Consider the following 55,182-nt stretch of genomic DNA (forward strand, 5'->3'; position numbering starts at 1 on the left):
CTGCTGGCCGACGCCGACCGCAAGGTCAGCGATCTCTATGACATGATCCACCCCAACGCCAACGACACCCTGACGGTGCGTAGCGTCTTCATCATCGATCCCAACAAGAAGGTCCGCCTGACGCTGACCTACCCGGCCAGCACCGGGCGCCACTTCGACGAGATCCTGCGGGTGCTCGACAGCCTGCAGCTCACCGACTCGCACAAGCTGGCCACCCCGGTGAACTGGCAAACGGGCGATGACTGCATCATCGTGCCCGCGGTCAGCAACGAGGAGGCCGCCAAGCTGTTCCCCGAGGGCTGGGATGAGCAGAAGCCTTACCTTCGCCTGGTCAAGCAGCCCGGCAAATAAGTCCACCGCGACATGCTGCCCCACGACGCCGGCCTCGAGCCGGCGTCGTCGTTTCTACCCCTCGATATACCGCCCGCAAGAAAAGAACATATGAGTATGAATAAACATTCCTAAACGGTGCTTATGGAATAAGGACCCGATGGTTAGCATGGGAATTCTTTCTTTTCGGTCGAGGCCTTCCGCATGTTCCGACACCTCCATCGCCTGACCCTGCTCGCCGTTCTCGCGCTCGGCGTGGCCGCCCCCACACAGGCCGACGAGACCAGGCTCGAGGTCGGCTACATGCCGATCCTGCCCGTCGCCCAGCTGTTCGTGATGGAAAGCGAAGGCTGGACCGACGAGGCCGGGCTGGACCTCGCGCTGACGCGCTTCTCCAGCGGCCCGGCCATGGTGCAGGCCCTGGCATCGGGCGAGCTGGACGTCATGTACTTCGGCATCGGGCCGGCCATGGTCGCCCGCGCCAACGACGTGCCGATCAAGGTGCTGGCCTCGAGCATCCGCGAGCAGATCGGCGTGGTGGCCCGCGGCCCGCTGGCCGAGAACTTCACCGCCAGCGACGACGCCGCCCAGGCCATCGCCCGCTTCACCGAGGCCCAGGGCCGCCCGCCCAAGATCGCCACCTTCCCGCAGGGCTCGGTGCCCGACACCGTGCTGCGCTACTGGCTGATGGAACGGCTGGGCATCGACATCGACGCTGTGGACATCGTCGCCATGGGCGCCGACCGCGTCCAGCAGGCCCTGCTGGCCGGCGCGGTGGATGCCGCCTCGATCCTCGAGCCGATCCTGACCACGGTGCAGCAGCGCGACGACGGCGCCCGGGTGGTGGCCCGCGCCGAGGAGATGCTGCCCGGCCAGCCTGGCGCCGTGCTGGCCGCCCGCGAGGCGACGCTTGCCGAGCATCCCGAGGCGATGCGCCGGCTGATGGCCCTGCACCTACGCGCCACCGACAAGCTCACCGAGGACCCCGCGGGCGCCGCGCCCTCGGTGCGTGAATTCGTCGGTAAACGACTGATTCCGCTGGAGGCCGTCGAGACGGCCCTGGCCTCGCCATCGTCGAACTACGTCGCCGACCCGCATGCCATCCGCGAGGGCACCCGGCGCATGCACGACTTCCAGCTCGAGCAAGGCTCGCTGCGCCAGGCCGTGGACCTGGACGCGCTGTTCGACACCTCGCTGTATGACGCGGTGGTCGACGAGCACGACGCCCCATGAATCGTGCCCCACGCACCCTGCTGAGCCTGTGCGGCCTGGCCGGCTTCCTGGGGTTGTGGGAGCTGGCGCTGCGCAGCGGCCTGTTGCCCGGCAGCCTGGTGCCGATGCCGTCGGTGATCCCCGGCGTGTTGTGGGCCGAGATCGCCGATGGCATCTGGCTCGAGGTCGTCACCGCCAGCCTCTCCCACTACGCCGTCGGGGTGCTGCTCGGCTCGGCGCTCGGCATCGCCGTCGGCGTGGCGGCGGCGCTGCTGCCTCGCTTCAACGCCGTGCATGCCTGGCTGGCACGCCTGCTGCGCCCCATCCCGCCGCTAGCCTGGATCCCCTTCGCCATCATCTGGTTCGGCATCAACCCGTCGGCGGCGGCCTTCATCATCAGCATCGGGGTGTTCTGGATCAATTACTTCGCCAGCCACAGCGCGGTGCGCTCGGTGGACCCGGGCTACGATGAGGTGGCGCGCGCCTTCGGCCACGGCGGCTTCTTGGCACGGCTCACCCGGGTCAGCCTGCCGGCCGCGGCGCCGGGCATCCTCGGCGGCCTGCGCGCCGGCCTCGGCCAGGGCTGGATGACGGTGGTGGCCGCCGAGCTGTTCGGCATCCCCGGCATCGGCCAACGCATGATGGAGGCCTCGAGCCTGCTGGCCACCGACATCGTGGTGGTCTACATGCTCACCATCGCCGGCCTCTACGCGCTGTTCGACTTCCTCTTCGTGATCCTGCAGCGTCGCCTGCTGAGGTGGCAGCCATGAGCCAACACGAGACCGCGACCGACATCGACGCCTCCCTCGACACCCGCCCCGTGCTGACCGCCCGCGGCATTCGCCTCGGCTTCGGCGACACCACGGTGCTCGACGGCGTCGACCTGACCGTGCAGCCCCGCGAGTTCATCGCCATCGTCGGCGCCTCGGGGGTCGGCAAGTCGACCCTGCTGCGCGCCTTGTCGGGCCTGCTGCCGCCCCGGGCCGGCGACGTCAGCATCCCCCATGGCCAGGGCCCGGATAGCCGGGCGGGGTCGATGGTCTTCCAGGCCCCGCGGCTGTTCCCCTGGCGACGGGTACGCGCCAACGTCGAGCTGGGCCTCGAAGGGCTCGCGCTGTCCCGCGGCGAGCGACGTCGCCGCGCCCTGGAGCCGCTGACCCTGGTCGGCCTGGAAGACTATGCCGAGCGTTGGCCCCACACCCTGTCCGGCGGCCAGCAGCAGCGGGTCGGCATCGCCCGCGCCCTGGCGGTGCGCCCGCGGGTGCTGTTCATGGACGAACCCTTCTCGGCGCTCGACGCCATCACCCGGCGGCGCCTGCAGCAGGAGCTGATCGACCTGCGCCAGCGTACCGAGGCGGCGATCGTCTTCGTCACCCACGACATCGAGGAGGCCGTGCTGCTGGCCGACCAGGTGGTCGTGCTGGGCGGCCAGACCACGGATCGCCCGGCCGGCGTGGTGGCCCATCACCGGGTGACGCTGCCCGCCCTGGGGCGCCGCGACCATCCCGACTTCGCCGATCGGGTGCAGGCCATCGAGGCCGCCATCGGCCAACACTGAACGAGGCGACGAGCCAATGAGCGATCTTCGCGTGCTGCTCCACGCCCCCACCGCCGAGGCCCTGACCCGGGCCCGGCGCAACGCCCGCAACCTCCAGCATGCCCGCCCCGCGGCCGAGGTGCTGATCATCGCCAACGGCGGCGCCGTGGCCGCCGCCCTGGCCGAACCCGACGCGAGCGACGACCGCCTGCGGCTGTGCCGCAACTCGCTGGCCGCCCAGGGCCTCGACAACCCCCATGGCATCGCCGAGGTCGAGGCCGCGGTGGTGACGCTGGCCGAATATCAGCGCGACGGCTGGGCCTATATCCGCGCCTGAGCCGCACAGGCGCGGCCTTGAAGCGGACAAGGCTCGACAGTCGCCACCCGCAGGGCGATGATCGGCAGCCATGAGGGGCCTGCCCGCCGCTCGATCATCGACAAGGAACGCCCATGCGCATACTGCTGGTGGAAGACGATCCCAGCCTGGCGTCGGGTATTCGCCTGGCGCTGAAGCCCGAGCACTACACCGTCGACATCCTCGACGACGGCGTCGAGGCCCTCAATGCCCTGCGCGACGAGGAGCCCTTCGATGCCATCATCCTCGACCTGGGCCTGCCACGGCTCGACGGCATCGACCTGCTCGTGCGCCTGCGGCATGCCGGCAACCGGGTGCCGGTGCTGGTACTGACCGCCCGCGACGGCATCGAGGAGCGCATCCAGGGCCTGGATGCCGGCGCCGACGACTACCTGACCAAACCCTTCGAGGTCGCCGAGCTCAAGGCACGGCTGCGCGCCCTGCTGCGCCGCAGCCAGGGGCTGGCCAGCAGTGAGCTGCGCCATCGCGGCGTGGTGCTCGACCCGGAGAACCACCGCGTCAGCTACCGTGGCGAGCCGGTCTCGCTGTCACGCCGCGAGTTCACCCTGCTGCAGGAATTCCTCAGCCATCCGGGCCACGCCTTCACCCGCGATACCTTGACCCGCCTGCTCTACGGCTGGGACGAGGACGTGGCGAGCAACGCCATCGAGGTCCACGTCCATCACCTGCGCAAGAAGCTGGCGCCCGAGCTGATCCGCACCCTACGCGGCATCGGCTATATCATGGACGACACGCCCGCGGACGAGGCCCCATGAGCTCGATTCGTCGCCGCACCCTGGGCATCGTGCTGACGGTGGTCGCGCTGTGCATGCTGGCGATCGGCGTGACCAGCTATCGCGAGGCCGCCCAGGAAGTGGAAGCGCTGTTCGACGCCCGCCTGGCCCAGCAGGCTCGACTGGTGGACGGGCTGCTCAGCACACCACTACCCGAGGATCGCCGCGATGCCCTGCTGAAGAGCCTCGATGGCGCCCTGCGCCGCGACGCCTCCGGCCCCTCGGCCGACGACAGCCACCGCTACGAGGGCCGGGTGGCCTTCCAGGCCTGGCGTGGCGAGCGGCGGCTGCTGCGCTCCGTCCACGCCCCGGCCACGCCCTTCACCGGCTCCCAGGCGGGCTACGGCGACGAGACGCTGAACGGCCACGCGTGGCGGGTCTTCGCCCTCGGCGGCGACGACGGCCTGCGGGTGCTGGTCGGCGAACGCATCGATGCGCGCGACGAACTGGTCACCGGCATCGCCCTGCGCACCCTGCTGCCCGATCTGCTCGGCCTGCCGGTGCTCGCGGCGCTGCTGTGGTGGGCGATCGGCTGGGGGCTGCGGCCGCTGTCGCGGCTGGCCGCTCAGATCGAGGCCCGCGATCCACAGCGGCTTCACCCCTTGCCCGACGATCCGTTGCCACGCGAGCTTGCCACCATCGTCGGTGCCCTCAACGGACTGCTGGCACGCATCCGCGACCTACGCTCACGCGAGAAACGCTTCATCGCCGATGCCGCCCATGAGCTGCGCACCCCGCTGACGGTGCTCGATCTGCACGCCCAGAACGCCCTGGCCACCGAGGAACCCGCGGACCGACGCGAGGCGCTGACGCTGCTGCGCGACGGCCTGACCCGCGCGACCCGGCTGGTCGGCCAGCTGCTGACCTTGGCGCGCCTCGACCCCGAACAGGAAGACGCGCCGGACCAGCGGGTCGACCTGCTGCACGAGGTACGTGAGTCGCTGGCCGAGCTGATGCCGTTGGCCACCGATCACGACCAGGGCCTGTACCTGGAGGCCGACCATGCCGCCGACTGGATGCTGAGCACCGAGCCCGGCGCCGTCACCACGCTGATCAAGAACCTGGTCGGCAACGCCATCCGGCATTCCCCCACCGGGGGTCGCATCGACGTGACCCTGTGCAGGGAAGCGACTGCCTTGGTGCTGCGGGTGGACGACAGCGGCCCCGGCATCCCCGCGGCGGGCCGCCAGCAGGCGCTGGCGCGCTTCCACCGCAGCGGCGTGGGAGCCGGCGCCGGCCTCGGGCTGTCCATCGTCGATCGTCTGGTGCAGCGTCATGGCGGCCGGCTGACGCTGGACGACGCCCCCAGCGGCGGGCTGCGCGTGTGCGTGCGCCTGCCACGCGCCTGATGCCCCACCTTCGAGCCGCGCCGGTGCTGGACCTTGAGCCGGCTTTACAAGCTCCGGGTGAAGCGGGATAGTGAGGCTCGACGACAGGGGCGCCGGGCGAAGACTCGCCACGGCTGAGAGGCACCCTCACCACCTGACCCGGATAATGCCGGCGGAGGGAGTCGTGCCGCTTGCGTCGCGGCCACGCCTCCCCTCGCCAGGAGGCTCGATGCAATCCCTCGACCCCGTTTCCCACCTGGAACGTGTGCGCGCCACCACCCCGCTGGTCCACAACATCACCAACCATGTGGCGATGCCCTTCATGGCCAACGCGCTATTGGCACTGGGCGCCTCGCCGGCCATGATCCATGCCCGTGAGGAAGCCGCCGAATTCACCGACCTGGCCGCCGCCCTGACCCTCAATATCGGCACCCTATCGCCCCACTGGCTGGCGGCCATGGACGACGCCGCCCGTGCCGCCAACGCGACCGGCACGCCCTGGGTGCTCGACCCGGTGGCGGTGGGCGCCACCGGCTTTCGCCGCGAGGCCGGCGCCCGGCTGCTGGCGCTGGGCCCGACCGCGATCCGCGGCAACGCCTCGGAGATCCTGGCACTGGCGCGGCAGGGCGGCGGCGGACGCGGCGTGGATAGCACCGACACTGCCGACAGCGCCGAACGGGCCGCCGTGGCGCTGGCCCGGGACAGCGGTGCCGTGGTGGCAGTCACCGGCGAGGTCGACCTGGTCACCGACGGGCGGCGCCTGGCGAAGGTCACCGGCGGTCACCCGCTGATGCCCCGGGTCACCACCCTGGGCTGTGCGCTGACCGGCGTGGTTGGCGCCTTCCTGTCCGGCGCCGAAGATGCCTTCGAGGCCACGGTGGCGGCACTCGCCGCCTACGCGGTGGCCGGAGAAACCGCCGGGCGAACCGCCGCCGGCCCCGGCAGCTTCGCCGTGGCCTTCCTCGACGCCCTCTATGCCCTCGACACCGCCACCCTGTCTCGTCCTCTCGCCGACCGCGTCAGCCTGGAGCTCACCGATGCGCCTTGATCTCTCCCTCTACCTGGTCACCGATCCCGAGCTGTGCGCCGCCCATGGCATGGAGCAGACCGTGCTGGCCGCGGTGCGTGGCGGCGTGAGCATCGTCCAGCTACGCGACAAACACGCCAGCGACGCCGAGCTGGTGCCGTTGGCACGGCGCCTCAAGAGCGCCCTGGCCGGCAGCGGCGTGCCGCTGATCATCAACGACCGCCTGGAAGTGGCGCTGGCCAGCCAGGCCGACGGCCTGCACATCGGACAGGACGACGGCGAGGTAGCCGACGCCCGGGCGGCGTTGGGCCCGCACGCCCTCCTCGGTCTCTCGGTGCAGACCCACGAACAGCTGGCACGGCTCGACGCCGAGCGCCTCGACTACCTGGGCCTCGGCCCGGTCTTCGCGACACCGACCAAGCGCGATCACGCCGCGCCGCTGGGCTTCGACGGGCTAGCCGAACTGGCCGCCGCGAGCCCACTGCCCACGGTGGCCATCGGCGGCCTCACGGCCGAACACGTCGAGGCCGTGCGGCTGGCCGGGGCGAACGGCCTGGCGGTGGTCTCGGCGATCTGCGCCGCGCCCGACCCTCAAGCGGCCGCCCGCGCCTTCCCTCGCTTCGGCGCCGTCCGCTGAGGCGCCATGCCTAGAACGACGGGCGGCGATTCAGGGCGACACGACGCTCCTGGTAGGCAATCGCCAGGCCGCTGGCGATGATCAGGCTACCGCCCGCGAACACCCAGGGGTCCGGCATCTCGCCCCACAGCCCCCAACCCAGCAGCACCGCCCATAGCAGTGCCGTGTAGTCGAAGGGCGCGGCGATGGCCGCCGGCGCATAGCGAACGGCCTGGGTGAGCCCCACCATGCCGCCGACCCCGAGCACGCCGCCGACCAGGAAGCCGAGCCAATGCCACGGCGCCGGCGTCTGCCATACCCAGGGCAGGGCCAGGGACGCGCTCAGACACGGCACCAGGGTGGTGTAGAAGACCATCGCCCAGAGATGTTCCCCCTCGCCGTAGCGACGCGCCGTGATCATGGTCAAGGCGTAGAACAGCGCCGCGGCGATCACCATCAGCATGGCGGGCTGGAAGCCGGCGGCCCCGGGCCGGACCACCACCAGCACGCCGACGAAGCCGAACAGCGTGGCCAGCCAGGTCACGCGGTCGACCCGCTCGCCGAGCAACGGCACCGAGAGTAGCGTCACGAACAGCGGGGCGGCGAAAGCGATCGCCGTGGCGGTGGCCAGCGGCAGCAGTACCAGCCCCGACATGAAACTGATCATGGTGGCGGTGAAGATCAGGCCACGCATCAGGTGCACCCCCGGCCGGCGCGTGGCCAGGGTGCGCAGTCCGCCGTTGAAGCGTGCGATCAGCACGATCAGCGGCAACGACACCAGGGTCCGGAAGAAGATGATCTGCAACGGCGAGTGAACCTGACCCAACCACTTGGTGAGGGCATCGCCCAGGGCCAGGCACAGCACGCCGCCGCACATGAACAGGATGCCCTTCAAAGAAGATGTCATGCGTCGCCTCCATGCGTGCGCGAAAGAACGAAAACCCCGCCGGCGAAGCCGGCGGGGTGGTGAGCCTCACGCCGAGTGTCGAGCACGACAACGGCGGGGCCGACGGGGGTCGAGGCGCTGGCGGCTGCCGGAGCGCCCCGTCAGAGTGACGCCTGGACCACCATGCAATCCATGCCCTCGGCCTGCAGGCGCTGGCAGGCATCCCGTGCCTGCCCTTCGTGCAGGTCCACCAGGCGTGCCCGATAGACGCCGGCCTCCTCCACTCGAGGCACGGCGATGCGGGCCTCGAGGCGTTCGGCGGCCAACCGCGCGGCGGCGCGGTCGGCGAGGCGCCGCGCGTGGCCGGCATCGCTGAAGGCGCCGACCTGCACGCCCCAGCCACCCACGGCGGCATCGTCGGGTTCGCTCGACGCCGTCGGCCGAGGATCGTCGCGGTCCGCGACCGAGCCCCCGACGGCCGTGTCCGCGCTCGGCGCCGAGGCCACGATGGCCTCGTCCGGCGAGGGCGAGGTGACGTCCTGGACCACGGGCCCGGCATTGGAGGATGCCTCGTTTGCCGCCGGCCGTGACGATACCGCGGTGGCCGATGAGACGGAGGCCGAGGCGGCGCTGGATGCGTCGCTTGCCGCCGGCCGTGACGACACCGCGGTGGCCGATGAGACGGAGGCCGAGACGACGCTGGATGCGTCGCTGTCTCGGCTCGCCAGCCGCTGGCTCGCGGGCAGCGGCTGCCCGCCCATCGGCATCAGCCGTTCGTCGGAGATCTCGGTGCGCGCCAGCCAGCCGTGGCCGTCGGCCAGGGCGGCGCGCGCGAAGCCGCGATTCAGCAGATCGGCCATGTGATCGTCCCGGGAGGCCGCGGTGAAGCCACCCATCACCACCGAGAGCATGCGCCGGCCGCCGTGCACCGCCGAGGTGGCGACGTTGAAGCCCGAGGCGCGAATGAAGCCCGTCTTGAGGCCATCGGTGCCTGGGTAGTCGGCCAGCAGGTTATTGTGGCCGCGGTAGGTATTACCGCGCCACTCGAAGCGCTGCAGCGAGAAGTAGTCGTAGTACTGGGGGAAGTCGAGCATCAAGCGACGAGCCAGCACCGCCATGTCGCGGGCGGTGGTGACCTGGGCGTCGTCCGGCAGGCCGGAGGCGTTACGGAAGGTGGTGTGACGCATGCCGAGCTCGTGCGCCTGCTCGGTCATCATCCGCGCGAAGTGACGCTCGCTGCTCCCCAGGGCCTCGGCGACCACCACCGCCACATCGTTGGCCGAACGCACGACCAACGATTCGATCGCCGTCTCCACCGGGATGCTGTCGCCCGGCTTCAGATAGAGCTTGGTGGCCGGCATGGCCGCCGCCGCCGTCGAGACCGGCAGCGGCTGGCCCAGGCTCATGCTGCGGTCCTCCAGGGCCTCGAACAGCAGGTAGAGCGTCATCATCTTGGTCAGCGAGGCCGGGAAGCGCGGGGCATCGGCGTTCTCGGCATAGAGGACCTCGTGAGTGTCGGTGTCGATGACGATCCCCGCATAGCGGGGGTTCGCGGCCTGGGCGATAGGCGCCAGCAACATGCTGACCATGACGAGACCGGCGAGCAGACTGGCCCGCCAGTCGATGACCTGAGTCGGTAGCATCGGTGTTCCCCTGAAAAATGACACTCTACATGACTGCATTATGACCTAGCGGCCTGCCCTGTACAGGATGAAACGCGGCCCGACGCACCATTTCCATTTTTCGCTGTCGATCCGCCCGTCACATCCTCGAGTGCCGCGTCATGGCCCCCACAGGCGTGCGACGCCGAGCCCGGCCAGGCGTAGCGACAACAGCGTCAGCGCCAGCCGGAACAATGCGTCGAAGCGGCGCTCGGTGAGCCGCCCCAACACATGCAGCCCCAGCCAGGTACCGAGGAAGCCGGCCGCGACCATGGCCAGGATCAGCCCCAGCCAGTGATGAAACACGAAGCCGGCCGCCCCGAACACCAGGGCCTTGGTGAGGTGCTGGGCCACCATGCAGGCGGAGAAGGTCGCCACCTTGGCCAGGCGCCCCGCCTGGCGTTGCTTGATGAAGGCCGCCACCAGCGGGCCGCTGGCTCCCACCAGGCTCGACAGCAGGGTGGTGATCGCGCCGACGATCAGGGTGCCGAGCCGCCCCAGGGCGCGCCCGGGCAACCCCGGCCCCCACAGGGTGAACAGCACGAAGGCGGCGATGCACAGCTCCAGCACCCCGGCGGGCAGGCGGATCAGCAGCCAGGCCGCGGCCATGGCCCCCAGTGCCACACCGGGCAGGAAGGCCAGCAAGGTGGCGCGATCGAGATGGCGCCAGGTCATGCCCGCACGTCCGATGTTGGAGCCCAGCTGAACCATGCCATGCACCGGAATCAACGCCGCCGGCGGCATCACCTGGGCCAGCGCCATGATCATCAGCACGCCGCCACCGGCGCCGAAGGCCGCGGTGAAGGCCGATGTCAGCACCGACAGCAGGATCAGCAGCAGGCCGAGCCCGCCGGACAGCGGCGAGAGAGCATCGAGCAACGACATGGGGCATCCCGATCCATGGGCGAGCCCCCAGCATAGCCGAGGGCCGGCATCGGGGGCAGCCCTCGACCGCTCAGCGGCCCGCTCGGTGCCGCCCCACCCTCAGCGGAGCCCGGCCGCCATGACGCTGTGACGCCGGGCGGCGCGCTATGCGGTGTCGCCGCCCAGGGCCTCGCGCACCGCCGCCTGGGAGGCACGCTGGCGTTCGGCATAGAGGGCCAGCTCGTCGGTCACCGGAACGCCCAGGGCCGCTTCGAGGGCCTCGCGATTGGCGTTACCGGCATAGGCCGCGCCGCCGCCCTCGCCGAGGTTCGACTGGAAGATGCCCGCCGCACTCACCGGCAGGAAATCCTCGTAGGTGATCGGCCGAGCGCTCACCAGCCCGCGCTCGATCAGCGCCTCGAGGTCCGTCGCGTCGACCCCCGCCGCCGCACGCCCGGCCTCGGTGAGCCGATACTCGAAGAACGCCAGACCATCGCGGCGCAGCGTGGCCTCGTCGTCGGGGAACTCGGCGAAGGCCTCGGCCTGTACCCGCCGGTGCTGCTCGTGGGCGAGCCCCGCGGTCCGCTCGCGGGAAGCGCTCAGCAGGCGGTCGTAGAGCGCCCGCCCCTCGGCGGTCAGCGCCACGCCGCGCTGCTCGATCTCGCCGAAGCGCGCGGTGTGGGTGCCCTGGCGCTCGCCGGCGAAAAGAGTCGTCTCCTCCAGCGCCTTGAAGCTGGTCTGGCGCAGCAGGATCGGGCAGTCGCGACGCGGCGGCCCCTCGATCACCGCCTTGGGATTCATGCCGGCCGCCGGCATGCGCCGCTGCACCTCATCGATGTCCAGGGTCCGCGGCGTCAGGTGGTTGATATGCGGCCCGCGGAAGCACACCACATCGGCGATCAGCCGGTGCTCGGCGTGCAGCGCCTCGTAGGTCTCCAGGTCCACGGTGGCATAGCGGTGCCAGCGGAAGGTCTCCAGCGCCTCGCTCACGAACTGCTCCGCCTGAGCATCGTCGAGCCCGTCCTGGCGTTCGCTGAGCTCGATCAGCTCGCGGGCGCCGGGGGTGAAGATGTCGCGCTCTGCGAGGATCGCCGCGGCTCGCTCGCGCAGCGTCTCATCGTCGATCAGCTCGAGGCGCAGCAACGAGGTGAAGACACGAAAGGGGTTGCGGGCCAGCGCCGCGTCGTCGATGGGGCGGAAGGCCGTGGAGTGCACCGGGACCCCGGCCTCGGTGAGGTCGTAGTAGCCCACCGGATACATGCCCATCACCGCGAACAAACGGCGCAGCATCGCCAGTTCCGAGGCGCTGCCCACGCGAATGGCACCGTGACGCTCGACCCCGAGGCGATCCAGACCGTCGTGGTCGCGCAGCCGCTCGGCCAGGGCGGTGTCGCCCGCGAGGATCTCGCGGTTCACCTCGTCGACCAGCGTGAGCAGGGTCCCGTACTGGGGCACCTCGGCCTGATACATGGCCGACATGGCCCGGGAGAAGCGATCGCGGATCTCGTCGCGGGAGACGATGTCCGTGGCAGTGGCATTCATGGTGAATCCTCGGCGGTAGCGCCAGATGGCAAAAGACGTGACCTCCATGTAAGCAGAGGTGGCGACGATCCCCTACCGGAAAGGCGACGTCCTCTTTCATCCTTTGCCGGATTCTCCCCGGAAACGGCACGACGAGCCGACCGACGACGCGGAAAACCTGGCGCCGGGGCGCATGACGCCCCCTGCGACAATCTTGCTCACCCTCGGGAGTGGTGGTCGACGGCCTTTAGATGTATTTTAAATGCATCTTTAAGAGACGCCGCCACTCGCGAGGAACCCGACCATGCTGACCCACGCCCAGGAAGACCTGATCGCCGCCACCGCCCCGGTGGTCGCCGAGCATCTCGACACCATCACCCAGCGCTTCTACCCGCTGCTGTTCGAGCGCTATCCCCAGGTCGCACCGCTGTTCAACCAGGCCCACCAGGCCGATGGCGGCCAGCCGCGGGCACTGGCCGCCGCCGTGCTCGCCTACGTACAGCTGCGTCAGGACCCCGAACGGGCGCGTCAGACCCTGGGCATGGTGGTAGGCAAGCATGTGTCGCTGAACATTCAGCCCGATCAGTACCCCCTGGTCGGAGAGTGCCTGATGGTGGCCATCGGCGAGGTGCTGGGTGACGCGGTTACACCGGAGATCGCCGACGCCTGGGGCGCCCTCTACGGAGAGCTGGCCGCGCTGCTGATCGAGCTGGAGGAGCAGCGCTATCGTGCCTTCGAGCAGTGCGCCGGCGGCTGGCGTGGCCCCCGCGAGTTCCGCATCGCCGAGACCCATCAGGAGAGCGCGGTGATCCGCTCCTTCGTGCTGGAGCCCAGCGACGGCGGCGCGGTCGCCGAGCACGCTCCCGGCCAGTATATCGGCGTACGCCTGACCCTCGACGGCCGGCCCGTGCACCGCCACTACAGCCTCTCGGCGCTGCCCGATGGCCGCCGCTACCGCATCTCGGTGAAGCGCGAGGAACAGGGCGTGGCCAGCCGCCACCTGCACGACGCCATGCGCGTGGGCGACACCCTGGAACTGCTGCCGCCCGCCGGCGAACTGACCCTGGTGGATGGCGACGAACCCCTGCTGCTGGCCAGCGGCGGCGTCGGCCAGACCCCCATGCTACCGATCGCCCGCCAGGCCCTGGCCGCGGGCCGCCGGGTGGTCTATCTGCACGCCGCCCTGGATGCCGAGCATCGCGCCTTCGCCGGCGAACTCGATGCCCTGGCCGCCGAGCATCCCGAACGGCTGACCACGGTGAGCGTGCATGAGCGCGGCGCGGGGGCCGACCACACCGGCCGGGTGGATCGCGACCTGCTGTCCCGCTACCTGCCCGAGGGGGCGCGCTGCTACTTCGTCGGCCCCCAGGGCTTCATGAGCGCCGTGAATCAGGCGCTGAGCACGCTGGGCGTGCCGGACGAACGCCGCCACTACGAGCACTTCGGCCCGGCGCGCGCCCTCGACGCCGCCTGACTCGCCGCTCGCTTTAGGGCGTATCGCGCAGGCTGGCCGGCTCAGTGCCCCAGGATCTGGCTGAGGAACAAGCGGGTACGTTCGGACTCCGGATGGTTGAAGAAGGTCTCCGGCGGCGCCTGCTCGATGATCTGCCCCTGGTCCATGAAGATGACACGATCCGCCACGGTCTTGGCGAAGCCCATCTCGTGGGTCACGCAGATCATGGTCATGCCATCGCGGGCCAGTTCGACCATGACATCGAGCACCTCCTTGATCATCTCCGGATCCAACGCCGAGGTCGGCTCGTCGAACAGCATCACCTCGGGACGCATGCACAGCGCGCGGGCGATCGCCACCCGCTGCTGCTGCCCGCCGGACAGCTGCCCCGGATACTTGCGGGCCTGATCGGCGATCTGCACCCGCTCGAGGAACTCCATGGCGGTCTTCTCGGCCTCCGCACGGGGCTTCTTCTGTACCCAGGTCTGGGAGATGCAGCAGTTGTCGAGCACCGAGAGATGCGGGAAGAGGTTGAAGTGCTGGAAGACCATGCCGACGTTGCGGCGGATCTGCTCGATGCGTTTGACGTCCTGGGTCATGGTCACACCGTTGACGACGATGCGCCCCTGCTGGTGCTCCTCCAGGTGATTGAAACAGCGGATCAGGGTCGACTTGCCCGACCCCGAGGGACCACAGACGACGATACGCTCGCCCCGCGCCACCGTCAGATCGATGTCGCGCAGGACATGGAAGTCGCCGTACCACTTGTTGAGCCCCGCGACCTCGATCATCGGGCCGTCGGCGTGAGCACTTGCCGTGTTCGTGGAAGACATGCCGGTGATTCCTTGTTGTTAAGTGCTTGTTGTTCAATCTCTTTCGATGCGCGTGGCTCAGTTCCTGTGACCCGTGTGCAGGCGCCTCTCGATATACTGGCTGTAGCGCGACATGCTGAAGCAGAAGATCCAGAACATCAGCGCGGCGAACACGTAGCCCTCGATGGCGAAGCCCAGCCAGTTGCTGTCGGTGAGCCCGGCGCGGATGATCGCCAGCAGGTCGAACAGGCCGATGATCAGTACCAGCGAGGTGTCCTTGAACAGCGCGATGAAGGTATTGACGATGCCGGGAATGACCAGCTTCAAGGCCTGGGGCAGCACGATCAGCGCCATGCGCCGCCAGTAGCCCATCCCCAGGGCCTTGGCCGCTTCCTCCTGGCCCCTGGGAATGGCCTGCAGGCCACCGCGCACCACCTCGGCCATGTAGGCACTCCAGAAGAACATGATGCCGATCAGCGCTCGCAACAACTTGTCGAACTCCACCTCGGTGGGCACGAACAACGGCAGCATCACCGAGGCCATGAACAGCACCGTGATCAACGGCACGCCACGCCAGAACTCGATGAATACCACGCAGATGCCGCGTACCAGCGGCATCTTGGAACGCCGACCCAGCGCCAGTACCACCCCCAGCGGCAGCGAGCCGACGATCCCCACGATGGCGATCGTCAGGGTCAACATCAGCCCACCCCACTCGCGAGTCGGCACCGCCATCAGGCCGAAGTGGCCGCCGATCAACAGCCCATACGCCAGCACCGGGAAGCCCACCAGGGCGAACAGCCCCACCCAGCGCTTGGCGGGCAGCCGGGGGATCGCCAGCCAGGCGATCAGCAGCGCCAGCATCAAGAACACCGCATCGACCCGCCAGCGGGCGGCCTCGGGATAGAAGCCGTAGACGATGGTCTCGAAGCGGGCGCTGATGAACACCCAGCAGGCCCCTTCGCCGCTGCAGGCCTCGCGGGTGGAGCCCAGCCAGTCGGCCTCGATCAGCGCCCACTGCACAAGCGGCCACAACCCCCAACCCAGCAGCGCCAGGACGAGCAGGGTGATGGTCCCGTTGAGCGGCCCGTCGAAGAGATTGGCCCGCAGCCAGCCGAGCGCTCCGCGACGCTGGTCGGGCGGCCGGCGCGCCTCGATCATCTCGTTTCGTGTCGCCATCTCGGCCATGTCAGCGCTCCTTCAACAGGGTTCGGGCGTTATAGAGGTTCATCAGCGCCGACACCACCAGGCTGATCAGCAGATAGACGGCCATGGTCATGGCGATGATCTCGATGGCCTGGCCGGTCTGGTTGAGGGTCGTGCCGGCGAACACCGCCACCAGGTCCGGGTAGCCGATGGCCGTGGCCAGCGAGGAGTTCTTGATCAGGTTCAGGTACTGGCTGGTCAGCTGCGGCACGATGACCCGCATGGCCTGCGGAATGACGACCTTACGCAGGGTGATGTTGCCGGGCAGGCTGATCGCCCGCGCCGCCTCGACCTGCCCCTGGGGCACCGACTGGATGCCCGAGCGCACGATCTCGGCGATGAAGGAAGCGGTGTAGATCGACAGCGCCAGCCACAACGCCATCAGCTCGGGGATGACGGTGATCCCGCCCTTGAAGTTGAAACCGGAAAGCGCCGGCAGGTCCCAGGCGAGCGGCCGTCCGGTGATCAGGAACACCGCCAGCGGCAGCCCGATCAGGATCAACGCCCCGAGCCGGTAGACCGGCAATGCCTTGCCGGTGCGCACCTGCAGCCGCCGGGCGTAAAGCGTCAGGCTCACCACGGCGGCCAACGCCAGGGCCAGCGCCCAGAGGGTGGCCTCGAAGCCCGGCTGGGCCACCGGGGCCGGCACCATCAGGCCACGCACGTTGAGGAATAGCGCCTCGAACAGCGACAGGCTCTGGCGGGGGCTGGGCAGCGCCTGGAGCACCGCGAAGTACCAGAACAGGATCTGCACCAGCAGCGGAATATTGCGGAATATCTCCACGTAGGTGGTCGCCAGGCGGGCCAGCAACCAGTTGCTGGACAGCCGCGCGATGCCCACCGCGAAGCCGATCAGCGTGGCCAGGACGATGCCGAGGCCGGATACCAACAGGGTGTTGAGCAGCCCCACCACGAAGGTGCGGCCGTAGGTGCTGTCGCCGCTGTAGTCGATCAGCGACTGGGGGATCGAGAAGCCGGCCCGTTCCTGGAGGAAACCCAGGCCGGTGGTGATGCCCCGGGCCTCGAGGTTGGCCAGGGTGTTGGTCACCATCAGCAGGATCAGCCCCAGCAGGCCCAGCAGCAGCAGGGCCTGGATCACCAGGGCGCGCACGGCGGGGTCACGCCATAGCGGCCCCCGCTCGGAAGACGAAGAACGCAGCATGTCGAGCCTCGCAGACGATGAAACGACCCCTCACCCTCGAACGAGGGTGAGGGGAGACGGAGGATCGATGCCGATTAGCGGACGGGCGGCGCGTAGAGGATGCCGCCTTCGTTCCACAGGGCGTTCATGCCGCGGCCGATGGCGAGCCGCGAGTCCTCGCCCACGGTCGTGGCGAACACCTCGCCGTAGTTGCCCACCTGGGCGATGATGTCGTGGGCCCAGTCGTCCTCGAGGCCCAACTGTTCGCCATAGTTGCCGTCATTCCCCAGCAGGCGCGCGACCTGGGGGTTGGGCGGGTTCTGCTTCATCTCCTCGACGTTGCCGCTGTTCACGCCCAGCTCCTCGGCATTGACCATCGCGAACACGGTCCACTTGACGATATCCAGCCACTGATCATCGCCCTGGCGCACCACCGGGCCGAGCGGTTCCTTGGAAATCAGCTCGGTGAGGATCTCCACGCTGTCCGGCTCCGGCAATTGCAGGCGCAGGGCGCTGAGCTGCGAGGTATCGGAGGTCAGCACATCACAGCGACCGCTGGCGAAGCCCTGGGCCGTCTGGTCCGGGGTATCGAAGGTCACGGTGTTGATCTCGATGTCCCGGGACGGGAAGTAGTCAGCGAGGTTCAGTTCGTGGGTGGTACCGGACTGGATGCAGATGGAGGCGCCATCGAGGTTCTCGAGGCTCTCGATGCCGAGATCCTTGGCGACCATGAAGCCCTGGCCGTCGTAGAAGGTCGTGGTGGTGAAGTTGAGGCCCAGGGAGTTATCCCGCGTCGCCGTCCAGGTGGTGTTGCGCGAGAGCACGTCGATCTCGCCGGACTGCAGGGCGGTGAAGCGCTCCTTGGCGGTCAGCGGGGTGAAGACCACCTTCTCCGGATCACCGAAGATCGCCGAGGACACCGCGCGACAGGTCTCGACATCCAGGCCCTGCCAAGTGCCGTTCTCGTCCGGCGAGGAGAATCCAGACAGCCCGACGTTGACGCCGCAGCGCAGATTACCGCGTTCCTTGACTTCGTCGAGGGTGGCGGCCGAGGCGGCACTCGCCACTCCCAGGCCGAGGGTCGCGACAGACAGGGCGATCAGCGTCTTGTTGTTGTAGCGCATGATCCTTGACTCCATAGCTGTGAAAGGAATGCGGGGCTCGTGATTCCGCAAGCACGAACATAACAGAGCCGGGGAACGGTGCACGGGGCCGCTTTTAAACGTTCGGTTCGACTTTTCATGTGGTACTGCCCTAAAGCCCGTTTCCCGGCGCCGTACCGATTCCGTGAGCCGTTACCGTCTTCGGCCCTGCCGTACAGACGAAAGGTCAGCTCACAGAAAGCGCCCGACCTCGAGGGTCGGGCGCCATGGGTACGCCAGCAGATCAGCGCGCGTTAGAACCTGCCACCGGCACCGCCTCCCGGTCCTCCGCCGGCTCCCGATCCTGAACCGCCAGGGCCACCACCGCCACCGGAGCTGCCGCCGTTACCACCGGCTCCCGAGCCGCCACCGGAACCGCTCCCACCGCCGGAGCCACCGCCGGCACCGCCTCCCGGTCCTCCGCCGGCGCCCGACCCTGAACCGCCAGGGCCACCACCGCCACCGGAGCTGCCGCCGTTACCACCGGCTCCCGAGCCGCCACCGGGGCCATCACCATCACCGCCACCGGGACCGCCGCCATCACCGCCGCCGTCACCGCCGCCGTCACCGCCGCCATCACCGCCGCCGTCACCGCCGCCGTCACCGCCGCCGTCACCGCCGCCGTCACCGCCGCCATCACCGCCGCCGTCACCGCCGCCGTCACCGCCGCCATCACCGCCGCCATCACCGCCGCCATCACCGCCGCCGTCACCGCCGCCGGTATCGGCGTCATCGTCTTCGGGATCATCCATTGGCGTGGGTGGACTGGTCGGTGCAGGAATGACATCTCCTGTGGTGTTGGGCACGACGGCTACGAGCCTCAGGAAGGAGGAACCATCACAGCCCTCCAGGAAGCCCCCTCCGCAGCCGCCGCCACCACCGCCCGCCGCGGGTGGCGGAAGGTCCTCGAGCAGTGCCGCGACCTCGGCGTCGGTCAGTGCCTCGGCCGGCTGTGTCATCTGGTCGTTGGCGACGTTTGCCATCTCATTCGCCGAGAGCGCACTGCCCCCGGCCCGATCGATTTCCGACTGCGCCTGAACGCCGGAGGCTGACAGGCAGCCCACGGCGACGGCCAGGGCAGCTAACTTGAACCCTTGCATCTCGCCCCTCCTCCGCCGCCGACCGGAGCCGCCGACGACACATGACGCCAGACAACATTCTGTTACATACAACCCAAGCATCGTCATCAAGTGCGGGCTTCACCATCGGAAGAAGTGCTGATTATCGCCTCGGGAAAATCAGCCATACGAATGCCCCGCCAACAGCAGGAAACTCGTACCCGTGGCATCGATCGTCGTCTCGCCGGCCCCGCATCACGCCCGGCACATCCGCCTCGAGCGTTGGCCGCGGCCACGGCTCCCCCAGGCACCGATCCTCGACAGGCCGGGGCGGCATCATGGTGACATGATAGGATGACCCGCATGCTCCGCCTTTCCGCCGCGCCTGGAGACTCGTATGCGCCTGACCCACTTCACCGACTACTCGCTGCGAGTATTGACCTATCTGGCCGTGAAGAAGGGCAAGCAGGAAGAGCGTGCGACCATCGCCGAAATCGCCGAGCGCTTCGCCATCTCGCGCAACCATCTGATGAAGGTCGTGCGGGAGCTGAGCCGGCTCGGCTACCTGCATGCCACTCGCGGCAAACACGGCGGATTGCTGCTGCGCCATGCGCCCGCCGATATCTCGCTGGGTGGGCTGGTCCGCGATACCGAGCCCGACCTCGGCCTGGTGGAATGCTTTCGCGACGGCGACACCTGCACCATCACCTCGGCCTGCCGGCTGCGGCCGATCCTCGGCGAGGCTCTGGCCGCCTTCCTGGCGGTGCTCGACCGCTACACCCTGGCGGACCTGCTGGGGCCACAGCGAGACGATCTGGAACAGCTGCTGCACCTGGACGACTTGCCTCCCGCCGTCGAAGCGCGACCGGCCTCCTAGGCCTCATCTGGTCTTCGTTCGCCGACTCTTCAGACAAAGCCTAAGTCGCGTAGCCCCATCGAATCGCCTCACGGCCGCGATCCAATCGACGGCTTGCCACGGGCGTCGGCTCCCCCCTACTCGAGGCCCCGCACCGGATGTCTCAGCGGCCCCGCCCCTCAAGCGCCTTGCGCGATGAATCCATGATGAAAACTTCTGGATGACCAACTAGCTTGGGGGATGTCGTCGCCTTTTCGCCGGCGGCCTAGCAACGCATGGAGGTATGCGATGTTCACTCGAAACCGTTCCCACGCCACCCTGTTCGCCCTGCTGCTCGGCGGCGCCCTGCTGTTGCCAGGGATCGCCCTGGCCGATCATCACGAAGACGATGGCATGCAGCAAGACGCCATGAGTGATGAGGCGATGGAAGAAGAAGGCGCCATGAAGCACGATGCCATGGGCGAGGAAGGCGCCATGGACGGCGACGCTGCCATGAAGTCCGAGGGTGACGATGCCATGGCCGACGAGGAAGACACCATGAAATCAGCAGGCGAGGATGCCGACGACGAGATGATGGAGGAAGACGACGAGATGTGACGCTCGGCGCGCCCCTGACCCGCCGCCGGGCCTCTAGCCCGGCGGCCGCCCTCCCGATACGGGGCTCACTGAGGTCCTTTCGGTCCTCGTCTTGCCTGCCGGCGACATGCCCACGCCGTACCCGGGAGGCTCCATGGCCAAGATGCACCATGCCGCCCGCGACCGCCCCCAGACGATCATCCGCCGGCACCCTGGTCGCCAGTGGTTCGTCGCTGCTGGGTGGCTGCGACCGCCTGCCGCGTAGCGATGCGCTACAGCCACTGTTCGACGCCAGCGAGTCGTTGACCCAACGCACCCACCGCCTGCTCGCCTCCCGCGAATCGCTGGACCGCGAGTATCCTGCCACGGACATCGCGCCGACCTTTCGCCCCAACGGCACCACCCGGCCCGACGGAGCCGAGTACCGGCGCCTGGCCGACGGCGGCTTCCATGACTGGCGCCTGCGGGTGGACGGCCTGGTCGAGTTCTCTCTCGATGCGCTGCGCGCCATGCCGGCGCGTACCCAGATCACCCGCCACGACTGCGTCGAGGGCTGGAGCTGCATCGGCCAGCGGACCGGCGTACCGCTGGGCGGGCTGCTGTCGCGGGTAGGCGTTCACGACTCGGCGCGCTTCGTGGTCTTCCACTGTGCCGACCGCTATCGAGGCGGGGACCGTTACTACGAGAGCCTGGACCTGCGCGAGGCTCACCACCCCCAGACCCTGCTGGCCTACGCCCTCAATGGTGCCGACCTGCCCGTCGCCAACGGCGCCCCGCTGCGCCTGTGCGCCGAGCGTCAGCGGGGCTACAAGATGGCCAAGTACGTGATGCGCCTGGAAGTGGGGGAAAGCTTCGCCCATCTGGGCGGCGGCCACGGCGGGTTCTGGGAGGATCGCGGCTACCGCTGGTGGGCCGGCATCTGAGCCCGCGGACAGCCGAAGGCGGAACGTGCTAGCCTCGCCGATTTCCCGGTCATGGAAGCCTACATGCTCCGCTCTTCCCTCCGCACGACGCTCGAGCGTCGCCTGCCCGCGCTGGCGGCCCTCGGCCTCGCCGCCCCCGCGCTCGCCGGCAGCCTCAACACCTCCGACATCCAGGCCCACGGCGACTGGCACTCACTGGCCCTGCAGCTGGGCGACGAGCATCATGTGCGGGCGCTGGAACAGCACAGCTATAGCGACAGCGTATTCAGTCTCAACGCCACCCCGGGCGCCTGTGGGGCCCCCTGGTTGGAGCTGCGCGTCGAACTCGGCGAGCTCCAGGCCGAGAGCGCCATCGTCAACCGAGTGCCGGCGGACCTGCTGATCGATCAGGGCTGGGTCCACCAGGGACAGGCCGACTTCATCACCGAGCGCGGCAACAGCGGCTTCTACGCACGCCTTAGCCTGCCCGATATCGACGCCGCACTCGACGAGATGCGCGACGGCGAGACGCTGCGACTGCGCCTGCACCGCGCCGAGGACGACTACTGGTTCCTGGTCTTCAGCCTGGCGGGCTTCGAGGAGGCCCAGCAGCGCATGCAGCGGCTTTGCCGCGCGGGCTAAGGCCTGCCCCCTGCCACAACGCAAGACGCCCCCGCCGCGGGGCGGCGAGGGCGTCCTGCATGAACGCTCGGGGCGATCAGCTGCGGATCAGGTGATCGAAGGCCCCCAAGGCGGCCTTGGAGCCTTCGCCCATGGCGATCACGATCTGCTTGTAGGGCACCGTGGTCACATCGCCGGCGGCGAAGATACCGGGCACCGAGGTCATGCCACGCTCATCGACCACGATCTCGCCATGCGCGGAGAGCTCGATGGGCGAGTCCTTCAGCCACTCGGTATTGGGTACCAGGCCGATCTGCACGAAGACACCCTCGAGGGCCAGCTCGCGAAGCTCGCCGGAGGCGCGCTCCTCAAAGGTCAACCCGGTGACGCGGCTGCCGTCGCCGTTGACCGCGGTGGTACGCGCGCCCTTGATCACCTCGACGTTGGGCAGGCTTGCGAGCTTCTTCTGCAGCACCTCGTCGGCGCGCAGCTCATCCATGAACTCGATCAGCGTGACCTCGCCGACGATGCCGGCCAGGTCGATGGCCGCCTCGACGCCCGAGTTGCCGCCACCGATCACCGCCACCCGCTTGCCCTTGAACAGCGGGCCATCGCAGTGCGGGCAGTAGGCCACGCCCTTGTTGCGGTACTCGGCCTCACCCGGCACGTTCATCATGCGCCAGCGGGCGCCGGTGGCCAGCACCAGGCTCCGGCTCCTCAAGCTGGCGCCGGACTCGAAGCGCACCTCATGCTCGCCGCCCGACTCGCCCGGCACCAGCTCGACGGCACGCTGCAGGTCCATGATGTCGACGTCGTATTCCTTGACGTGTTCCTCCAATGCCGCGGCCAACTTGGGGCCTTCGGTATGCGGCACCGAGATCAGGTTCTCGATGGACAGGGTGTCCAGCACCTGGCCGCCGAAGCGCTCGGCGGCCACGCCGGTGCGGATGCCCTTGCGCGCCGCATAGACCGCCGCCGCGGCGCCAGCCGGGCCGCCGCCGATCATCAGCGTATCGAAGACTCCCTTCTCGCGGATCTTGGCGGCCTCACGCTCGACGGCACCGGTGTCGACCTTGGCGAGTATCTGCTCGAGGCTCATGCGCCCCTGATCGAACGTCTCGCCATTGAGGAACACGCTCGGTACCGACATCACCTCGCGGGCCTCGACCTCGTCCTGGAACAGCGCGCCGTCGATGGCATCGTGGGAGATACGCGGGTTGAGGATCGCCATCAGGTTCAACGCCTGGACCACGTCCGGGCAGTTCTGGCACGACAGCGAGTAGTAGGTCTCGAAGTGTAGGTCGGCGTCGAGCGAGCGGATCTGTTCGATGACCTCGTCGCTGGCCTTGGGAGGATGCCCTCCCACCTGCAGCAGGGCGAGCACCAGGGAGGTGAACTCGTGGCCCATGGGGATGCCGGCGAACACCACGCCGGTGGACTCACCCGCGCGGTGCAGGGCGAAGGCCGGCACGCGGCGATCCTTGCCCTCGGTAGACAGGGTGATCCTGTCGGAAAGCCCGGCGATCTCGACGAGCAAGGCATGGAGTTCCTGGGACTTGTCGCCGTCATCCAGGGTGGCGACCAGCTCAAAGGGTTGCGTGACCTTGTCGAGATAGGCTTTCAGCTGTTGCTTCAGAGAGTCGTCCAACATGACGGCGGCAATCCTCGATAGCGGGGGGTTCAAGGACACGACTTCCCCGTGCGAGCCATCGGCTCGCCGCCTGGCGCGTGTCTCAGGAAAACCCGGGAATAGGGCCCCGCCGCGGCGTCGACGCGATCTCGCTTGCGCGACTGGTTGGGCGACCGCGGCACCGCCACGGCGGGGTAACAGAGAGCGGAAGTCGGCGACTCCCACGTATCGGTATGGGCTTAGATCTTGCCGACCAGATCCAGGGACGGCGCCAGGGTCTCTTCGCCTTCTTCCCACTTGGCCGGGCAGACCTCGTTGGGGTTAGCGCGCACGTATTGGGCGGCCTTGACCTTGCGCAGCAGCTCCTCGGCGTTACGGCCGATGTTGCCGGCATTCAGCTCGATGATCTGGATCTTGCCGTCCGGGTCGACCACGAAGGTACCGCGGTCGGCGACGCCTGCTTCCTCGATCAGCACCTCGAAGTTACGCGATACGACATGCGTCGGGTCGGCCAGCATCGGATACTGGAGCTTGCCGATGGTCTCGGAGCTGTCGTGCCAGGCCTTGTGGGTGAAGTGGGTGTCGGTGGACACGCCGTAGATCTCGACGCCGAGCTGCTTGAACGCGTCGTAGTTGTCGGCCAGGTCCCCCAGCTCGGTGGGGCAGACGAAGGTGAAGTCGGCCGGGTAGAAGAAGAAGATGCTCCACTGGCCTTGCAGGCTCGCTTCGCTGACCTCGACGAAATCGCCGTTGTGGTAGGCGGTGGCATTGAACGGTTTAACTTCGGTGTTGAGCAGTGACATGGCGTTCCTGTCCTCGTTGGGTCGGTGTGTGAAGAAGACAGGGACGAGAATATCGGCAACGCATCAATAGTTTAAATTGAATGATATTATTTTTCTGATAGTTAATGGCTAACACAATGTTTCCTACCTCGTGCGCCCGCACACAAGGCGCCCCCACCGCCGGGCGATGGGGGCGCGGAAACCAACGCAACATTGCCCCCGTTCAACGCAGCTCGCTGACGGCCTCGCGAATGTCCGCGACGCTGGCCTTGGTGAGGTCCTTGGCCAGGGAATGGATGACCGTCTTGGCGGTAGGCCCATCGAGCTTGTCGCGCAGCAGCCCGAGGAAGCGCGGCGGGGCGACCAGGATCAGCTTGCCCAGGCGGTTGTCCACACGGGCCTGGTAGAGACGATCGGCCACCTCGCGGGCGAAGAGATGCTGGTGATGCGCGGAGGCCGTGCCCTCGCCTCCGGCCGACCGGGCCGCGGTGGCCGAGGATTCGTGCACGTCGCCTTCGCGATCGGTCACCAGGTCGCCTTCGTGCAGGCGTCCCTCGGCGTGCACCAGGCTATCCTGCTCTTCGAGTTGAAGGGCATCCCGGGTGAACACCCGGGCCCTGGCGGCATCGGCCACCACGATATAGGTCGTCATAGTCACTCCTTGCCTACGCATGAGAAAGCGCGAGGGAGCCTCGGCGCTCTTCCTCTCACAGCATTGGCAAGGCATCGCCCAGCGTCAAACGGCGACACCCGGCGTCGGCATCCGCGGACACTGCCGCACGGCCGCCGGCTAGGGTAGGATGCCGCCCTCACCGGCGCGGCGCGCCGCCACGCTCGCACGGCATCTCGAAGGCCGACCCTCGGAGGACACGATATGCGCCACTTCCTGTTCCCGCGACACCCCCTGCCGCGTCGCACCCTGTTGTTCTGCCACGCCGTCCTGCAGCTCGGCCTGCTGATCGCCGGCGGCCTGTGGCTGGCCCCACGCACGCCTTGGCTGGCCGATGTCGGCTGGGCGGCGGCCTGGCCGGCACTGGCCTTGGGTGGTGGTACGCTGCTGCTGGCCATGGTCGGCGTACGCCTGCTGGCCGAGCTGTGGTTGCTGCCTCATCACCTGGCCACTCAGCGCACCGGCTTCTCCTCCGGTGCCATGGTCACTCGCTCGGTGGAGCGCCGTCCGGCGATCCACGACCCTCAACGCAGCCAGGCCGACGGCGGCCGCGAGGTCGATGCCGAGGACACCGTGCTGAGCCCGGCCCGTGTCGCTCGCCAAACGCCGCGTCAGCGTGGCGACGAACCGAGCCTGGACCTGGCCGAGGGCCAGCCGGAGCCCGCTCCCCGCCACGAGCCTCGCCTCTAGGCTTGCTGAAGAGTCGACGAGCGAAGGCCAGACAAGGAAAAATCGGCGGGAAACGGAGTCTACGGGGTGTGAATGCGTACGTTGAGTCGATTCTTAACGCCGTATGGCCGAGCGCAGCCAGTTTGCGAACAGGGCCTAGGCCGCCATGCTCGGTAACCACGACGAACCCCGGCCGCGGCCGGGGTTCGTCATCGTGTCACCTGGCGACGCCGCCTTCAGCCGTGCGGTTCGTCCAGCAAGCGGCGCATGAAGGGGGGCAGCGCCAGGGCGCCACGGTGGGCCTCGGCGGTGTAGTAGTCGAGCGGCAGCTCGTGCGCCGTGGCATCCGCCTCGCGGAAGGTCGCGACGTCGCCTTGCTTGCCGGCCAGGGTCACGCTCCACCAGCCGGAGGGGTAGACCGGCTGCGGGAAGGGCAGCGTGGCCACGCTGTCGAAACCGGCCTCGCGCATGTCATGGCGTAGCTCGCGGATGATCGAGCCGCTGTGGTAGAGCGGCGACTCGCTCTGCTGCACCAGCACCCCGCCCGGGCGCAGCACGCGATGGCAGCGGCGCAGGAAGTCGGTCTTGAACAGACCTTCGGCGGGCCCGACCGGGTCGGTGGAGTCGATGATCAGCACGTCGATGCTGTCCTCGGCGGCCGCCTCGATCCACTTCACCCCATCGGCGAACTTGAGCTCGGCGCGCGGATCGTCGTTCGAGGCGGTCAGCGCCGGGAAGAAACGCTCGGATGCCCGGGTCACCTCCTCGTCGATATCGATCTGGGTGACCCTTTCGACGCCGGGGTGGCGCAGCACCTCGCGCAGGGTGCCGCAGTCGCCGCCGCCGATGATCACCACCCGCCGGGGATCGGCGTGGGTGAACAGCGCCGGGTGGGCGATCATCTCGTGGTAGAGGAAGTTGTCGCGGTCGGTCAGCATCACGCAGCCGTCGAGCGTCAACAGGTTGCCGAAGGCCTCGGTCGCGTAGACCTCGAGGAGCTGATAGGGGCTCTGCACCTCGTGTAGCTTCTCGGACACCTTCAGCGAGAAGGCACTGCCGTGGCTAGCGAAGACTTCGGTGAACCAGCCAGCATTAAGCTCATGGCCGTGGCCAGAGTCGAAGCCTGTATCGTGCGTGGAACTCATCGCAAACCCTCAGGGTGACGAGTGAAAGAAAACCCGGGCCGCCCGCGGCGGCCGGCAAGGACGCCTAGCGAAGGGCACGCCGGCGAAGCGCCCACAGCACCAGCACCGCGCACGCCGCCCCCAGGGCGTTGGCCATGAGATCGGCGGGATCGCCGCCGACGCGCCCCGGCACCAGGGTTTGGGCGAACTCGACGGCCACCCCGAACAGCACGGCGGCGGCGAAGGCCAGCGGCAGACGCAGGCCGGCCAGCCCAACGAGCCCGGCGATGGCGGCATAGCCGAGGAAATGGCTGGCCTTGTCCCAAGGCAACGAGCTCGGCAGCTCATCGCCCGGCGTCAGGCTGCCCCAGGCGATCACCAGGGCCGCCACCAGCGCCAGCCCGGCCCACAGGCGGCGCCGGTCGTGCCAGCGCCGCAGCAGGCACATGAGTCGACCCGTCTCAGCCATGGGGCGCTTGGTGATAGGCGGGGCTCAGCTCGTGCAGCGCCTCCATGAAGTCGGTCACGCGCTGCGGATCGGTGAACTGGCTGATGCCGTGGCCCAGGTTGAACACATGCCCCGGGCCGCTGCCGTAGCTGTCGAGGATGCGCGACACCTCGGCGCGAATCGCCGCAGGATTGGCGAACAGCACATTGGGGTCCAGGTTGCCCTGCAGGGCCACCCGGTCGCCGACCCGCGCCCGGGCGCCGGAAAGCTCGGTGCTCCAGTCGAGCCCCAGGGCGTCGGCGCCGCTCGCCGCCAGGTCTTCGAGCCACTGGCCGCCGTTCTTGGTGAACAGGATCACCGGCACCCGGCGCCCCTCGTGTTCGCGAATCAGCCCGGCGACGATCTGCTCCATGTAGCGCAGCGAGAACTCCCGATAGGCGGGCGTGGAGAGTGCTCCCCCCCAGGTATCGAAGATCTGCACGACCTGGGCGCCGGCGCGGATCTGAGCGTTGAGATAGTCGGTCACCGCCCGGGCCAGGGTGTCGAGCAGCCGGTGCATGATGTCCGGCGTGTCGTAGAGCATCGCCTTGACGTGGCGGAAGTCCTTGCTCGAGGCGCCTTCCACCATGTAGGTCGCCAGCGTCCAGGGGCTGCCGGAGAAGCCGATCAGCGGCACCCGGCCGTTGAGCTCGCCGCGGATGGTCGAGACGGCGTTCATCACGTAGTCCAGGTCGCGCTCGGCATCGGGCACGCTGAGCGCGTCGACCGCCTCGGCGGTGCGCACCGGCTTGCGGAACTTGGGCCCCTCGCCGGTCTCGAAATACAGTCCCAGCCCCATGGCATCGGGAATGGTCAGGATGTCCGAGAACAGGATGGCGGCATCCAGCGGATAGCGTTCCAGCGGCTGCAGGGTGACCTCGCAGGCGCGATCGCGGTCACGACACAGGTTCATGAAGCTGCCGGCCTGGGCACGCAGCTCACGATATTCCGGCAGGTAGCGACCGGCCTGGCGCATCATCCACACCGGCGTGCGGTCCACGGGCTGCCGCGCCAAGGCGCGCAGGAGGCGATCGTTGTTGAGTTCCATGCGGGCGCTCATCCACGGAAAATGTGGGCGCATTGTAACCCATAGGAACCACTCGGGCTGCTCGTGAGGCCGTCATCGTCCTGATAGAATGGGGACATCTCCATCGGCCATGCCATGGTCATGCATCGAGGTATCCCGTGACGATTCGCTACATCGCCGCCTCCCGGCTGCCCACCCCCTGGGCCACCTTCACCATGCACGGCTTCGAAGACGAGGCCACCGGCAAGGACCATGTCGTCTTGACCCTGGGCGACGTCGACGATGGCGCGCCGGTCCTCGGCCGCGTGCATTCCGAGTGCCTGACCGGCGACGCCCTGTTCTCGATGCGTTGCGACTGCGGTTATCAGCTACAGGAGGCGCTCAAGCGCATCGCGGCCGAAGGCCGCGGCGTGTTGCTCTATCTGCGCCAGGAAGGCCGCGGCATCGGCCTGCTCAACAAGATCCGTGCCTACCACCTGCAGGATCAGGGCGCCGATACCGTCGAGGCCAACGAGCGCCTCGGCTTCGCCGCCGACCTGCGCCGCTACGACCTCTGCCTGCCGATGCTCGAGGCGCTGGGCATCGGCTCGCTCAGGCTGATGACCAACAACCCGCGCAAGGTCGATTCCCTGACCCAGGTCGGCGTCGAGGTCAGCGAGCGAGTGGGGCTGACCACCGGTCTCAACCCCCACAACGAGCACTATCTCTCCACCAAGGCCGGCAAGCTCGGCCACATGATGGCGCTGGACGACTTCACCCCGGCCGGCGACGTGGACGACGAACGCAAGCCCTGAGCCCGCCTCCCATCGACGAGCCCCGCGGCAGCGACGCCGCCGCGGGGCCTGGCCCTTCGGGCCCACCGCCCGACCTCCCGCTCACGGCCGCGCCTGGGCGATCACCTCGCCGCCGCACACCTCCTCTCAGCGACGACATAGGCCGACGTTATCGCCGCCATAGGCATCTATGTTTTGGCTTATCTTTAACGTGCTATTATTATACTCGTTATCAAATCGCACCAACGAGGATGCTCCCCATGAAGACCAAGATGATCGCCGCCAGCCTGCTACTCGCCGCCCTGCCCATCGCCGCCCAGGCCGACCAGGCCAGCGAGCGCGCCCTGACGCTCAACCAGGCGTCGCTGTCCACCGCTCAAGACACCGCGACCCAGGATGCCTCCCACGAGACGACCATGGACTGGGGCGGCAGTGAGGCCATGGCCCAGGCCCGCCTGCGCCTGAATGCCCAGCCGCAGCCGAGCCGTATCGCCTCCAGCGGCAGTGCCAACGAGCTGGCCCGCCAGGCCACCCAGGGCTGAGGCACACGCCTCACGCCTGATCGCGGCCGCCTTCCGGCGGCCCGATGCAAGAAGCCCTCGGCCTTGGCCGAGGGCTTCTGCGTCTATCGAAGGCGAGGGTCAGCCTTGCTGGGCCGACGATCGGTCGCCCGGCGCACGCCAGAAGTAGCGTAACACCTGGGCTATCACCACCAGGGTCAGAATGCCACAGACCCCGCCGACCAAGGCGCTGCCCGACAGGCCGGCGATGAAGAACGCCAGGATGCCGGACACCCCCGCGGTGATCGCGTAAGGCAGCTGGGTACGCACATGATCGATGTGATCGCACGACGAGCCCGCCGAGGAGAGGATGGTGGTATCCGAGATCGGCGAGCAATGATCGCCGAAGATACCGCCACTGAGCACCGCGGCGATGGCCAGGCCGAGTGGAAGATCCATGGCGACCGCCACCGGCATGGCGATGGGAATCAGGATGGCGAAGGTGCCGTAGGACGTCCCGGTGGTGAAGGCCACCAGGGCACCGATCAGGAACAGCAGTACCGGCACCACGCTCGGCGAGATATTCGCCTGGGCCAGCGTCACGAGATAGTCGGCGGTGCCGAGCTCGGAGGTCACGCTGCCGATCGACCAGGCCAGGGTCAGGATGATGTAGACCAGGGTCATGCTCTTGATGCCATCGACCACGATATCCATGGCCTCGCGGAAGTCGAACAGCTTCTGCGTCATGCCCATGGTCAGGCCGACGGCCACCGCCACCAGCGTGGCGATCAGGATCGACTGCCCACCGTCGGCCTCGCCCACGGCGGTGACCAGGTCATTCTCGGGGAAGTTGCCGGTCCACAGGAACAGCGGCGGAATCATCCCCACCAGCACCGCGATGGGCACCAGCATGTTGCGCTTGCGTGCCGTCGCCTCCGGCACAGGGCTCATCTCCTCGGCCTCATGCCCGGAGGGCGGCTGGGCCCCATCGGCCATCACCGCCCCGGTGGTCTTGGCGCGTTCCTCGGCGCGGGCCATGGGGCCGAAATCGTGCTGGGTCACGACGATGTAAACGATCATCCCCAGGGCCAGCCAGGCATAGAAGTTCAGCGGAATCGATGACAGGTAGATCAGATACTCGGAGCCATCGATCTCCATCGCGGTCAGCTGAGTGCCGATCAGCCCCATCACGAACACCACCCAGGTGGAGACCGGACCCAGCAGGCACATCGGCGCAGACGTCGAGTCGACGATATAGGCCAGCTTCTCCCGCGAGACCTTCAACCGGTCGCTGATCGGCCGCATCACGCTGCCCACGGTCAGGGCATTGAAGTAGTCCTCGAAGAAGATCAGCACGCCGAGCCCCAGGGTCGCGCCCTGGGCACCGCGCCGCGAGGCCACCCGGGCCGAGATGGCACGGGCGATGGCCTGGGCGCCACCGGTGCGCTGCAGCACGCCGATCAGCACCCCGAACAGGCCGCAGTAGATCAGTACCGTGACGCTCCATTCGTCGCCGACGCTGGGGATGATGAAATCACCGAAGCTATTGTAGAGACCGGCCGCGGGGTTGCCGCCGGCCAGCATGGTGGCACCCAGCCACACGCCGCAGAACAGCGCCGGAATGACGTTGCGCGTCACCAGCGCCAGCACGATGGCCAGCACCGGCGGCAACAAGGAAAGGATTCCGAATGACATCAGGGGGGTCTCCTGGAAATTATTGTAGGCCTCCACCGGCGTGCCCGGCGCGAATGGCGCCGATCATCCGGACGAGCCGGCGCGCAGCCGGGCATCCTAGGCTCCCCGGCTCGTTCCGGCAAGCTTGATGTCACATTCCGACAAGACACCGTCGAATCGCGGCATCGGCACACGCCCCAGACGCGACGAAGCCCCAGCGGATGGGGCCTCGTCGTGCATCACGCGTATCGCTGCGGGGTCAGGCGGCGCGAGCCTTGCGGATGCGTTCGTAGGCGTTGCCGATCTCGCTGGTGCGTTCCTTGGCCACCTCGCGCATGCTCTCGGGCATGCCCTTGGCGGCGAGCTTGTCGGGATGGTTCTCGCTCATCAGGCGCCGATAGGCCTTCTTGATCTCGGCATCGCTGGCCTCGGCGGAGACTCCCAGCACCTGGTAGGCATCCTCCAGCGAGGGGCCCGAGTCGCCCGCCGCATCGGGGCCGCCACGCAGCATCGCCTCGATCTGGGCGATCTCGGCATCGGAGCAACCCAGCCCGCGCATGACCCGTGTCAGCATCTCGTGTTCGGCGGGGTGCAGCTGGCCATCGGCGGCCACGGCGGCCAGCTGGACCTGCAGGAATACCTGGCGCAGCGCCGGCTGGGTGCCGACGATCTGACGCACCTTGGCCAGCTCGGCGTCCAGATCGAAGTCGGCGCTCTTGCCGCGGGTGAAATCGGCGCGCGCCTTGGCGCGCTGCTGCTCGTTGAGCCGCAGGCGATCCCACAGCGTGCGGGAGGCCGCCAGCTCGTCCTCGGAGACCTGACCATCGGCCTTGCACAGGCACCCCATGACCGCGAAGGTCGATTCGAGGAACTGCGTCTGCACCCCGGCCAGCCGCCCCAACATGCTCTTGCGCAGCCGATGCGCCAGCCAGTAACCCAGCCCGCCACCGACCAGCAGCCCCACGAAGCCACCGATCAGGTAGCCCAGCAGGGCGCCGATGAATAACAACACTCTCATGACGTTTCTCCCTGTTCGACGGCGTCGGCCGCCAGTCGGCGGCGAATCGCCGCCTCGATACCCGCCGCGTCGAGGCCGCACTCGGTCAGCAGTTCGGCGGGCTTGCCATGTTCGACGAAGGCGTCGGGCAACCCGAGGTTGAGCGTCACCCCCGGGTGCCCCGCCGCCATCAGCACGTCGTTGACGCCGCTGCCGGCGCCGCCGGCGATCACGTTCTCTTCGAGCGTCACCAGCAGGTCATGCTCGGCGGCGGCGGCCAGCACCGCCTCGCGATCCAGCGGTTTCACCGAGCGCATGTTCAGGTGCGTGGCGTCGAGCCGTTCGGCCACCTCGGCGGCGGGGCCATTGAGGCTACCGAAGGCCAGCAGCGCCACCCTGGGCCCATCGCCACCGGCACGGCGACGCCGCTGGGCCTCGCCGATCGCCAGGGGCTCCAGGTGCTCGGGTATCTCGACGCCGGGGCCGGTGCCGCGCGGATACCGCACCGCCGCCGGCCCGGCATGGTGATAGGCGGCGCTGAGCATGGCCCGGCATTCGGCCTCGTCGGCCGGCGCCAGCACCACCAGGCCGGGCACGCAGCGCAGGTAAGACAGGTCCAGGGCGCCGTGGTGAGTCGGGCCGTCCTCGCCGACCAGCCCGGCACGGTCGATGGCGAAGGTGACGTCCAGCTCCTGCACCGCCACGTCATGGATCAACTGATCATAGCCGCGCTGCAGGAAGGTGGAGTAGATCGCCACCACCGGTTTCATGGCCTCACAGGCCATGCCGGCGGCCAGCGTCACCGCATGCTGCTCGGCGATCGCCACGTCGTAGTAGCGCGTCGGATGTTCCTGGGAGAAGCGAATCAGGTCCGAGCCCTCGCGCATCGCCGGGGTGATGCCGATCAGCCGGTCGTCCGCCACCGCCATGTCGCACAGCCAGTCGCCGAACACCGCGCAATACTTCTTCGGCTTCGGGCGCGATACATCGCTCTGCGGCTTGGGACCCTCCGGCACCGGGTTGGCCGGCTTGAGCGGCGGCGCCTCACTCTTGCCCGGCTCGCGCTTCTCCAGCTTGGTGATGGCGTGATAGCCGATGGGATCGGCCTCGGCGGGCAGGAAGCCGCGCCCCTTGCGGGTCTTCACGTGGAGGAACTGCGGGCCATCCAGGTCGCGCATGTTGCGCAGGGTCTGGGCCAGCGCCGTCAGGTCGTGCCCGTCGATGGGACCGATGTAGTTGAAGCCCATCTCCTCGAACAGCGTCGCCGGGCTGACCATGCCCTTCATGTGCTCCTCGGTGCGCCGCGCCAGCTCCAGGGCCCCGGGCAGGTGCGAGAGCACCTTCTTGCCGCCCTCACGCATGCTGGTGTAGGGCTTGCTGGCGAGTATCCGCGCCAGGTAGCTGGCGATACCGCCGACATTCTCGGAAATCGACATCTCGTTGTCGTTGAGCACCACCAGCAGGTTGGCATCGACGTGCCCGGCGTGAGCCAGGGCCTCGAAGGCCATGCCCGCGGTCAGCGCCCCGTCGCCGATCACCGCGCAGGCCCGGCGGTTATCGCCACGGGCACGAGCGGCCAGGGCCATGCCCAACGCCGCGGAGACCGAGGTGCTGGAATGGCCGACACCGAAGGTGTCGTACTCGGATTCGGCGCGCCGCGGGAAGGCCGCCAGGCCACCGTACTGGCGGATGCCGGTCATCGCCTGGCGTCGCCCGGTGAGGATCTTGTGGGGGTAGGCCTGGTGGCCGACGTCCCAGACCAGCCGATCGTAGGGGGTCTCCAGGGCATGGTGCAGCGCCACCGTGAGTTCCACGACGCCGAGCCCGGCGCCGAAGTGGCCGCCCGAGACGCCCACGCTGTAGAGCAGGTAGGCGCGCAGTTCGTCGGCGACCTGGGCGAGCTGGGTATCGTCCATGGCACGCAGGGCGGCCGGCGTTTCCAGGGTGTCGAGCAGCGGCGTGGCCGGACGCTCGACCGGAATGTCATCGAACAGCTTCATGAAGGCTCTATCTGTCAGGGAAGCCCGTGGGCTTCCTCAGTGGTCACGCTCGATCATGTATCGGGCCAGTTCGGCCAGGGGGGCGGCGGCGGCGCCCAGCGGCGCCAGGGCCGCCACGCCCTCCTCGACCAGCTCGACGGCCCGCGCCCGTGCCCCTTCGAGCCCCAGCAGGCTGGGATAGGTGGGCTTGTCGCGAGCCGCATCGGCCCCCGAGGCCTTGCCCAGAGTCACGGTATCGCCGGTGACGTCGAGCACGTCATCGTGGACCTGGAAGGCCAGGCCGATCGCCTCGGCATAGCGCTCCAGCGCGGCCAGCCGAGGATCATCCTCGTCGACCGCGACCAGGCCGCCCAGGCGCACCGCGGCACGAATCAGCGCGCCGGTCTTGTGGCGGTGCATGGTGGCCAGTGCCGTGACGTCAGGGTGGCCACCCACCGCGGCGAGGTCCAGCGCCTGGCCGGCGACCATACCATCGCGACCGGCGGCCTGGGCCAGGGTCGTGATCATCGCCGGCAACCGCGGGGGGGCCGTCGCGGCGAGCACCTCGAAGGCCAGCGTCTGGAGGGCGTCGCCGGCCAGTATCGCCGTGGCTTCGTCATAGGCACGATGCACCGTCGGCTGACCGCGCCGCAGGTCATCATCGTCCATCGCCGGCAGGTCGTCGTGGACCAACGAGTAGGCGTGGACCAGCTCCAGCGCCGCCGCCGCCGCGTCGAGGTCGGCATCGGCAGCCCCCAGGGCACGGCCCGCGGCGTAGACCAGCACCGGCCGCAGCCGCTTGCCACCGACCAGCACGCCGTGGCGCATCGCCGCATCGAGGCGGGCATCCGCCGTCTCTCGACGCCTGAAGAGCGTCTCCAGGCGAGCATCGGCCCGCGCCCGGTCGGCGGCCAGTCGCGCCACCAGGGTGTCAGCGTTCACCATCGTCCTCCGCGGGCGGGGCGAAGGGCCGCAGGTCGATGCCGCCGCCCTCGCCTTCGGTCAGGGTGCGCACCTTGAGTTCGGCCTCGTCGAGCCGGCGCTGGGCGTCGCGGGTCAGGCTCACGCCCTGCTCGAAGGCCGCAAGCGAGCCTTCGAGCGTCAGTTCGCCGGACTCAAGCCGTTCCACCAGCGCCTCCAGGCGCTCGACGGTTGCGGCGAAGTCCGTCGGCGCGGCCTCGTCCCGAGACGAGCTATGCTGTTCCGCCATGGCTTTCCTCGTTAGTCGCTCCCACCATGAGGGCGATAGTATACACGCTCCCCCCCGGGGGTCGTCTGCCCCGACGAAGTCCGCCCCGAGGCCGCACGACGGGCGGCTCATCATGCAGGCGACTCAAGTCGGCGACGCAGCATTTTCATCCCGCCATTTCCGGGCTGTGGTAGCATGTTCCCCCTCATTTTCGAGCCAGCAGCGGTTCAGGCTTTCCCCCCTTTTTCGAGGGCCCCAGCCATGGCCTGAAGCGGCATGCGGCGCACACCGAACAAGGGTTGATTCGACCATGGCCAAGACTTCCCTGGACAAGAGCAAGATCAAGATCCTGCTGCTCGAAGGCGTTCACCAGAGCGCGGTGGACCACTTCCTCAATGCCGGCTACACCAACATCGAGCACCTGCCGACCTCGCTGGACGAGGAGACGCTGATCGACAAGATCCGCGACGTCCACTTCATCGGCATTCGCTCGCGGACCCAACTCAACGAGCGTGTCTTCAGTGCCGCCGAGAAGCTGGTGGCCGTGGGCTGCTTCTGCATCGGCACCAACCAGGTGGACCTGGACGCGGCCCTGGTGCGCGGCATCCCGGTGTTCAATGCGCCCTACTCCAACACCCGCTCGGTGGCCGAGCTGGTGCTGGCCGAATCGATCATGCTGCTGCGCGGCATCCCCGAGAAGAGTGCCTCAGCCCACCAGGGCGGCTGGCTGAAGTCGGCCAAGAACGCCCACGAGGCCCGCGGCAAGATCCTCGGCATCGTCGGCTACGGCAGCATCGGCGCCCAGCTCTCGGTACTCGCCGAGTCGCTCGGCTTCGACGTCATCTACTATGACGTGGTGACCAAGCTCGGCATGGGCAACGCCCGCCAGGTGGGCAGCCTCGAGGAACTGCTGGCCCGCGCCGACATCGTCAGCCTGCACGTACCCGACCTGCCGCCCACCCGCTGGATGATCGGCGAGGAACAACTCGCGCTGATGAAGCCCGGCGGCATCCTGATCAACGCCTCCCGCGGCAGCGTGGTGGTCATCGAGGCGCTGGCCGAGGCACTCGAGGCCGGCCGCCTGCATGGTGCCGCCGTGGACGTCTTCCCGGTCGAGCCCAAGGGCAACAACGAGGAGTTCGTCAGCCCGCTGCGCGGCCTGGCCAATGTCATCCTCACCCCGCATATCGGCGGTTCCACCCTCGAGGCCCAGCAGAACATCGGCCTCGAGGTCGCCGAGAAGCTGGTCACCTACTCCGACAACGGCACCACCATCACCTCGGTCAACTTCCCCGAGGTCGCGCTGCCCTCGCACCCGGGCAAGCATCGTCTGCTGCATATCCACGACAACGTGCCGGGCGTGATGTCCGAGATCAACCGGGTACTCTCCGAGAGCGGCATCAACATCCTCGGCCAGTACCTGCAGACCAACGAGCGCATCGGCTACGTGGTGATCGACGTCGACAAGGAATATGGCCAGCGGGCGCTGGACACCCTGAGCCGGGTCGCCCACACCAATCGGGTGCGGGTGCTCTACTCCGAGACCAGCTTCGAGGGCTGAGACGGCCTTTGCCCCAGCGACGACCCCGGCCCCGTGCCGGGGTCGTCGCGTCCGAGGGGCTAGAACGCCCCCCTCCCCCGCGGGGTGCCAATGGGCCACGTGAGGGGTAGAATGCCGCCATTCCCACCCCGGTCCGTCCTTTGCGAGGACGACAACCAGGAGATCACCATGACAACACCCCATCACGCGGGGGGCACCGTCGTTGCCGCCCTGTACAAGTTCGTGACCCTCGAGGACTATCAGGAGCTGCGCGAGCCCCTGCGCCAGACCCTGCTCGCGCATGACGTGAAAGGCACCCTGTTGCTCGCCCGCGAGGGCATCAATGGCACCGTGGCCGGCTCCCGAGACGGCATCGATGCCCTGCTCGCCTGGCTCACCGCGGACCCGCGGCTCGCCGGTATCGATCACAAGGAATCCTACTGCGACGTTCCCCCCTTCTATCGCACCAAGGTCAAGCTGAAGCGTGAGATCGTCACCCTAGGCGTCGAGGGCGTCGATCCCAACGATACCGTGGGCACCTATGTCGACCCCGAAGATTGGAACGCCGTGATCCAAGACCCCGAGGTGCTGGTGATCGACACCCGCAACGACTACGAGGTCTCCATCGGCTCCTTCGAGGGGGCCATCGACCCGCAGACCCAGTCGTTCCGCGAGTTTCCGGAGTACGTGAAGGCTCACTACGACCCGAGCCGCCACAAGAAGGTGGCGATGTTCTGCACCGGCGGCATCCGCTGCGAGAAGGCCTCGAGCTTCATGCTCGACGAAGGCTTCGAGGAGGTCTTCCACCTCAAGGGCGGCATCCTCAACTACCTGGAGAAGGTGCCCGAGGAGGCGTCGTTGTGGCGCGGCCAGTGCTTCGTGTTCGACAACCGGGTCACGGTGCGCCACGACCTCAGCGAGGGCGAGTTCGAGCAGTGCCATGCCTGCCGCATGCCGATCTCCGCCGACGACCAGCGCTCGGAATGCTACGAGCCCGGCGTCAGCTGCCCCCACTGCTGGGACTCGTTGCCGGAGAAGACACGTGCCGCGGCCCGCGAGCGCCAGAAGCAGATCCGCCTGGCCAAGCAGCGCGGCGAGCCCCATCCCCTGGGCCGCGACCCGCGCGAGCTGAAGACCGGCAGCTAATCTCCCGCCAGGCGATCCCCGACGGCGACGGCGCGCCCCGGGGCCGCGTCGTCATGCCAGCGACTCCGCTTCGCCGCCGCAGGCCGGCGCGAACCGCTCGACCCGCCACGCGGCGACGCCACCTCGCCTTGACAGTCATGCCAAAGGCTCCCATTTTGTACACAATCGTCTCATCAATGACGATTCATATGCCGTATACATAATCACAAAGGCACCTGAACCAAGGCGTCGGTTCCCGGCCCATGTCTGCCCTATCGGCGCGCCATCCCTTCTCAGGCAGGCCCTGACGAGGCTTGGGTAACCCTTTGTCCACCATGCCGCCACCGGCGGCGCTTCGGAAGGACAACATGACCGCCAACGCCCAGACCCTGTGGATCCGCCATCCCCGCGCCTGCAGCGACCCCGCCGCCGCCGGCGGCGTGGTGATCCGCGACGACCGCATCATCGAGGCCGTGCCGGCAGGGGCCACACCGGCCACGCCGATCGATGCCAGCTTCGACGCCTCTCAGCATGTGCTGCTTCCCGGGTTGGTGAATACCCACCATCATTTCTACCAGACCCTGACCCGCGCCTACTCGCCGGCGTTGAACAAGGCCCTCTTCCCCTGGCTGACCACCCTGTATGACGTCTGGGCCCACCTCACCGAGGACCAGCTGGCGGCGGCCAGTGAGCTTTCCATGATCGAGCTCTTGATGAGCGGCTGCACCACCGTGGCCGATCACCACTATGTGTTCTCCGGAGCGCTCTCCCAGGCCATCGATGTGCAGGTCGAGACCGCCCGCCGGCTCGGCGTACGCGCCGCCCTGACCCGCGGCTCGATGAGCGTGGGCCGCGACGACGGTGGCCTGCCGCCACAGTCGGTGGTGCAGGACGAGCGCACCATCCTCGACGAGAGCGCGCGACTGATCGGCGCCCATCACCAGCGCGGCGAGGGCGCCATGACCACCATCGCCCTGGCGCCCTGCTCGCCGTTCTCGGTGAGCCGCGAGCTGATGCAGGAGAGCGCGCGGCTAGCCGAGGCGGAGGACGTGCGCCTGCACACCCACCTGGCCGAGACCGAGGACGAGACCGCCTATTGCGAGCGGCTGTTCGGGATGCGCCCGCTGGACTACCTGGACGCCACCGGCTGGCTGTCCGAGCGCACCTGGCTGGCCCACGGCATCCACTTCAACGATGACGAGGTGGCCCGGCTCGGCGCCGCGGGCACCGGCATCGCCCACTGCCCATCGTCGAACATGGTGCTCGGCTCGGGGCTGTGCCGCACCCTGGAGCTGGAGGCCGCCGGCTGCCCGGTGGGCCTGGCCGTGGACGGCTCGGCCTCCAACGACCACTCCAACCTCGCCGAAGAAATGCGCCAGGCGCTGCTGCTCGGCCGACTACGCTATGCCCCAAGCCAGATCACTCACGATGACGTGATCCGCTGGGCGACCCGGGGGTCCGCCGGCTGCCTGGGGCGCAACGACATCGGCGGCCTGGCAGCCGGCCAGCAGGCCGACCTGGCACTGTTCCGCCTCGACGAGCCACGCTTCTCGGGAGCGGAGAATCCTCTCGCCGCCCTGCTGCTGTGCGGCGCTCATCGGGCCGACCGGGTGATGGTCGCCGGGCGGTGGCGAGTGACCGAGGGCCGGCCGGTCGGCGTCGATCTCGACGCCCTGCTGGCGCGTCATGATCGCGCCGCCCAGGCGCTGCGCTCCGCCGTCTAGGCCGCGGGCCGACATCGCCAGGCACACGGGTTTTCCATAACGACAACAGGAGAAACACCCATGTCGACATCCGACTCCTCCCCCGAGGCCAACACGCCGCGGGTGCGCAGCACCCGCGACGTCGATGCCATGCCGCCCCTCGGGCGAGCGATCCCGCTGGGCATTCAGCACATCCTGGCGATGTTCGTCAGCAACGTCACCGTGCCGATCATCATCGCCGGCGCCGCCGATCTGCCCGAGGCGCAGACGACGCTGATGATCCAGGCGGCGATGTTCGTGGCTGGGGTCGCGACCCTGGTGCAGTCGCTGGGCCTGGGGCCCATCGGCGCGCGGCTGCCGATCGTCATGGGCACCAGCTTCGGTTTCGTGCCGGTGCTGATCCCCATCGCCGTGGGCATGGGGGTTCCGGCCGCGCTCGGCGCGGCGCTGTGCGGCGGCGTCGCCATGGCCCTGGTAGGGCTCTTCCTGCCCTGGTTCCGCTGCCTCTTCCCGCCGGTGGTCACCGGGGTCTTCGTGGTGATGATCGGCACCCTGCTGATGCCGGTGGGCTTCGCCTACGCCGGCGGCGGCTTCGGCGCCGAGGACTTCGGCGCCCCCCACCACCTGCTGCTGGCCGCCCTGGTGCTGCTGGTCACCCTGGGCCTGCACCAGTTCGGCCGCGGCATCTGGTCCGAGACCGCTCCGCTGATCGGCCTGCTGACGGGCTACGGTACCGCCCTGGTGTTCGGCTTCGTCGACTTCTCAAGCATCGGTTCGGCCGGCTGGTTCGCCCTGCCGACGCCGTTCGCCATCGGCGTGGAGTTCCACCTCTCGGCGATCCTGCCGGTGGTGCTGCTGGCCGTGGTCACCTGCGCCGAATCGATCGGCGATATCGTCGGCACCACGGCCGGCGGCATGGACCGCGAGCCCACCCATCGGGAGCTCTCCGGTGGGGTGATGGCCGACGGCCTGTCCAGCGTGTTCGCCGCCGTGTTCAATGCCTTCCCGCAGATCAGCTTCAGCCAGAACGTCGGCATCGTCGCCCTGACCGGCGTGGTCAGCCGCTTCGTGGTGGCCATCGGCGGCGGCTTCCTGCTGCTGGCCGGGCTGATTCCCAAGCTGGGCGGGCTGGTCTCGAGCATCCCCAGCGCCGTGCTGGGCGGCGCCGTGCTGATCATGTTCGGCATGATCGCCAGCGCCGGCATCAAGATGCTTTCCAACATCGAGTTCAACAAGCGCAACATGGTGATCATCGGCATCTCGCTGTCGGCGGCCATCGGCCTGCCGGCCCAGGCAGGGCTCTACGCCGGCTACACCGAGAACGTCCAGGCGATCATCGAATCCGGGCTGATTCCCGGCGCCCTGTGCGCCATCCTCCTCAACCTGGTGCTGCCCAAGCACGACCGCACCTTCCGCGACGACGTCTGAGCCCCCGGCCGCCCCGCCCGGGGTGGCCGCTTCCTGCTGTGTCTGCGGCGCGACTTCGACCATTGGTGGAAACCATTTCCGCAGGCAAGACAGCTCGCGCCCGACACGGTATGCTGATCGATTCGAGCAGCCGCAGCAGGAGATCAGGCAGTGAGCGAAGGTAAGCGCAGAACGGCAGGACGCCCGGCCACCGGCAAGAGCGGCGGCGGCCATAGCCAGTCCCTGGTGCGCGGACTCAACCTGCTGGAGCGCCTGGCGGGCAATCCCGGCGGCCTGGCCTTGTCCGAGATCGCCGAGCAGGCCGAGCTCGCCCCCTCCACGACCCACCGGCTCCTCCAGGCCCTGCAGAGCCAGGGTTTCATCACCCAGGACAACGAGCTCGGGGTGTGGAAGATCGACGTCAAGACCTTCCGCATCGGCAACAGCTTCCTCGAGGCCCGCGACTTCGTGGCCGCCAGCCGCCCCTTCCTGCGACGGTTGACGGCCCAGACCGGCGAGACCGCCAACCTCGGCATGCGCGACGGCAGCACGGCGGTGTTCCTGGCCCAGAGCGAGTCGCCGCAGATGATGCGCATGATCACCCGCCTAGGTTCCCGCGCGCCGCTACACGCCTCCGGAGTCGGCAAGGCGCTGATGGCCTGGCTGCCCGACGACGAACTCGAGCGGGTACTCGACGAGCGCGGCCTGGCCCGGGTGACCGTCAATACGCTCCACGACTCGGGGTCGCTGCGCGAGAGCCTGGCCGAGATCCGCCGCCAGGGCTACGCCTGCGACCGCGAGGAACACGCCATCGGCCTGCACTGCGTGGCCGCCTGCATCCACGACGAGCAGGGCACCCCGCTCGCCGCCATCTCGGTGTCCGGCCCCATGGCGCGGATCCCCGAGGAGCGCCTTGCCGAGCTCGGCGAGCAGGTGCGCCAGGCCGCCGAGGAGATCACCGCCCGGCTGGGCGGGCGCATCCCCGCCGCCGACGAGCTGCCGGCCTGACCCGGGCCCGGCGACGCCGGGCCACCCCCCTCACGACTCCAGCCGCGCCAGCTGTCCTTCGAGCCGATCCATCAGTTCGAACAGCTGGCGATACTCCGCGATCGACAGCGGCGCCACGAGCTCCGCTTCCCAGGCCCGAGCCTCGGGCACCAGCGCCGCCAGCAGCGCATGCCCCGCCTCGCTGAGCCGTAGTTCGTGGCGGCGCTGATCCTCACGCGCCGCTCGGCGATGAATCAGGCCGCGATCCTCGAGCGCCTGCACCGCCCGGGAGACCCGCGCCTTGTCCATGCGCGTGGCCTCGCGGATCTGCTTGGCGGTCAGCTGCTCGCGGTGATGCAGCCAGGCCAGCACCCGCCACTGAGCCACGCTCAGGTCGTGACGCGTCTCGTAGAGGCGCGCCAGGGCCTGGCTGATGCGATCGGCCAGGCTGTCGAGGCGATAGGGCAGGAAGCGTTCGAGATCGAAGCGTTCCGCCGGGGCATCGTGGGGCATCATGAGTCTCTTGCGGCGTCGGAGGAGGGCGTCATACCAAGGTCGCGTAATGGTTGCATATGAAACCAAAGGCGCCTAGCCTGCCATATAGTTTCATTTGAAACCAATGCTCCCGTGAGGTCACATAATGACAACATCGCTCGACCATCAGCCGGGCTTTCGCAACCACTTCGCCAGCGAGGCCCTGCCCGGCGCGCTGCCCGAAGGCCAGAACTCTCCCCAGCGCTGCCCCTACGGGCTCTACGCCGAGCAGTTTTCCGGCTCGGCCTTCACCGCGCCGCGTGGCCACAACCTGCGCAGCTGGCTGTATCGCATCCGCCCCTCGGTGGCCCAGAGCGCCTACCAGCCTCTCGATGTCGGGGATGTCGCGACCGCTCCGCCGAGCCATCCCGCCGCCGATCCCAACCAGATGCGCTGGGACCCGCTGCCGCTGCCCGAGGCGCCCCGCGACTTCCTCGACGGCCTGCTGACCCTCGCCGTCAACGGCGATGCCGCCACCCAGACCGGCTGCGGCGTGCACCTCTACGCCTGCAACCGCGACATGACCGAGCGCTTCTTCTACGACGCCGACGGCGAGCTGTTGATCGTGCCCCAGCTCGGCGCCCTGCGGCTGCGTACCGAGTTCGGCGAGCTCGAGATTCGCGGCGGCGAGATCGCGCTGATCCCGCGGGGGGTCAAGTTTCAGGTCCGCCTGGCCGAGGGCTGCGAGGCCGCCCGAGGCTACGTCTGCGAGAACTACGGCAGCCCCTTCGAACTACCGGGGCTGGGGCCGATCGGTGCCAACGGCCTGGCCAACCCACGCGACTTCCTGGCCCCGGTGGCCGCCTATGAAGAACTCGAGGGCGAGTTCGAGCTGGTGGCCAAGTTCTCCGGGCGCTTCTGGCGCACCCGGCTCGACCACTCGCCGCTGGACGTGGTGGCCTGGCACGGCAACGTCACGCCCTACAAGTACGACCTGGCCCACTTCAACACCATCAACAGCGTGAGTTTCGATCACCCCGACCCGTCGATCTTCACCGTGCTGACCTCGCCCTCGGACACCGCCGGCACCGCCAACCTCGACTTCGTGATCTTCCCGCCACGCTGGATGGTCGCCGAAGACACCTTCCGCCCGCCCTACTTCCATCGCAACCTGATGAGCGAGTTCATGGGCCTGATCCACGGCGAGTACGACGCCAAGGCGGAAGGCTTCGTGCCCGGCGGCGCCAGCCTGCATAACTGCATGTCGCCCCATGGCCCGGATGCGGACACCTTCGACAAGGCCACCCAGGCCACCCTCGAACCGACCTACCTGGGCAATACCCTGGCCTTCATGTTCGAGAGCCGCTACGTCTTCCAGCCCACCGAGACGGCGCTGGCGGCGAATTTCCGCCAGCGCGACTATGTCGACGTCTGGCAGGGGCTGACCTCGCACTTCGATCCGAATCGGCGCTGAGCCGCACCATCGACCGCTTCCCCTGACACTTCTCCCATAACAGGAACGCCATCATGAAACTCGCCACCCTGAACACCGGCCGCGACGGCGAACTGATCGTCGTCTCCCGCGACCTGACCCGCGCCGTGCGCGCCACCGAGATCGCCGCCACCCTGCAGCAGGCGATCGAGCGCTGGGACACGCTCGCCCCGCGCCTCGAAGAGCGCTACGCGGCGCTCAACGAGGGGCGCGTCGAGGCCGCCTTCGACCTCGACATGGCCAGCCTGCATTCACCGCTGCCGCGCGCCTATCAATGGGCCGACGGCTCCGCCTACCTCAACCACGTTCAGCTGGTCCGCCAGGCGCGGGGCGCCGAGATGCCCGAGACCTTCTGGACCGACCCGCTGATGTACCAGGGCGGCAGCGACCGTTTCCTGGCGCCGACCGAGGACATCGAGGCGGTCAGCGAGGAGCACGGCATCGACTTCGAGGGCGAGCTGGCGGTGATCACCGACGATGTACCGATGGCGGTGACGCCCGAGCAGGCCGCCGGCCACATCAAGCTGATCATGCTGGTCAACGACGTCAGCCTGCGAGGCCTGATCCCCGGCGAGCTGGCCAAGGGCTTCGGCTTCTTCCAGGCCAAGCCGGCCTCCAGCTTCTCGCCGATCTGCGTGACCCCGGACGAGCTGGGCGAGGCATGGAAGGACGGCCGCGTCCATCTGCCGCTGACCGTGCACCTCAACGGCGACAAGTTCGGCGCGCCCGAGGCCGGCCCGGACATGATCTTCGGCTTCCCCGAGCTCGTCGCCCATGCCGCCCGCACTCGTCAGCTGGGCGCCGGCGCCGTGGTCGGCTCGGGCACCGTCTCCAACCCCGATGCCGACGGCGGCCCCGGCAAGCCGGTCGCCGATGGCGGCGTGGGTTACAGCTGCCTGGCCGAGATACGCATGGTCGAGAAGATCCTGCATGATGAGGTCAAGACGCCCTTCATGCGCTTCGGCGACCGGGTGCGCATCGAGATGCTCGATCGCAACGGCCACAGCATCTTCGGCGCCATCGACCAGCAGGTGGTGGCACAGCAGCCACACTGATACCGAGCCCACGACAAAGGACGCCGGCATATGACCACGCTACACGGCTACTTCCGCTCATCCGCTGCCTATCGAGTACGTATCGTGCTGAACCTCAAGGGCCTGGCCTTTGAGACGGCCCCGGTCGACCTGGTCGCGGGGGAGCAGCGCGGCGATACCTTCCTGGCCGATAACCCCCAGGGCCTGGTGCCGATGCTGGTCACCGATGATGGCCGACGACTGACCCAGTCGCTGGCCATCTGCGAGTATCTGGAAGAATGCCACCCCGAACCGGCGCTGCTGCCCGAGACGCCCTCCGAGCGCGCCCGGGTGCGGGCCCTGGCTCAGCTGGTGGCCTGCGAGATGCATCCGGTCAACAACCTCAGGGTGCTCAAGTACCTGACCGGCGAGCTGGGGGCCGACGAAGCGGCCAAGCTCGCCTGGTATCGCCACTGGGTCGACACGGGCTTCGCCGCCCTGGAGCCGATGCTCAGCCGCGAGGACGGCAGCGGCGACTTCTGCCACGGCGACACCCCGACCCTGGCCGACGCCTGCCTGGTGCCTCAGTTGTTCAACGCCGAGCGCTTCGAGTGCGATCTCGCGCCCTACCCGCGCATCCGCCGCATCGGCGAGAACGCCCGCAAGCTGTCGGCCTTCCAGCGCGCGGCTCCCGGCGAGCAACCCGACGCGCGCTGACCCCCGCCGCAAACGCCCATCTTCCCGCGACGTTGCGGGCGGGTGGGCGTCGTCGATCTGCCTCACGCAGGCCGCTTCAGCAGCTCGCGGATCAGCTCTCTGTGCTCGCCGTGCAGGTGATAGGCGACATGGGCCTTGAGTTCGATCACCGGCGCATCCTCGACGACGAACAGCCGCTGCCGCCGACACCAGGGCGCCACGATATCCCTCGGCAGATAGGCGGCACCGCCGCATTCCAGCAGCAGCTTCAGGGCGATGCGCCCGCTGTTGACCCGCCCTCGGGCCAACAGCCGCTGAGGGAAGTGACCCTCGTGGACGCTGGCGAAGGCGGTGCCCCATTCGACGCGTATGTAGCCATCGCCCACCGCCCGCTCCGCGCGGTCGTCGGGGCGGCTCGACACCATCACCAAGGGGATGGCCGCCACCTCCTCGACGCCCACCCCGCGAAGATGCGGCGTATCGTAGAGGAAGCCGACGTCGATCATGTTCTGCTCGAGCTTCTCGACCACCCGCCGCGGCGTGCTCTCCTCGGCGCGCAGCCCAAGCGTCGGGTAGCTACGATAGAGATGGGTGAGCCAGTCCTCGAGGAAGATATCCCATAGGCTGGCGACCCCGGCCACCACCAGGCGCCGCTGATGCCGTTCGCTGAGCGCGGTGTCCTCATAGGCCCGCTCCCAGGCGCCGAGGATGAAGCGCGCATGGCGCTCCATGCGCTCCCCGGCCGGCGTCAGGCCGATGCGATGGTGGCCACGCGTGAACAGGGCCAGCCCGAGATGCTCCTCGAGCTGGCGGATGCGGGCGCTGACGGTCGACGGCGAGACACAGAGGCGCTCCGCGGCCTTGCCGAAGTTGCGCAGCCGGCCGACCTCGAGGAAAGTTTCCAGCAGTTGCGTATCCAAGGCGCTCACCTTCGGTTTTGCTGTTCATGAAAGCCAAAAAAATTTGTTTTGCAGCATGCCAGCTTTTCCCTAGGCTGGCTGCCCCACGCTCACCCGAGGTTGTCCTTCATGGCGTCCCGACTCCTGCGCTGCCTGCCCTTCCTGAGCTGGGGACGCACGCTCGACCGCCGAACGCTCTCCGCCGACCTGATGGCCGGGCTCACCGGCGCCGTCCTGGTGCTGCCCCAGGGCGTCGCCTACGCCTTCATCGCCGGCCTGCCGCCGGAGGTGGGCCTCTACACCGCCATCGTCGCCGCGACCGTCGCCGCGCTGTTCGGCAGCTCCTGGCACATGATCTCCGGCCCCACCGCCGCGCTCTCCATCGTGCTGGCCAGCGTGGTCGGCAGCCTCGGCCCCCTGTCGCCCGCGGCCTACCTGGGGGCGGCCCTGACCGTCACCCTGCTGGTCGGCCTGATCCAACTGACGATGGGGCTCTTGCGGCTCGGCAACCTGGTGAGCTTCATCTCCCACACGGTGGTGATCGGCTTCACCTCGGGGGCGGCGATCCTGATCGTGACCAGCCAGCTGCAGCACCTGCTCGGCGTCTCCGTCACGGGGCAGGGTTTCCTGGTGGAGCTGGCCGCACTGATCCGGGCGCTACCGGAGACCAACCCCTTTGCGCTGGCCATCGGGCTGATCTCGCTGACCACCTCGCTGGTGGTACGCCGACTCAATCGCCGCGCCCCGCACCTGCTGCTGGGCCTGGCCGTCGGCAGCCTGGCCTGCTGGCTGGTCGACGGCGCGGCCCACGGGGTCGCGCTGGTCGGCGCCCTGCCGGGCACCCTGCCGCCGCTGACGCTGCCCGAGCTGTCCCCGGACAGCCTGCGCACCCTGACCTCCGGCGCCTTCGCCATCGCCCTGCTGGGGTTGATCGAGGCGGTCTCGATCGCCCGCTCCATCGCCCTGCGCTCGCGCCAGGTGATCGACGGCAACCAAGAGTTCATCGGCCAGGGGCTGTCCAATATCGTCGGCGGCTTCTTCTCCTGCTACGCCAGCTCCGGCTCCTTCACTCGCTCCGGCGCCAACTATGATGCCGGGGCCCGCACCCCGCTGGCCGCGGTGTTCGCCGCCATCCTGCTGGTGCTGATCCTGGTGTTCGTGCCGGGCATCACCGCCTACCTGCCGCTGCCCGCCATGGCCGGCGGCATCCTGCTGATCGCCTGGAACCTGATCGATTTCCGGCATATCGTCCAGCTGGTGCGCGCCAGCCGCCACGAGGCACTGGTGCTCACCGCGACCATCGCCGCCACGCTGCTGGTGGCGCTGGAGTTCGCCATCTACATCGGCGTGCTGCTGTCGCTGGTGCTGTATCTCAAGCGCACCTCGCGGCCGACCGTGATGGAGGTGGCACCGCGCCAGGATCATCCGCGCCGTCATGTCCGCAACGTCTCACGCTACGAGCTCACCCAGTGTCCGCAGCTGAAGATGCTACGCATCGATGGCTCGCTGTTCTTCGGCGCCACCGACCATGTGCAACGCCGCCTGCGGGTGTTCAGCGCCGCCCCGGGCACGCGGGTGCTGATCATCGGCAAGGGCATCAACTTCATCGATACCGCCGGGGTCGAGTTGCTGCTTCAGGAAACCGAACGCCTGCGCGGCCAGGGCGGCGACCTGATGATCAGCTCGCTCAAGGGCACGGTGCTGGACGAACTGCGCCGGCGCGGCGACCTGGCGCGGCTCGGTGAGGCGCGTTTCTTCGAGTCCACCGCGGCGGCGCTCGCCGCCATCGTCCCGACCCTGGACCCCGAGGTGTGCCGGACCTGCACCCTGAGGGTCTTCGACGAGTGCGCCTCGATGCCTGCGCCGGAGGAGGACATCCTGGCGCGGGAAGGCTGAAGCCAGGCGCCGCGCGGAGTACACTAGGGCACCTGCTACCCACCGCCAGCCGAGGCCCGTGCATGAGTTCTCATCTGCTCTCCATCGACTCCCTCTCCCGCGACGAGATCGACCACTTGATGCGGGTGGCGGCGCGCCTGGAGCCCGTCGCCCAGCGGCGTAAGATCACCCGGGTGCTGGAGGGCGCGGTACTCGGCAACCTGTTCTTCGAGGCCAGCACCCGCACCCGGGTCAGCTTCCACGCCGCCTTCTCGCGGCTCGGCGGCAGCGTCTGCGACACCACCGGCTTCACCTTCTCCTCCATGGCCAAGGGCGAGTCGCTCTACGACACCAGCCGGGTGATGAGCGGCTACTGCGACGCCATCGTGATGCGCCACCCGGACCAGGGCTCGGTGGCCGAGTTCGCCGCCGCCACCCATGTGCCGGTGATCAACGCCGGCGACGGGCCCGGCGAGCACCCGAGCCAGGCGCTGCTGGACTTCTACACCATCGACAAGGAGTTCACCCAGCAGGGCAAGGCGCTGAAGGATGCCCACGTGCTGATGACCGGCGACCTGAAGTACGGGCGCACCGTGCACTCGCTGATCCGCTTGCTGGCGCGCTATGCGCCGATGCGCATCACCCTGGTGGCACCGCCCGGGCTCGAGATGCCCCGCCATCTGATCGAGCGCGTCAGCCACCAGGGGCTCACCGTGGAGGTGCGCGAGAGCCTGGCCGGCGACTTCTCCGACGTCGACGTGGTCTACACCACGCGCATCCAGAAGGAGCGCTTCACCGCCGAGATGAGCGAGGGCTTCAACCTCTCCCGCGACTTCACCGTCGACCGCGCCTTCCTCGACAGCCGCTGCAACGCCTCCACCATCGTCATGCACCCCCTGCCGCGCGACAGCCGCCCCGAGGCCAACGACCTCGACGTCGACTTGAACGGCGATCCGCGCCTGGCGATCTTCCGCCAGACCGACAACGGCATCCCGATGCGCATGGCGATCTTCGCCACCCTGCTCGAGGTCGATGATCAGATCGAGCGCGACCTGCGCGCCGTGCCCTGGTTCGTGCCGAAGCGCCTCGGCGTGGACGACGCGTAACACGGAATCGCCGCGCATCGGCGGCCCGATCGACGAGTTTCGCCTAAGCTTGCCGAGAGACAGGCGATACATCGCATGATGGGGAGGCGAGCCGATGAACCTGCAACGGGCCTATGCGCTGCTGGCGCTCTTCTATACCGCATTACTGGCGATCGGCGTCCTCGCCGTGGTGATGGGCGGCGGCACGCCGCTGTCGCTGGTGCAGCTGGCCATCGGCGCGGTGGCCGTGATCGGCCTCTGGGGCTACTGCCTCGGCCGCCAGGCCATGAACCGGCGGACCTGGCGGCCGTTCAGCGGGGTGCTGGTCGCCAGCATCGCGGCCAGTGTCGGATGGCTGGCCACGATGGCCCCCTCAAGCATCGAGCTGACCTGGCTGCTGACCGGCATCATCTTCACCACGCTGCCGGCCCTGCTGCTGTTCCGCTATGGGGATCGTGACCAGGACCTGTGGGCCACGCCGGGCGAGCTCGCGGGCGGCCAGGCCCTGGGCGAGCTGCTGGAACAACAACGGGAAGTGACGCTGGAGACACACGACGCCCCGCGCCCCGCCAGCGTCCACCTCAGCCGCGACGGCGAGCGCTATCTGGCACGCGTGGTGCGGGGCCGGGGCGAGGCGGCGGAACGCTTCGAGGAACGCTTCGCACGCCCCGCCACGCTGGCCTTCTTCATCGAGGCCTTCACCGGCATCGACGTGCAGGATGGCGTGGCCCGTTACCGGGAGGGGGCACAGACGGCCCGAGGCGCGTCTGGCGAATCGGCGGGCGACGACTCGGCGACGGCCCCTGGCTGACGGGCCTAGCGGGGCGGCAGCCCCTCGGCGCGGGCCAGCCAGGCTTCGAGGATCAACACCGCGGCCAGTCCATCGACGCCATCCTCGCGGTAGTTGCCGCGGTGGCCGTCCTCCCGGGCGATGCTCTTGGCCTCACGGGTGGAGCCACGCTCGTCGGCCATCTCGCAGGGCACCCCATGGCGGCCATATAACCGCTTGCCGAACTTGCGGGCGCGGGTGCTCATCACGCTCTCGCTGCCGTCCATGTTGAGCGGCAGGCCGACCACGAACAGGTCCGGCCGCCATTCATCGACCAGCCGCGCGACCCGCTCCCAGTCGGGGATGCCATCGCGGGCCGGCAACGGCTCCAGGACCCGGGCGCTGGCGGTGAGCTCGTTGCCCACCGCCACGCCGATGCGCCGGGTGCCGAAGTCGAAGCCCAGGATCAGACGCTGGCCACTCATCGCCACCTCCCGGCCACGGCGACCGCGTCGGCCGTTCCCGATGGATCAACCATGGCCGGCTTCACGGGTCATCAGGTTCAGGTCCACGCCCAGCAGGTTGGCGCTGGCCCCCAGGCGCTGCTCCGGGGGCACCTCGAAGAGCACGTCGGGACGGCCTTCCACGGTCAGCCAGGTGTTGTCCATCAGCTCCTGCTCGAGCTGGCCGGACTCCCAGCCGACACAGCCCAGGCAGACCAGGAACTTCTCCGGGCCGCGGCCGGCGGCCAGCGCCTCGAGCACGTCCATCGAGGTGGTCAGGGCGATGTCGTCGGTCACCTGCAGGCTCGAGTCCCACTGCTGGCTGTCGCCCTCGTGCAGGATGAAGCCGCGCTCCTTGTGGACCGGGCCGCCGTAGTAGACCGGGGCACTGAGGTTCGCGCTGGCACTGCATTCCAGCTCGAGCTGCTCGAACAGCGCCTCGAGGGTCAGCTCGTCCATGGGACGATTGACGACCACGCCCATGGTGCCCTTGTCATCGTGATCGCAGAGGTAGCTGAGGGTGCCGGCGAAATTGGGATCTTCCAGGTGCGGCATCGCCATCAGGAAGTGATTTTTCAAGCTTTGCATGGAGCTCCCCAGCGGAAGGCGGGCGCGCAACGGGCGCGGCCGCCGTGTGTCTGCGTGCGCCGTCGTCCGGTGCCTAGCGCACGCCGTAATCATTACCTTCACCGAACCGCCAGAAGCGGCTGATGGACAGGCTGTCCAGATCGCCCATGCCCGCATCGAAGGGGCGATACGGCGCGGCGTCGCGGACGGTGTCCAGGGCCGCTTGATCGAGTTCGGGATGTCCCGAGGATTGTACCACTTCCGCCCGGCGAAGCTGACCGTCGCGGCCGATCACCACGCGGATCTGGAGCCGGCCCGAAAGCCCTGGCGGCGCCGGGTGAACCCGATTGCCGTAGTCCTCGACCCGGCGCGTCCAGTCGTCGATGTAGCGCGCCTCGGCGGCTCGTTGCGCCGCCGGCCGTGCCGCCTCAGGCGTGTCGCCGACCGCCTCGGCGGAGAGCCCCTGCTCACGGATACGGGTGGTGGCCTGAGCGAGCAGGTCGCGCCCCGACACCTGGCCGCCGGGCTCCCCGGTGGCCTCCGGCGCCTGCGGCGGGGCCGGCTCGGGGCGGGTCTCGGGCGCGTTGGCGACCTTATCTGCGTCTGCGTCTGCGTCTGCGGCGACGGCCGGCGGCTCAGGCTCAGGCTCCACCGAGGCCTCCGCCCCATCGCTCGCCGGCGACGCCGATGATGCCTCCCGTGGCCGATCGGGAACTCTCGCCGCGGGCGGCGTTTCGGTCGACTCGTTCGCCGTCTCCCGGGCGGCCTCGCCCGGCGTCTCGGCGGTGGCCGCTACCGAGGCGGACCGGGGCATCAGCACCACGTCGAGGCCGCTACGCTCCGGCGCTCGGGAAGACGGCGTGAGGCTCGCCAGCACGCCGATCACCGCCAGGTGCAACAGCAACGATACCGCCCCGGCCAGCCACCAGCGATGGCGACGCGTCACCGGCACATGACGGGGCGGGGCATGCACGGGGGCGACCATGGCAGCGGTTACCGAATCAGCCGCGACGCTCGGCGAGGCGGCGCACGACGGCGTCCATCAGCTGGCCGGCGATGTCGGTGCCACGCTGATCGTCGATCTCGCGCACGCAGGTCGGGCTCGTGACGTTGATCTCTGTGATGTAGTCGCCGATCACGTCGAGGCCGACGAACATCAGCCCCTTCTCACGGATCATCGGCTGTACCTGGGTGACCAGCCAGCGGTCGCGGTCGGTCAGCTCGCGGCTGACGCCCTGGCCGCCGGCGGCCAGGTTGCCACGGGTCTCGCCGGCGCTGGGAATACGCGCCAGCCCAAAGTCGACCGGCTCGCCGTCGACCAGCAGGATGCGGGTGTCACCCTCCTTGATTTCCGGCAGGTAACGCTGGGCCATGATCTGGCGCTGCCCACGCTCGGTGAGGGTCTCGATGACCGCGCCCAGGTTGCGGCCGTCCGCGCCGACATGAAAGATGCCGCTGCCGCCCATGCCATCCAGCGGCTTGAGGATGACGTCGCCGTGCTCGGCGTGGAAGGCGCGCAGCTCGGCCTCGTCACAGGACACCAGGGTCGGCGCGCAGCACTCGGGGAACTGCTGGGCGAACAGCTTCTCGTTGCACTCCAGCAGTGCCCGGGTGGGGTTGACCACCAGCACGCCCTCGCGCTCGGCGAAGCCCAGCAGGTGCACCGCGTTGAGGAAGTGACCATCCACCGGCGGGTCCTTGCGCATCAGCACGACGTCCAGCTCGGCCAACGGACGCGACTCGGCCTCGCCCAGCGCATACCAGCGCTCGGGGTCACGGAACACCTCGAGGTCACGCAGCCGAGCGTGGGCCCGGCCATCGCGCAGGAACAGGTCCTCCTGCTCCATGTAGTACAGCGAGGCACCGCGATCCTGGGCGGCCCACAGCATGGCCAGGCTGGTGTCTTTCTTGAAGCTGAGGTCGGCGATGGGATCCATCACCACGCCGACCTTGAGGGGGCGTTGGCTCATCGGTCTACTCGTCTGCGCCGGGCGGCCCCGGCGGGGAATGATGGCTGGCAGTATGCCGCAGGGCCGCCATGGACTCCAAGGCGCTCAGTCCCGCAGGCATCGCCATGGTGAGGTGCACCGGGGACAAGGCGAAGCGGGGCCCTACGCCAAGGGTGAGGAGCACCGCTCCGAACGGGCTGGCCATGGAAGGCCAGCACTGGCCCTGCAAGCGGAGCAGGATGCAAGAGCGCTGTAGGGCGTCGTGAGCGCCCAGGGAGGGGGCACGGCGCCCCCTCGTAGGCCCGTCGCCGGTCAGGCGCCCGTCCCGAGCTCAGTCCCGCTCACTATCAGGCGCGAAGCGGATACCGCCGCTCTCGATGGTGATACGACGCTGTTTGTAGAGCCGGCCGATGGCCTGCTTGAAGGCGTTCTTGCTGACCCCGAGCCGAGCCTTGACCTCGGAGGCCGGGCTGGCATCGGAGATCGGCAGGTAGCCGCCGCTCTCGCGCAGCGCCTTGAGCACCGCCTCACCCACCACGTCTAGCCGCGCCGGACCCGGCGGCAGCAACGACAGATCGAGGCGGCCGTCGTCGCGCACTCGTTTCACGTGGCCCTCCAGGCGTTGGCCGCGACGCAGCGGCCGGGTCACGTCATCGTGATAGAGCAGCCCCCAGAAGCGCCCATCCACCACCGTCTTGTAGCCCAGATCGGTCGCCTCGGCGATCACCAACGACACGGCGCTGCCGGCGTCCAGCCCCTCGGCATAATCGGACAAGTAACGATCGAGGCGCTGGGTGGCGAAAGGCCGACCGCGGTCGTCCTCGCGAATCATCACCAGCACTCGGCGACCCACCATGGGACGAAAGTGTTGCTCGCCGAAGGGCAGCAGCAGGTCCCGGGCATGGCCCCAGTCGAGGAAGGCGCCGGTCTCGTTGAGCGTCACCACCGGCAGGTAGGCGACCTCACCGACATTCGCCCGGGGCTCGCGGGCACGGCGCATGGGCTCGCGGCGGGCATGAGCCGCCTGGGGGGCGGAACGGCGGGAGTCGGACATGATCGGGATTCCACTACGAGTGTGTCGTCATTATGGGCGCAGCCCGACGGCAGGGAAAGGCGCCGAACGCGAGGAACGAACCAGGGCCGCTCGTCACATCGTCCGGGGCACACGGAACTCACAGATCCCCGAAGCGATCCTGCAGCAGGCTCAGGGCGACCACCGGCGCGGTCTCGGTACGCAGGACACGCGGCCCGAGGGTGAGGGCGGCGAAATCGGCGGCGGTGGCGGCCTCGACCTCGGCATCCGAGAGGCCACCCTCGGGGCCGATCAGTAACGCCGCGCTGGCGACCTCGTCTCGGCGATCGAGCGCTCCCGGCGTGCCGGGGTGCAGCACCAGTCGCAGCGTCTCCTCGCGCGCCGCCAACCAATCGGCAAGCGCCACCGGGGGGTGAACCGGCGGCACGCTGGCGCGGCCGCACTGCTCGCAGGCACTGGCGGCCACCGCCTGCCAGTGCGCCAGCTTCTTGGCCTCGCGCTCGCCCTTGAGGCGCACATCGCCGTGCTCGGTGTAGAGCGGGGTGATCGCGGCCACGCCCAGCTCTACCGCCTTCTGTATCGCATAGTCCATGCGATCCCCCTTGGAGATCGCCTGACCCAGATGCACCGCCAACGGCGACTCGCCACGCCCCTCATGGAGGGCCT

56 protein-coding genes and 1 riboswitch (2 of these 57 running past the window's edge) are annotated in these 55,182 nt (G+C 68.6%); of the genes, 28 read left to right on the forward strand and 28 right to left on the reverse strand.

The features are described 5' to 3' along the window. The 9 genes from ETC07_RS03495 to thiE all read left to right on the forward strand — a co-directional run. Positions 1–351, forward strand: partial view of a peroxiredoxin gene (locus tag ETC07_RS03495; protein WP_136247122.1) — the 3' portion only. 285 nt of this gene lie to the left of the window's left edge; the window shows 351 of its 636 coding nt (coding positions 286–636); the start codon falls outside the window, past its left edge; the stop codon is at positions 349–351. A gap of 183 nt (positions 352–534) precedes the next feature. Continuing rightward, complete coding sequence (locus tag ETC07_RS03500; protein ID WP_136247123.1) at positions 535–1,563, forward strand: ABC transporter substrate-binding protein; 1,029 nt, start codon at positions 535–537, stop codon at positions 1,561–1,563. Further along, positions 1,560–2,312: an ABC transporter permease gene (locus tag ETC07_RS03505; protein WP_136247124.1), complete on the forward strand. Its 753-nt coding sequence runs from the start codon at positions 1,560–1,562 to the stop codon at positions 2,310–2,312. The genes ETC07_RS03500 and ETC07_RS03505 overlap by 4 nt, the downstream gene beginning before the upstream one ends. After that, the gene (locus ETC07_RS03510; protein WP_136247125.1) at positions 2,309–3,100 is read left to right on the forward strand and encodes an ABC transporter ATP-binding protein; all 792 of its coding nucleotides are present in this window, start codon (positions 2,309–2,311) and stop codon (positions 3,098–3,100) included. Before ETC07_RS03505 ends, ETC07_RS03510 begins: the two co-directional genes overlap by 4 nt. Positions 3,101–3,116: 16 nt before the next feature. Next, a complete protein-coding gene (locus ETC07_RS03515) occupies positions 3,117–3,416 on the forward strand; it encodes a DsrE family protein (protein WP_136247126.1) in 300 nt (99 codons plus the stop codon). Between the two features lie 113 nt (positions 3,417–3,529). Further along, positions 3,530–4,210 carry a response regulator transcription factor gene (locus ETC07_RS03520; RefSeq protein ID WP_136247127.1) on the forward strand — a complete coding sequence of 227 codons (681 nt, stop codon included), beginning with the start codon at positions 3,530–3,532 and terminating at the stop codon, positions 4,208–4,210. Then, complete coding sequence (locus tag ETC07_RS03525) at positions 4,207–5,577, forward strand: ATP-binding protein (protein ID WP_136247128.1); 1,371 nt, start codon at positions 4,207–4,209, stop codon at positions 5,575–5,577. Before ETC07_RS03520 ends, ETC07_RS03525 begins: the two co-directional genes overlap by 4 nt. Before the next feature lie 75 nt (positions 5,578–5,652). Further along, positions 5,653–5,754: riboswitch (TPP riboswitch) on the forward strand. 31 nt (positions 5,755–5,785) lie between these two features. Further along, positions 5,786–6,604 carry a hydroxyethylthiazole kinase gene (thiM, locus tag ETC07_RS03530; RefSeq protein ID WP_136247129.1) on the forward strand — a complete coding sequence of 273 codons (819 nt, stop codon included), beginning with the start codon at positions 5,786–5,788 and terminating at the stop codon, positions 6,602–6,604. Next, complete coding sequence (gene thiE / locus ETC07_RS03535) at positions 6,594–7,220, forward strand: thiamine phosphate synthase (protein WP_136247130.1); 627 nt, start codon at positions 6,594–6,596, stop codon at positions 7,218–7,220. Before thiM ends, thiE begins: the two co-directional genes overlap by 11 nt. 10 nt (positions 7,221–7,230) lie before the next feature. Here the strand turns inward: thiE and ETC07_RS03540 are convergent, their stop codons facing one another. The 4 genes from ETC07_RS03540 to hglS form a co-directional block, all read right to left on the reverse strand. Continuing rightward, positions 7,231–8,106 carry a DMT family transporter gene (locus ETC07_RS03540; RefSeq protein WP_136247131.1) on the reverse strand — a complete coding sequence of 292 codons (876 nt, stop codon included), beginning with the start codon at positions 8,104–8,106 and terminating at the stop codon, positions 7,231–7,233. A gap of 140 nt (positions 8,107–8,246) precedes the next feature. Continuing rightward, positions 8,247–9,728, reverse strand: coding sequence for a D-alanyl-D-alanine carboxypeptidase family protein (locus ETC07_RS03545; RefSeq protein WP_136247132.1), 1,482 nt, complete (start codon positions 9,726–9,728; stop codon positions 8,247–8,249). A gap of 138 nt (positions 9,729–9,866) precedes the next feature. Next, positions 9,867–10,631 (reverse strand): sulfite exporter TauE/SafE family protein, encoded by a 765-nt coding sequence (locus tag ETC07_RS03550; protein ID WP_136247133.1) that lies wholly within the window; start codon positions 10,629–10,631, stop codon positions 9,867–9,869. Positions 10,632–10,775: 144 nt separating this feature from the next. Continuing rightward, entirely contained in the window at positions 10,776–12,152 is a 1,377-nt protein-coding gene (gene hglS / locus ETC07_RS03555; protein ID WP_136247134.1) for a 2-oxoadipate dioxygenase/decarboxylase HglS, read from the reverse strand. 283 nt (positions 12,153–12,435) lie between these two features. On the opposite strand from hglS, the gene ETC07_RS03560 reads away from it, so the two are divergent. Next, positions 12,436–13,605, forward strand: a complete 1,170-nt coding sequence (locus ETC07_RS03560) for a globin domain-containing protein (RefSeq protein WP_136247135.1) — start codon at positions 12,436–12,438, stop codon at positions 13,603–13,605. A 41-nt stretch (positions 13,606–13,646) separates the two neighbouring features. On the opposite strand, the gene ETC07_RS03565 is transcribed toward ETC07_RS03560, so the two are convergent. The 5 genes from ETC07_RS03565 to ETC07_RS15625 form a co-directional block, all read right to left on the reverse strand. After that, positions 13,647–14,417 carry an amino acid ABC transporter ATP-binding protein gene (locus ETC07_RS03565; protein ID WP_276605474.1) on the reverse strand — a complete coding sequence of 257 codons (771 nt, stop codon included), beginning with the start codon at positions 14,415–14,417 and terminating at the stop codon, positions 13,647–13,649. A gap of 57 nt (positions 14,418–14,474) precedes the next feature. Continuing rightward, positions 14,475–15,575, reverse strand: a complete 1,101-nt coding sequence (locus ETC07_RS03570; RefSeq protein WP_136247270.1) for an amino acid ABC transporter permease — start codon at positions 15,573–15,575, stop codon at positions 14,475–14,477. A 10-nt stretch (positions 15,576–15,585) separates the two neighbouring features. After that, positions 15,586–16,764, reverse strand: a complete 1,179-nt coding sequence (locus tag ETC07_RS03575) for an amino acid ABC transporter permease (RefSeq protein ID WP_136247136.1) — start codon at positions 16,762–16,764, stop codon at positions 15,586–15,588. Positions 16,765–16,838: 74 nt separating this feature from the next. Further along, the gene (locus ETC07_RS03580; RefSeq protein ID WP_136247137.1) at positions 16,839–17,867 is read right to left on the reverse strand and encodes an amino acid ABC transporter substrate-binding protein; all 1,029 of its coding nucleotides are present in this window, start codon (positions 17,865–17,867) and stop codon (positions 16,839–16,841) included. A gap of 262 nt (positions 17,868–18,129) precedes the next feature. Further along, positions 18,130–18,633 carry a hypothetical protein gene (locus ETC07_RS15625; RefSeq protein ID WP_168709155.1) on the reverse strand — a complete coding sequence of 168 codons (504 nt, stop codon included), beginning with the start codon at positions 18,631–18,633 and terminating at the stop codon, positions 18,130–18,132. Between the two features lie 707 nt (positions 18,634–19,340). Here ETC07_RS15625 and ETC07_RS03590 point away from each other — a divergent pair. The 4 genes from ETC07_RS03590 to ETC07_RS03605 all read left to right on the forward strand — a co-directional run bounded on the left by ETC07_RS03590 (position 19,341) and on the right by ETC07_RS03605 (position 21,919). After that, complete coding sequence (locus ETC07_RS03590) at positions 19,341–19,820, forward strand: Rrf2 family transcriptional regulator (protein ID WP_136247138.1); 480 nt, start codon at positions 19,341–19,343, stop codon at positions 19,818–19,820. 267 nt (positions 19,821–20,087) lie between these two features. Continuing rightward, the gene (locus tag ETC07_RS03595; RefSeq protein WP_136247139.1) at positions 20,088–20,396 is read left to right on the forward strand and encodes a hypothetical protein; all 309 of its coding nucleotides are present in this window, start codon (positions 20,088–20,090) and stop codon (positions 20,394–20,396) included. A 149-nt stretch (positions 20,397–20,545) separates the two neighbouring features. After that, positions 20,546–21,298, forward strand: a complete 753-nt coding sequence (locus tag ETC07_RS03600; protein WP_136247140.1) for a molybdopterin-dependent oxidoreductase — start codon at positions 20,546–20,548, stop codon at positions 21,296–21,298. Positions 21,299–21,361: 63 nt separating this feature from the next. After that, the gene (locus ETC07_RS03605; protein ID WP_240724548.1) at positions 21,362–21,919 is read left to right on the forward strand and encodes a hypothetical protein; all 558 of its coding nucleotides are present in this window, start codon (positions 21,362–21,364) and stop codon (positions 21,917–21,919) included. Positions 21,920–21,995: 76 nt separating this feature from the next. Here ETC07_RS03605 and ahpF read toward each other — a convergent pair whose 3' ends face one another. The 3 genes from ahpF to ETC07_RS03620 form a co-directional block, all read right to left on the reverse strand. After that, positions 21,996–23,549, reverse strand: a complete 1,554-nt coding sequence (gene ahpF / locus ETC07_RS03610; protein WP_136247141.1) for an alkyl hydroperoxide reductase subunit F — start codon at positions 23,547–23,549, stop codon at positions 21,996–21,998. A 218-nt stretch (positions 23,550–23,767) separates the two neighbouring features. After that, a complete protein-coding gene (gene ahpC, locus ETC07_RS03615; RefSeq protein WP_136247142.1) occupies positions 23,768–24,331 on the reverse strand; it encodes an alkyl hydroperoxide reductase subunit C in 564 nt (187 codons plus the stop codon). A 202-nt stretch (positions 24,332–24,533) separates the two neighbouring features. Continuing rightward, positions 24,534–24,962 (reverse strand): host attachment protein, encoded by a 429-nt coding sequence (locus ETC07_RS03620; protein WP_136247143.1) that lies wholly within the window; start codon positions 24,960–24,962, stop codon positions 24,534–24,536. Between the two features lie 222 nt (positions 24,963–25,184). Here ETC07_RS03620 and ETC07_RS03625 point away from each other — a divergent pair, with 222 nt between their 5' ends. Beyond that, positions 25,185–25,670, forward strand: coding sequence for a hypothetical protein (locus tag ETC07_RS03625; protein WP_136247144.1), 486 nt, complete (start codon positions 25,185–25,187; stop codon positions 25,668–25,670). A 215-nt stretch (positions 25,671–25,885) separates the two neighbouring features. On the opposite strand, the gene speE is transcribed toward ETC07_RS03625, so the two are convergent. From speE to hemE, 3 genes are all read right to left on the reverse strand, one after another. Then, positions 25,886–26,794: a polyamine aminopropyltransferase gene (gene speE / locus ETC07_RS03630; RefSeq protein WP_136247145.1), complete on the reverse strand. Its 909-nt coding sequence runs from the start codon at positions 26,792–26,794 to the stop codon at positions 25,886–25,888. 64 nt (positions 26,795–26,858) lie between these two features. Continuing rightward, positions 26,859–27,242 carry a VanZ family protein gene (locus ETC07_RS03635; protein ID WP_136247146.1) on the reverse strand — a complete coding sequence of 128 codons (384 nt, stop codon included), beginning with the start codon at positions 27,240–27,242 and terminating at the stop codon, positions 26,859–26,861. Next, a complete protein-coding gene (hemE, locus tag ETC07_RS03640) occupies positions 27,235–28,308 on the reverse strand; it encodes a uroporphyrinogen decarboxylase (RefSeq protein ID WP_136247147.1) in 1,074 nt (357 codons plus the stop codon). The genes ETC07_RS03635 and hemE overlap by 8 nt, the downstream gene beginning before the upstream one ends. A gap of 137 nt (positions 28,309–28,445) precedes the next feature. Here hemE and ribA point away from each other — a divergent pair, with 137 nt between their 5' ends. Then, on the forward strand, positions 28,446–29,081 hold the full coding sequence (gene ribA, locus ETC07_RS03645; protein WP_136247148.1) for a GTP cyclohydrolase II: 636 nt from the start codon (positions 28,446–28,448) through the stop codon (positions 29,079–29,081). 239 nt (positions 29,082–29,320) lie between these two features. Further along, the gene (locus ETC07_RS03650; RefSeq protein WP_136247149.1) at positions 29,321–29,602 is read left to right on the forward strand and encodes a hypothetical protein; all 282 of its coding nucleotides are present in this window, start codon (positions 29,321–29,323) and stop codon (positions 29,600–29,602) included. 99 nt (positions 29,603–29,701) lie between these two features. Here ETC07_RS03650 and ETC07_RS03655 read toward each other — a convergent pair whose 3' ends face one another. The 5 genes from ETC07_RS03655 to ETC07_RS03675 form a co-directional block, all read right to left on the reverse strand. Beyond that, positions 29,702–31,255 carry a Na+/H+ antiporter NhaC family protein gene (locus tag ETC07_RS03655; RefSeq protein ID WP_136247150.1) on the reverse strand — a complete coding sequence of 518 codons (1,554 nt, stop codon included), beginning with the start codon at positions 31,253–31,255 and terminating at the stop codon, positions 29,702–29,704. A gap of 238 nt (positions 31,256–31,493) precedes the next feature. After that, a complete protein-coding gene (gene djlA, locus ETC07_RS03660; RefSeq protein WP_136247151.1) occupies positions 31,494–32,252 on the reverse strand; it encodes a co-chaperone DjlA in 759 nt (252 codons plus the stop codon). Continuing rightward, positions 32,249–34,231, reverse strand: a complete 1,983-nt coding sequence (gene dxs / locus ETC07_RS03665; RefSeq protein ID WP_136247152.1) for a 1-deoxy-D-xylulose-5-phosphate synthase — start codon at positions 34,229–34,231, stop codon at positions 32,249–32,251. Before dxs ends, djlA begins: the two co-directional genes overlap by 4 nt. Before the next feature lie 36 nt (positions 34,232–34,267). Then, positions 34,268–35,155, reverse strand: coding sequence for a (2E,6E)-farnesyl diphosphate synthase (ispA, locus tag ETC07_RS03670; protein ID WP_136247153.1), 888 nt, complete (start codon positions 35,153–35,155; stop codon positions 34,268–34,270). Continuing rightward, positions 35,142–35,420 carry an exodeoxyribonuclease VII small subunit gene (locus ETC07_RS03675; RefSeq protein WP_136247154.1) on the reverse strand — a complete coding sequence of 93 codons (279 nt, stop codon included), beginning with the start codon at positions 35,418–35,420 and terminating at the stop codon, positions 35,142–35,144. The genes ispA and ETC07_RS03675 overlap by 14 nt, the downstream gene beginning before the upstream one ends. Before the next feature lie 289 nt (positions 35,421–35,709). Here ETC07_RS03675 and serA point away from each other — a divergent pair, with 289 nt between their 5' ends. The 5 genes from serA (at position 35,710) to ETC07_RS03700 (ending at position 42,182) form a co-directional block, all read left to right on the forward strand. Beyond that, a complete protein-coding gene (serA, locus tag ETC07_RS03680) occupies positions 35,710–36,960 on the forward strand; it encodes a phosphoglycerate dehydrogenase (protein ID WP_136247155.1) in 1,251 nt (416 codons plus the stop codon). A gap of 168 nt (positions 36,961–37,128) precedes the next feature. Continuing rightward, positions 37,129–38,085, forward strand: coding sequence for an oxygen-dependent tRNA uridine(34) hydroxylase TrhO (gene trhO, locus ETC07_RS03685; protein ID WP_136247156.1), 957 nt, complete (start codon positions 37,129–37,131; stop codon positions 38,083–38,085). 347 nt (positions 38,086–38,432) lie between these two features. Next, positions 38,433–39,788 carry an 8-oxoguanine deaminase gene (locus ETC07_RS03690; protein ID WP_136247157.1) on the forward strand — a complete coding sequence of 452 codons (1,356 nt, stop codon included), beginning with the start codon at positions 38,433–38,435 and terminating at the stop codon, positions 39,786–39,788. Between the two features lie 60 nt (positions 39,789–39,848). Continuing rightward, a complete protein-coding gene (locus ETC07_RS03695) occupies positions 39,849–41,195 on the forward strand; it encodes a uracil-xanthine permease family protein (protein ID WP_136247158.1) in 1,347 nt (448 codons plus the stop codon). Positions 41,196–41,345: 150 nt separating this feature from the next. After that, positions 41,346–42,182, forward strand: coding sequence for an IclR family transcriptional regulator (locus tag ETC07_RS03700; protein ID WP_136247159.1), 837 nt, complete (start codon positions 41,346–41,348; stop codon positions 42,180–42,182). A 30-nt stretch (positions 42,183–42,212) separates the two neighbouring features. Here the strand turns inward: ETC07_RS03700 and ETC07_RS03705 are convergent, their stop codons facing one another. Beyond that, a complete protein-coding gene (locus ETC07_RS03705; protein ID WP_136247160.1) occupies positions 42,213–42,677 on the reverse strand; it encodes a MarR family winged helix-turn-helix transcriptional regulator in 465 nt (154 codons plus the stop codon). A 124-nt stretch (positions 42,678–42,801) separates the two neighbouring features. On the opposite strand from ETC07_RS03705, the gene hmgA reads away from it, so the two are divergent. Genes hmgA through maiA form a run of 3 tightly spaced genes read left to right on the forward strand, consistent with a single transcriptional unit; the run spans position 42,802 to position 45,857 of the window. Then, entirely contained in the window at positions 42,802–44,109 is a 1,308-nt protein-coding gene (gene hmgA, locus ETC07_RS03710; protein ID WP_136247161.1) for a homogentisate 1,2-dioxygenase, read from the forward strand. 53 nt (positions 44,110–44,162) lie between these two features. Next, positions 44,163–45,182 carry a fumarylacetoacetate hydrolase family protein gene (locus ETC07_RS03715; RefSeq protein ID WP_136247162.1) on the forward strand — a complete coding sequence of 340 codons (1,020 nt, stop codon included), beginning with the start codon at positions 44,163–44,165 and terminating at the stop codon, positions 45,180–45,182. 30 nt (positions 45,183–45,212) lie between these two features. Then, complete coding sequence (gene maiA, locus ETC07_RS03720; protein WP_136247163.1) at positions 45,213–45,857, forward strand: maleylacetoacetate isomerase; 645 nt, start codon at positions 45,213–45,215, stop codon at positions 45,855–45,857. A 62-nt stretch (positions 45,858–45,919) separates the two neighbouring features. Here maiA and ETC07_RS03725 read toward each other — a convergent pair whose 3' ends face one another. Beyond that, positions 45,920–46,765 carry a LysR family transcriptional regulator gene (locus tag ETC07_RS03725; RefSeq protein WP_136247164.1) on the reverse strand — a complete coding sequence of 282 codons (846 nt, stop codon included), beginning with the start codon at positions 46,763–46,765 and terminating at the stop codon, positions 45,920–45,922. 99 nt (positions 46,766–46,864) lie between these two features. Between ETC07_RS03725 and ETC07_RS03730 the strand changes: the two genes are divergently transcribed. The 3 genes from ETC07_RS03730 (at position 46,865) to ETC07_RS03740 (ending at position 50,506) form a co-directional block, all read left to right on the forward strand. Further along, a complete protein-coding gene (locus tag ETC07_RS03730) occupies positions 46,865–48,631 on the forward strand; it encodes a SulP family inorganic anion transporter (RefSeq protein WP_168709157.1) in 1,767 nt (588 codons plus the stop codon). 62 nt (positions 48,632–48,693) lie between these two features. Next, positions 48,694–49,716: an aspartate carbamoyltransferase gene (gene pyrB, locus ETC07_RS03735; RefSeq protein WP_136247165.1), complete on the forward strand. Its 1,023-nt coding sequence runs from the start codon at positions 48,694–48,696 to the stop codon at positions 49,714–49,716. A 94-nt stretch (positions 49,717–49,810) separates the two neighbouring features. Next, a complete protein-coding gene (locus tag ETC07_RS03740; RefSeq protein WP_205742499.1) occupies positions 49,811–50,506 on the forward strand; it encodes a hypothetical protein in 696 nt (231 codons plus the stop codon). A gap of 5 nt (positions 50,507–50,511) precedes the next feature. Here the strand turns inward: ETC07_RS03740 and ruvX are convergent, their stop codons facing one another. From ruvX to ETC07_RS03770, 6 genes are all read right to left on the reverse strand, one after another. After that, positions 50,512–50,955 carry a Holliday junction resolvase RuvX gene (gene ruvX, locus ETC07_RS03745; RefSeq protein WP_136247166.1) on the reverse strand — a complete coding sequence of 148 codons (444 nt, stop codon included), beginning with the start codon at positions 50,953–50,955 and terminating at the stop codon, positions 50,512–50,514. A gap of 39 nt (positions 50,956–50,994) precedes the next feature. Next, positions 50,995–51,555 (reverse strand): YqgE/AlgH family protein, encoded by a 561-nt coding sequence (locus tag ETC07_RS03750; protein WP_136247167.1) that lies wholly within the window; start codon positions 51,553–51,555, stop codon positions 50,995–50,997. 73 nt (positions 51,556–51,628) lie between these two features. Next, positions 51,629–52,519, reverse strand: a complete 891-nt coding sequence (locus tag ETC07_RS03755; protein WP_136247168.1) for a TonB family protein — start codon at positions 52,517–52,519, stop codon at positions 51,629–51,631. Positions 52,520–52,535: 16 nt separating this feature from the next. After that, entirely contained in the window at positions 52,536–53,504 is a 969-nt protein-coding gene (gshB, locus tag ETC07_RS03760) for a glutathione synthase (protein ID WP_136247169.1), read from the reverse strand. A gap of 310 nt (positions 53,505–53,814) precedes the next feature. Next, positions 53,815–54,537 carry a CvfB family protein gene (locus ETC07_RS03765; protein ID WP_438590657.1) on the reverse strand — a complete coding sequence of 241 codons (723 nt, stop codon included), beginning with the start codon at positions 54,535–54,537 and terminating at the stop codon, positions 53,815–53,817. 118 nt (positions 54,538–54,655) lie between these two features. Beyond that, positions 54,656–55,182: the 3' portion of a 16S rRNA (uracil(1498)-N(3))-methyltransferase gene (locus ETC07_RS03770; RefSeq protein ID WP_136247170.1), read on the reverse strand. Its footprint extends 205 nt past the window's final position; 527 of the gene's 732 nt are visible here — the last part of the coding sequence; its start codon lies off the right edge, out of view; it ends in the stop codon at positions 54,656–54,658.

This window comes from Halomonas borealis (assembly GCF_004798905.1).
GTDB classification, from domain to species: domain Bacteria; phylum Pseudomonadota; class Gammaproteobacteria; order Pseudomonadales; family Halomonadaceae; genus Halomonas; species Halomonas borealis.

What these genes read in the sequence shown, in the direction of transcription:
- ETC07_RS03500 (WP_136247123.1), top strand. Translation starts at nt 535, where the DNA reads ATGTTCCGACACCTCCATCGCCTGACCCTGCTCGCCGTTCTCGCGCTC.
- ETC07_RS03505 (WP_136247124.1), top strand. Translation starts at nt 1,560, where the DNA reads ATGAATCGTGCCCCACGCACCCTGCTGAGCCTGTGCGGCCTGGCCGGC.
- ETC07_RS03510 (WP_136247125.1), top strand. Translation starts at nt 2,309, where the DNA reads ATGAGCCAACACGAGACCGCGACCGACATCGACGCCTCCCTCGACACC.
- ETC07_RS03515 (WP_136247126.1), top strand. Translation starts at nt 3,117, where the DNA reads ATGAGCGATCTTCGCGTGCTGCTCCACGCCCCCACCGCCGAGGCCCTG.
- ETC07_RS03520 (WP_136247127.1), top strand. Translation starts at nt 3,530, where the DNA reads ATGCGCATACTGCTGGTGGAAGACGATCCCAGCCTGGCGTCGGGTATT.
- ETC07_RS03525 (WP_136247128.1), top strand. Translation starts at nt 4,207, where the DNA reads ATGAGCTCGATTCGTCGCCGCACCCTGGGCATCGTGCTGACGGTGGTC.
- thiM (WP_136247129.1), top strand. Translation starts at nt 5,786, where the DNA reads ATGCAATCCCTCGACCCCGTTTCCCACCTGGAACGTGTGCGCGCCACC.
- thiE (WP_136247130.1), top strand. Translation starts at nt 6,594, where the DNA reads ATGCGCCTTGATCTCTCCCTCTACCTGGTCACCGATCCCGAGCTGTGC.
- ETC07_RS03540 (WP_136247131.1), bottom strand. Translation starts at nt 8,106, where the DNA reads ATGACATCTTCTTTGAAGGGCATCCTGTTCATGTGCGGCGGCGTGCTG.
- ETC07_RS03545 (WP_136247132.1), bottom strand. Translation starts at nt 9,728, where the DNA reads ATGCTACCGACTCAGGTCATCGACTGGCGGGCCAGTCTGCTCGCCGGT.
- ETC07_RS03550 (WP_136247133.1), bottom strand. Translation starts at nt 10,631, where the DNA reads ATGTCGTTGCTCGATGCTCTCTCGCCGCTGTCCGGCGGGCTCGGCCTG.
- hglS (WP_136247134.1), bottom strand. Translation starts at nt 12,152, where the DNA reads ATGAATGCCACTGCCACGGACATCGTCTCCCGCGACGAGATCCGCGAT.
- ETC07_RS03560 (WP_136247135.1), top strand. Translation starts at nt 12,436, where the DNA reads ATGCTGACCCACGCCCAGGAAGACCTGATCGCCGCCACCGCCCCGGTG.
- ETC07_RS03565 (WP_276605474.1), bottom strand. Translation starts at nt 14,417, where the DNA reads ATGTCTTCCACGAACACGGCAAGTGCTCACGCCGACGGCCCGATGATC.
- ETC07_RS03570 (WP_136247270.1), bottom strand. Translation starts at nt 15,575, where the DNA reads ATGGCGACACGAAACGAGATGATCGAGGCGCGCCGGCCGCCCGACCAG.
- ETC07_RS03575 (WP_136247136.1), bottom strand. Translation starts at nt 16,764, where the DNA reads ATGCTGCGTTCTTCGTCTTCCGAGCGGGGGCCGCTATGGCGTGACCCC.
- ETC07_RS03580 (WP_136247137.1), bottom strand. Translation starts at nt 17,867, where the DNA reads ATGCGCTACAACAACAAGACGCTGATCGCCCTGTCTGTCGCGACCCTC.
- ETC07_RS15625 (WP_168709155.1), bottom strand. Translation starts at nt 18,633, where the DNA reads ATGATCCCGAAGACGATGACGCCGATACCGGCGGCGGTGACGGCGGCG.
- ETC07_RS03590 (WP_136247138.1), top strand. Translation starts at nt 19,341, where the DNA reads ATGCGCCTGACCCACTTCACCGACTACTCGCTGCGAGTATTGACCTAT.
- ETC07_RS03595 (WP_136247139.1), top strand. Translation starts at nt 20,088, where the DNA reads ATGTTCACTCGAAACCGTTCCCACGCCACCCTGTTCGCCCTGCTGCTC.
- ETC07_RS03600 (WP_136247140.1), top strand. Translation starts at nt 20,546, where the DNA reads ATGCCGCCCGCGACCGCCCCCAGACGATCATCCGCCGGCACCCTGGTC.
- ETC07_RS03605 (WP_240724548.1), top strand. Translation starts at nt 21,362, where the DNA reads ATGCTCCGCTCTTCCCTCCGCACGACGCTCGAGCGTCGCCTGCCCGCG.
- ahpF (WP_136247141.1), bottom strand. Translation starts at nt 23,549, where the DNA reads ATGTTGGACGACTCTCTGAAGCAACAGCTGAAAGCCTATCTCGACAAG.
- ahpC (WP_136247142.1), bottom strand. Translation starts at nt 24,331, where the DNA reads ATGTCACTGCTCAACACCGAAGTTAAACCGTTCAATGCCACCGCCTAC.
- ETC07_RS03620 (WP_136247143.1), bottom strand. Translation starts at nt 24,962, where the DNA reads ATGACGACCTATATCGTGGTGGCCGATGCCGCCAGGGCCCGGGTGTTC.
- ETC07_RS03625 (WP_136247144.1), top strand. Translation starts at nt 25,185, where the DNA reads ATGCGCCACTTCCTGTTCCCGCGACACCCCCTGCCGCGTCGCACCCTG.
- speE (WP_136247145.1), bottom strand. Translation starts at nt 26,794, where the DNA reads ATGAGTTCCACGCACGATACAGGCTTCGACTCTGGCCACGGCCATGAG.
- ETC07_RS03635 (WP_136247146.1), bottom strand. Translation starts at nt 27,242, where the DNA reads ATGGCTGAGACGGGTCGACTCATGTGCCTGCTGCGGCGCTGGCACGAC.
- hemE (WP_136247147.1), bottom strand. Translation starts at nt 28,308, where the DNA reads ATGGAACTCAACAACGATCGCCTCCTGCGCGCCTTGGCGCGGCAGCCC.
- ETC07_RS03650 (WP_136247149.1), top strand. Translation starts at nt 29,321, where the DNA reads ATGAAGACCAAGATGATCGCCGCCAGCCTGCTACTCGCCGCCCTGCCC.
- ETC07_RS03655 (WP_136247150.1), bottom strand. Translation starts at nt 31,255, where the DNA reads ATGTCATTCGGAATCCTTTCCTTGTTGCCGCCGGTGCTGGCCATCGTG.
- djlA (WP_136247151.1), bottom strand. Translation starts at nt 32,252, where the DNA reads ATGAGAGTGTTGTTATTCATCGGCGCCCTGCTGGGCTACCTGATCGGT.
- dxs (WP_136247152.1), bottom strand. Translation starts at nt 34,231, where the DNA reads ATGAAGCTGTTCGATGACATTCCGGTCGAGCGTCCGGCCACGCCGCTG.
- ispA (WP_136247153.1), bottom strand. Translation starts at nt 35,155, where the DNA reads ATGGTGAACGCTGACACCCTGGTGGCGCGACTGGCCGCCGACCGGGCG.
- ETC07_RS03675 (WP_136247154.1), bottom strand. Translation starts at nt 35,420, where the DNA reads ATGGCGGAACAGCATAGCTCGTCTCGGGACGAGGCCGCGCCGACGGAC.
- serA (WP_136247155.1), top strand. Translation starts at nt 35,710, where the DNA reads ATGGCCAAGACTTCCCTGGACAAGAGCAAGATCAAGATCCTGCTGCTC.
- trhO (WP_136247156.1), top strand. Translation starts at nt 37,129, where the DNA reads ATGACAACACCCCATCACGCGGGGGGCACCGTCGTTGCCGCCCTGTAC.
- ETC07_RS03690 (WP_136247157.1), top strand. Translation starts at nt 38,433, where the DNA reads ATGACCGCCAACGCCCAGACCCTGTGGATCCGCCATCCCCGCGCCTGC.
- ETC07_RS03695 (WP_136247158.1), top strand. Translation starts at nt 39,849, where the DNA reads ATGTCGACATCCGACTCCTCCCCCGAGGCCAACACGCCGCGGGTGCGC.
- ETC07_RS03705 (WP_136247160.1), bottom strand. Translation starts at nt 42,677, where the DNA reads ATGATGCCCCACGATGCCCCGGCGGAACGCTTCGATCTCGAACGCTTC.
- hmgA (WP_136247161.1), top strand. Translation starts at nt 42,802, where the DNA reads ATGACAACATCGCTCGACCATCAGCCGGGCTTTCGCAACCACTTCGCC.
- ETC07_RS03715 (WP_136247162.1), top strand. Translation starts at nt 44,163, where the DNA reads ATGAAACTCGCCACCCTGAACACCGGCCGCGACGGCGAACTGATCGTC.
- maiA (WP_136247163.1), top strand. Translation starts at nt 45,213, where the DNA reads ATGACCACGCTACACGGCTACTTCCGCTCATCCGCTGCCTATCGAGTA.
- ETC07_RS03730 (WP_168709157.1), top strand. Translation starts at nt 46,865, where the DNA reads ATGGCGTCCCGACTCCTGCGCTGCCTGCCCTTCCTGAGCTGGGGACGC.
- pyrB (WP_136247165.1), top strand. Translation starts at nt 48,694, where the DNA reads ATGAGTTCTCATCTGCTCTCCATCGACTCCCTCTCCCGCGACGAGATC.
- ETC07_RS03740 (WP_205742499.1), top strand. Translation starts at nt 49,811, where the DNA reads ATGAACCTGCAACGGGCCTATGCGCTGCTGGCGCTCTTCTATACCGCA.
- ETC07_RS03750 (WP_136247167.1), bottom strand. Translation starts at nt 51,555, where the DNA reads ATGCAAAGCTTGAAAAATCACTTCCTGATGGCGATGCCGCACCTGGAA.
- ETC07_RS03755 (WP_136247168.1), bottom strand. Translation starts at nt 52,519, where the DNA reads ATGGTCGCCCCCGTGCATGCCCCGCCCCGTCATGTGCCGGTGACGCGT.
- gshB (WP_136247169.1), bottom strand. Translation starts at nt 53,504, where the DNA reads ATGAGCCAACGCCCCCTCAAGGTCGGCGTGGTGATGGATCCCATCGCC.
- ETC07_RS03765 (WP_438590657.1), bottom strand. Translation starts at nt 54,537, where the DNA reads ATGTCCGACTCCCGCCGTTCCGCCCCCCAGGCGGCTCATGCCCGCCGC.